Genomic DNA, 56479 nt, shown 5'->3' with positions numbered 1-56479 from the left:
CTGATGATGCCGGTCGTCACTGGGACGTGCATGAAATGATGGACCTGGTGACTTCGGAAGCCATTGATTGGCGGGAAGCTGCCGAGTCTGAAGATGAGTTTGCCGATGAAATCGGTCCTGACGAGGATGACTGGGGTCATGGAGATGATGACTGGGGTCATGGAGATGATGACTGGGACGATGAGTTCTATGATCCCGAACAGGACTTCGATCGTGGCTGCTATGAGTTCATGGAATGCCATCTCAACGCCGTGCTCGATCTTGGCGATGGGCAGATGATGATGGTGGCCGAGCGAGGCTACGGGTTTCGCAGCACCGACGGGGGCGAGAGCTGGGAGAGCTTCCGTTTTCCGTATCCGGGTTCAATGTTCGGGTTGATCCCTGCCAATGGCGGCGTGCTGGCGTTTGGGCTGCGTGGCAACGTGCAGTTCAGCGACAATTTTGGTGACAGCTGGGAGATCCTCGACACCGGTGTGTCGTCGAGTCTCATGGGTGCGACTATCGATCCCGAGGGCCGTCCGGTCATGGTGGGGGGCGGTGCCGCGGTATTGACCTTTAACCCGCAGGATGAAACCTTCCGCGTCAGGGAGGATCGCCTGGGCAGTGACTATGCCGCGGTGCTCTACACCACGGAAGGAACCCGGGTACTGGCCGGAGAGGATGGACTGAGTCATGAGTGAAGCCAACAGCCTGACACGTCGCGTCGCAGACGCTGTTTTCCGGGTTCGCCCGCTGGTTCTGCTGGTCTTCCTGCTGGGCACGGTGGCCATGGCCTTCTACGCCACCCAACTGCGTGTGGATGCCGGGTTCATGAAGCAGTTGCCGCTCGAGCACGACTTCATGCAGACTTTCCTCGATTACGAGCGGGAGTTTGGCGGCGCCAATCGCATCATGGTGGCGGTGATGGCGCGCGACGGCGAGATGTTCACGCCGGAATTCTTCGAAGATTTCGAAGAAGTCACCAATCGAGTGTTCTTCGTTCCCGGTGTCGACCGGGCCAGCGTACGTTCGATATTCACCCCCAACGTGCGTTTCGTCGAGATCGTCGAGGACGGATTCGCCGGGGGCAACGTCATCCCCGCCGATTTTTCGCCGTCGCCGGAAATGTTCGAGCGCGTACGCTCCAATATCGTCAGCTCCGGCGAAGTCGGGAGGCTGGTGTCCGAGGACTTCTCCGGCGCCATGGTGTGGGCCAACCTGCTCGAGCGGGACCCTTCGACGGGTGAAACGCTGGACTACCAGGATGTCGCCAGTCGCCTGGAAGCCATCCGGGCGGAGTTCGAGAACGAGGATCACAGCGTCCACATCATCGGCTTTGCAAAAATCGTCGGAGACATCGCCGATGGCGCGCGCGGTGTCGTGGCTTACTTCGGCGTGGCCTTCCTGATCACCGCCTTGCTGCTGTACTGGTACTCCGGTTCGATCTGGCTGACCGTGCTGCCGCTGGCCTGTTCCACGGTGGCCGTGATCTGGCAGCTTGGTGCGCTCAGCCTGCTGGGCTTTGGCATCGACCCGATGAACATCCTCACACCATTCCTGGTGTTTGCCATCGGGGTCAGTCACGGGGTGCAGATGATCAGTGGCTGGAGCGCCGAAAAGATGTTCGGCGGGCATTCGGCCGCGGGACTGGTGCAATCCGGTATTCCACTCGACGATGTTCGTCCGGCATCCAGCCTCGAGGCATCCAAGGCCACGTTTGCCCGCCTGCTGGCCCCCGGCTCGATCGCCCTGATCAGTGACACCATCGGCTTCCTGACCATTTTGCTGATCAATATCCGCATCATCCAGGAGCTGGCCATTACCGCCAGTATCGGGGTGGCGATCATCATCTTCACCAATCTTCTGCTGTTGCCCATCCTGCTGTCCTACGTGCGGCTGCGCAGGGAAGATCGTCGCCGCCGCAATGAATACGAGGCCGCGCAGAAGCCCAGCATCATATGGAACACCATTGCCTCGTTTACCCGTCCGCGGGTGGCATTGGTGGCCATCATTGCCGGTGTCGGTCTGTTCTCCTTTGGCTGGATCAAATCCCAGGACATGCAGATCGGTGATTCCCAGCCCGGCGTGCCGGAACTGCGTGAAGACGCGCGCTACAACCAGGATGCGCGCCTGATCGCCGACAAGTTCTCGCTGGGCACCGACCTGATTTCGGTGATTGCCGAGACCGTGCCGGAAGCCTGCACCGAGTCCTATGCCGTCATGGAGGCGATCGACCGCTTCTCATGGCAGATGTACAACGTCGAAGGGGTTCAGCAGGTCATTTCCCTGCCCATGGTGGCCAAGGTGGTCAACGCTGGCTGGAACGAAGGTAATTTGCGTTGGAAAGTGCTGCCGCGCAACAACTTCATCATGCGCCAGAACCTGCAGGACATCGATACCGACTCCGGTCTGCTCAATCGCGATTGCAGCGCCATCCCGATCATGATGTACACCTCCGACCACCGCGCGGAAACCATCATCCGCGTGGTCAATCGGGTACGTGAGCTGCGCGAGGAGATCTATGTCGAGGATCTGCTGGACTTCACCGGCCCCGGCGATGTGGTCGAAGGCCTGCTCGAACAGGATGACGAACCCTGCGAGGAGTGTCTGAAGTTCCGTCTTGCCACCGGCAATGTCGGGGTCATGGCGGCTACCAACGAAGTAGTGGAGAACGCCCAGACGCCGATGCTGCTCTACGTCTATTCGGCCATCATCATTCTCTGTCTGCTGACTTTCCGCTCGGTGATGGGCACCTTGTGCATCGTGCTGCCGCTGGTGCTGGTCAGTTACCTGGCCTACTCGCTGATGGCTTTCATGGGGATCGGATTGAAGGTCAATACGCTGCCGGTAGTCGCCCTGGGTGTAGGCATTGGTGTTGACTACGGCATTTACATATTCAGTCGAATGCGAAGTTTCCTGCGCGAAGGGCTGACGCTGGACGAGGCCTACATGCGCACGCTCCGGCTGACCGGCAAGGCTGTGTTCTTTACCGCCATGACGCTGGCTGTGGGCGTGGGTACCTGGCTGTTCTCCGACCTGCAGTTCCAGGCCGACATGGGAGTTCTGCTGGCCTTCATGTTCATCTTCAACATGATCGGTGCCATGCTGCTGCTGCCGGCCCTGTCCCGCGTGCTGCTGGCCTGGAAGGAGCCGGTCAAGGTTCGATAACCTCAACGAAACCTGCCGGGCGGGCATTGCTGTGCCCGCCCGGCATTCACGCGGTTCTGGTCGCTTGCCTCAGTCGCTTCAACTCAGCAAGAAAGCGCTCGGGATCTTCAGGCGAAATTACGAGCTGCCGTGACTTCCCGTAGTGCAGGACAATCCGATCCATTGATAATGCCGGGCCGGACATCAGGCATCGCTTCCTGACGGCCTGGTCGATGTCGTTATAAGCCACATGCCACCGAAAGGGACCGCTTCGAATCGTCAGTTTTTCGGGGCCCAGCAGGTAGGTGGTTTGCAAAAGGATCCAGCCCGGCAGCATGACGCCACCGGTCAGCACAGCCAGTCCGATCAGAAAATTCGTGACGGATCCCCCGGCCATGATCATAAAGCCTGCGCCCAGGCAAGCAAAGGCAGAAGCGATCAGGACGATCGCGACCCAGGTGTCGATTCGAGACTTGATCAGCATGGTCTGCTATCCCTAATGAACTGAAGTGAAAAATTATGAGTATACCGACCGACAATCCCGAAGCAGACTCGCCGCATTCGGTTGTGGTGCTGTCTTCCGGCGGCAAAGACAGTCTGTTCATGTTTCATCGGCTGAATTCCGACCCCCGTTGGCGGATCGAAGCGATGCTAACTACCGTCAACGAGCGCAACGGGCGCGTGGCCATGCATGGCACGCCAGGATCACTGCTTCGTGCCCAGGCCGATGCGCTGGGCATCCCCCTGGTCACGGTGGGTTTGCCCGAGGACTGCAACAATGCCGAGTACGAGCGACGGCTTTCTCGCGGTCTGGCCCCGTTTCGTGAGCGTGGCATCGCCCATGTTGCCTGCGGCGATCTCTTCCTGGCCGACATACGCCAGTGGCGTGAGGCGTTGTTCGAACGGTTGGGCTGGACACCGCTGTTTCCCATTTGGCAGGAACCGACCGACCGGCTGGCTCGGAAGTTGGTCGAGGATGGATGGCAACTGACCATCAGTTGTATCGACACCCACCACTTACCTGATCACTTCCTGGGCTGTCGCTTCGATCAGTCCTTTCTCGACGCGCTCCCTCCCGGCATTGATCCCTGCGGCGAGAACGGCGAGTTCCATACCTTCGTGCATGGCGGGCCGCCTTTCCGGCATTCGCTGCATTTCAGTACCGGGCGTGTCGTCGTGACGCACAACCGCTTCGCCATGCTGGAGTTGTTGCCGGTCGATCAATAGTGCTGCACGGACATGACGGCTCTTTTATTTCAGAATGCATCACAGAGACACAGAGCCTCCCTGGTCTCGGCGGTGCCGGATGCAATTGACTTGCAATCCTTATACTGTGGCCTTGGGACAAAAATACTGGAGCTGAACATGACCTTTTCGATTCCCAGGAACCTTGTTGTGGCCGCGCTTTTCACTCTTCCGATGAGCGCCCTTCTGGCGGCGTCGGACCCAGATGAGACTGTCACCTTCAACGGGCTGAAGTGGGCTCTGCAAACCAATGGTAATGACATCACCTGGCCCGATGCGATCGACTACTGCGAGCAACTTGATCTCGCCGGTCATGGCGACTGGCGATTGCCGAGCATGGAGGAACTACAGTCATTGCATGATCCGGATGCGGCAGACGGCCGCGGCATTCGCGACCCGATTCATATCGATACCTGTTGCCTGTGGAGTAACGAATCACTCGAAGACCGGCCGGCTGAGGACGGTGATGAAACCGCCGGTCCGCCCGACCGATATCACTGGGGGTTCATGTTCGACGGTGGGCTGGAGTACTACGCAGTTCACATCTTCGACGACGGCCAGGCGCTGTGTGTGCGCGACCCGGATTGATCACACTATCTACCAGTACCCGATCATCCGCCCGCAGGTGATGACCGTCAGCCAGATCAGCAGCGAGATGCCTCCGGCGAGGGCCAGGATCGTGCGATCGGCGGGTGCTTCCACAGCGCCTGCCGTGGCCCGTTTCCAGGCCGGCAATCGCGTGATGACAGCCACGTTGATCAGCCCGACCACCACCATCGGCAGCTTGATGTAGAGAAACGGATTGCCGTGGTACTCGGTGGTGTTGAAGCTCAGCATCATGATGCCGCTGATTATGGCCAGCACGAAGCCGGTCGCCGCCAGCGGTACCGTGGGGCGGGCGATGGTCGCCACCGGGATCGAACGCCACAGGCCCAGCAGTCTCAGGTCCAGCAGTGCCACGGCGCCAAACAGCAGGCCGATGCCCAGAATGTGGGCCAGGTTGACGATGCCGTAGGTCCAGATCCCCAGCCCGCGCAGCAAGTCGGCCAGCGCCGAGGCTTCCAGCCAGGCCATCCACTCGTACATTCCGTTTGCCTCTCCCGAAAAGTCAGTCGCTGGGCGGGTAGACGTCGAAGACCTGGTCTTCCCAGATCACCCGGCGCACCTTGGCTTCGAACACTTCGGGGTCTTCATGGCGCTCGCCGTGTACGGTCACCTCGGCGCCTTCCGGAATGGTGTCTTCGCGCAAGCCGGCGCGATGGGTGCGCGGACCAGGTGCCAGGGTAATGTTCCATACCTGGCCGTCGGCATCGCGAATCTGCAGGGTGCCGTGCGGTCCGGAAAGACTGACGCCGGAGACCAGCTCGCCGGTGATCTCGACCTCGCCAGCGGTATTGCCCGACCAGCCGTGGTGGGCCAGTGCCACGAATGAGGCGCACAATGCCATCAAGGTCAGAAGTGCCTTTAACGTCTGTCTGATTCTCATCCTGGGTGCTCCATGCATGAAGGGGGGATTGTCAAAGCATACCATCGGAGCCACGAAGAGCGTTTGCACCGGCGATAGCCGGATTCGGGTCGCTCAGTTCCACGAAGAGTGATGCGAGATTTGCAACCAGATCAGTTATCCTTGGCCATTCGCCAGGTCTGAGTGGATACGAGTGACGCTGGAAATCGCCATCGTACTGATCGTCATCGGGATCGTTTTCGTGAGCTTCATTCGCGAGCGCTTTCCACCCGATGTGACTGCCATGATCGGTGTCGTCGCCCTGTTGATCGCCGGGGTACTCACCCCGCAGCAGTTGCTCGGCTCGTTCAGCAATCATGCACCGATTACCGTCGGTGCAATGTTCATCATTTCCGCGGCACTGGAAAAGACCGGCGTGATCGATTCCATGGGCCGGGTGGTCGCACGCCTGAGTGGCACGAGTTGGCTACGCACCATGCTGATCACCATGGTCAGCGTCATGGCCATGAGCGCATTCATGAACAACACGCCGGTGGTGGTGATCATGATCCCCATCCTGCTGGCCGTGGCGCGACAAAGCAGAATTCCGAGCTCCAAGCTGCTGATTCCTCTCTCCTACGCTTCCATATTCGGTGGCACCTGTACCCTGATCGGCACTTCGACCAACCTGCTGGTTGACGGGGTGGCCCAGGACATGGGCATGGAAGCTTTCACCATGTTCGAGATTACGGCCGCCGGATTGATCATGGCCGGTGTGGGTATGCTGTTCCTCCTCACCGTTGGGCGCTGGCTCCTGCCGACTTTGAGTGACGAGGCCGGCGAGCTCAAGCAGACCATACGCGACAAGCGCTTTATCACCGAACTGATCGTTTCCCCCGATTCCGACTACGACGGTCGGCGTCTTGGCGAGACGCGCATGGTCAAGGATCGCATGAACCGGGCCATCAGCGTAATTCGTCAGGGATATACCCTGCGCGATGAGCCCGATGAACTGGTGCTCCGGCCGGGCGACCGCATCTTGATCGAAACCACGCTGACCGAAATGTTGTCGATGACGAACAATACGGATTTGATGCTGCGCGACCAAATCGATAATGACGATCTTGTGTTGCCGGCGGCTTCGGATGAAGCCCGGGAAGTGGCAGAAGTCGTGATCAGCCCGGATTCGCCGCTGGTCAACCAACTGATTGGTGACCTGGAACTGCGCCATCGGCATGGTATCGAGATTGTCGGTATCCATCGCCCCAGGGGCAACAAGTCCCGTGATTTCGACAAGCTGAGGGTTCAGAACGGCGATACCCTGCTGCTGGCAGGGCCGGCCCGGGGACTTCAGCAGGCCTACCATACGAAAGAGTTCACCAATCTCTCCCTGCCTGAGGCGCGCCCCTATCGAAGGGACAAGGCCTGGATTGCCATTGCCGCCATGGGGTTGGTGATGGTGCTGGCTGGCATCGAGGTGATGCCCATCGTGGTGCTGGCCATCATTGCGGCCGTGGTCGTGGTGGCGGCGGGCTGTGTGACCTCCGACGAGGCCTACCAGTCGGTACAGTGGTCGCTGTTGATCCTGATTTTTGCCATGCTGGCCATCGGTTCGGCCATGCAGACCTCGGGCACGGCACAACTGCTGGCCGAGCAGCTGGCCTATTACGTCGCGCCATTCGGGCCCTTCGCCATGCTGTCGCTGATCTACCTGATGACCTCCGTCATGACCGAGACGATGAGCAACAATGCCTCGGTCATTCTGCTCACTCCCATCGCGGCCGGCCTGGCCATCACGCTCGGCTACGATCCGCGCCCGTTCGTTGTCGCCGTCATGTTTGCCGGCAGCGCCAGTTTCGCTACCCCGATCGGGTACCAGACCAACACCCTGGTCTACCAGGCCGGTGGCTATCGTTTCATGGATTTCGTCAGGATCGGACTACCCATGAACGTTCTCATGTGGGCAACTGCAACCATCGTCATCCCGATTTTCTGGCCCCTGCAGCCTTGAGGCGGGAAAGGGGAAAAGGTGAGAGATGGAGAAGACCGGGGAGCAGGGTTCAGGAAGGGCTACGTAGCCTCCCGCCCTTGCTTGTCAGCACTGCGACTTCGAGCAACCAGCCAACGAACCAACGAACCAACGAGCCAACGAGCCAACGAGCTAACGAGCTAACGAGCTAACGGGCTAACGGGCTAACGGGCTAACGAGCAAACATGCTCAACCCCCTGAATGATTCGCGGTGTCGGGCGTACCAGCAGGCTGGGTTCGACCCGATGCAATTCGGTCAGCCCTTCATCGACCAGTCGCGTGTTGCGCCAGCGCGCCAGGGGGTCGCTGTCGTCGTTCTCATGACCTGCGATGATGAAATCGGGTTCGGCGGCCAGCACGGCCTCGATATCGATCACGGCCGCTTCCGTATCGAGATCGGAGAAAACATTCTCCAGCCCGCAGAGCTCGAAGACTTCGTTGATGACATGTCGCTGGCCCAGCGTGTAAAGCGGGCGGGCCGAGACCTGGTAAAACACGGTTCTACGGTCGCCGGAATCTGCCTGGCGCGAGCTGATGTTCTCCAGCTCGGAACGGAATGCCTGTGCGGCTGCCGCTCCGGCCTCGGCAGACCCCAGCCTCTCACCCAGCGTTTCCAGGGCCGTTGCGATGTCATCGAGCGAACGGATCTCGATCCAGATGATGTCGATGCCCAGTGATTCGATCCGCCCCACCGCGGCCGCCGGAGAGCCCCCCCGCCAAGCCAGCGCGTAGTCCGGATCCAGCCCGAGAATCGTCTCCAGGTCGTAGCGGAATGCATCCCCGACCAGCGCCAGCTCGGCTGCTTCCGAAGGATAGTCACTCCAGTCGACCGTACCCACCAGGGTGTCACCGACACCGGCGGCATACGCCAGTTCGGTCAGATGCGGCGCCAGCGAAATCACCCGCGGCTTGTCCTGCGCCACACCTTCGGCGAAGCCCAGAACCAGCAACACGGCTACCAGCCACCCGAAGCCGACCTGAACCCTGAACCCTGAACCCTGAACCCTAGATCTGGTACGCATAAGCCAGGGTCGCGGTCAGAACCACCCACAGCAACAGCATCAGAGGCAGGCCGACGCGCACGAAGTCCTTGTACTTGTACCCACCAGCATTCATCACCAGCAGGTTGGTCTTGTAGACCGTGGGCTTGGCGAAACTCAGATTGGCACCGAAAAGGACAGCCAGAATCAGCGGCTCGGCCGGCAGCATGAACTGCTGGGCCAGGCTTGCTGCGATCGGTGTAATGATGATGGCGGCTGCGTAGTTGGCGACCAGGTTGGCCATCAGGGCCATGAACAGCATCAGCCCGCCGACTAGAAGGAAGGGCGATATTCCGGCACTGAATGCGTGAACGAGTTGCGCGATCCAGTCCGAGCCGCCAGTCAGCATCAAGGCCGAACTCAGGCCAAGGCTGGCGACCACGACCAGCACGAGCTGAAGAGAAATTGCACCCATGCCTTCGTGCCAGGTCAGGCAGCGCGTCACCAGCAAGGCGATGACGCCGAACAATGCACTCAGCGCAATGGGGAGGATTCCGAGTGCCGCAATCACGATCACGGCAATCATGATGACCAATGCGGTTGGCGCCTTGGTGGTCTTGGGCAGTTTGATGCTGCCGTCTAGCACCAACAGGTCGGGACCGTCCTTGGCTGCTTCCAGTTGCCGGGCTGAGGACTGGACGAGCAGAACATCACCTGAACGCATTACGATGTTGTCCAGTGCGGTGGTGCGTGTCTGGTCTTCGCGATTGAAGCGGTGCAGGGCCAGAAGTCGCAAGCCGTAACGGGAAAGCAGCTTGGCTTGACCGATACGCAGGCCGACCAGTTTCGAAGAGGGGGTTACGGCTACTTCCGCGATTTTCTGGTCATCGGCTCCGAGTGGATGCTGATCATCGATCTCGACATCTCCCGAATACAGGCGTCCGCCCAGAACGTGTGCAAACTCCCGCAGGTTGTCCTGGGTGTTGGTCGTGGTCAGCCGGTCGCCGGCCTTTAGTGAGACATCGGGCAGAGGAGTGATGAAGACCCCTGGACCCCGCTGGATCTTCTCGACCTTGAGATTTCCGTCGCAGCGCTCGATGGCAGAGGATAGGGTCTGACCGATCACGTCGCTGGACTTGCCCAGGCGGATCTGGGCGGTGTAGAGGCGCTTGACTCCCGATTGCAATGGCGCCTGGCGTTCCGGCAGGAGTCGTGGGGCGATCAACCAGAGATAGAGAATGGCAATGCTGCCTGCAATGGCCACCGGCAGGAAGAAATCCAACATGCCAAACGGTGCCACACCGATATCGGCCGCTACACCGACCACCAGCAGGTTGGTGGCGGTGCCGATCGTGGTGCTCATGCCGCCGACAATGGTGATCATGCCCACGGGCAGCAGGATACGCGACGACGGGAGGTTGGAGCGCATTGCCAGGCTCAACAGGATTGGCAGCAAGATCATCACGATGGTGATGTTGTTGACGAAGGCGCTGATGGCCGCGCAGATCAGCAGCGTGGGCAGCATGGCGAAGGTTGGGGCTTGTCGCCAGATGCTGCCGATCAGGCGTCCGACCGGCTCCAGTGCGCCGGTGCGCACCAGCCCCTGACCGAGAATGATCAAAGCGCAGACTGCAATCAGGGCCTCGTGGCCGAATCCCAGAAAGAAGTTGGTGGCTCGTATTGCCTCGCCGTCGGCTTGTTGAAAGGGAAACAGCTCGAAAGCGACCGCGAGCAGCACCAGCACGAACAGTGAAACCGTTTCTCGCGGAAGCCGACCACGTGAAAAGGCGAACAGGGTCGCCACGATCAGTAGCAGGACGACCAGCGCGTGGTAGTTGGGCAGGGCATAGGTCATGACGGTGTGATTTTACGCACAAACGTGTGTGCGGTGATTATCCCTGATTATTGTCTGCGATCATCGGCCAGCCGGGCCTGAAGCAGGTCGAAGTCGTCGATCGGCGCCAGGCATTGCCTTCCCAGGCAGATTCGGGCAGTGGCCTGCTCCGCATGCACCATTGGTTCGAGCTGTGCGGGCAGGTCCTCGACGGACAGATCCGGAGGCAGGCGGTAACAGTGCAGTCCGGCGTGACCGGCCAGCTTTCGGTGCCAGCCGTCGGCTGTCTTGCCGGCGCCACCAATCAGCACTTGTGCTGTCGGGGATGCCAGTTCCCCGGCACTGCGAAACAGCGTGGCATGGGCCAGGGGCTGCTGTCGCATCTGCGCACTGGCCGCGGCCAGGGTGGTTTCGGCAACGCGCAAAAGTGCGATATCACCGGTGAGCGCGCCAAGCCGGAGCAAGCCGAGCACGGCCTGCCCGGCGCCGGCCGGCGTGGCATCGTCGGCATGCGCGAGCGGACGCGTGAGCAGGGCTTCGTGTTCGAGCGGGGTCAGGTACATGGCGCTCGAATCATCGTCGACGAACTGGTCCACGATGCGTCGGGCAATGCGCCGGGCGAGGTTGAACCAGCGCGGTTCGAAACGCCAGGCGAGCAGTTCCAGGCAGGCCAGCAGGACGTTGGCGTGGTCTTCCAGGGTGGCCGGGTGCGCACTGCGTCCGCCGCGCCAGATTGCGCGCGGCGGGTCCTGGCCGAACAGCTTCACGGCCACCGAATCGAGTGATTCGGCCGCCCGTTCACACCAATCGGACCGCCCCAGCAGCCGTCCGGATCGGGCCAGGTTCTCGATCGCCAGGCCGTTCCAGCCGGCGATCAGTTTGTCGTCGCGCCCGGGGCGGGTGCGCTCGTTGCGAGTGGCCAGGAGCTTGCCCCTTGCCTGATCCAGTGACGCACGGATATCGGATTCGTCGAGACCGGGGCGCACCATCTCGCCGATCGAACGGGCGATGACCAGGTGCCAGAGTTTGCCGTCGAAGTTTGGCGGGCCGTCCAGGCCGTAACGCTCGAACCACAACTCGCGTTCCTGACCGTGAAGTACCGTATCGACCTCGTCGGGCCGCCACAGGTAGAAGGCACCCTCTCCGTCGGGTGTGTCGGCATCCAGGCTGGCGGCAAATCCGCCGCCTTCCAGCCCCATTTCGCTGTCCAGCCAGGACGCTGTGCGCTCGCACACCCGCTCGAAGTCTTTGCGCTTCCAGCGTACCGCCGCATCGGCGTAGAGACCCAGCAACTGGGCATTGTCCGACAGCATTTTCTCGAAGTGCGGGATCTCCCAGGCCTGGTCGACGCAGTAGCGGAAAAAGCCGCCGGCGAGTTGATCGTTGAGGCCGTGCCGGGCCATGGTGGTGAGCGTGTCGGCCAGCATCTGGGCGGCCTGGTCGTCTTCGGCAAATGTGGCCAGCGCCGATAGTTGCGGTGCCTGCGGGAACTTCGGTGAGGTGCCGAATCCGCCGTGGTCTGCGTCGAAGCGGGCCGACAGCTCGGCGATCAGGGTGTCCGGGTCGGGCAGCTCCTCCTGGTCACCGGTCTGGTCACCGCCTTGCGGCCTCGATATCGCCTGAAGCGCTTCCTGGACCTGCAGGTGCTGGGCGCGCAACTCAGCGCGACGCGTGGCCCAGACCTGGTGGATGCGTTGCAGCAACTGGTCGAAGCCCATCATGCCGTGGCGCGGTTCGGGGGGGAAATAGGTGCCGGCGAAAAACGGCGCCTGGCTGTCCGGGTCAAGGAACACCGTCAGCGGCCAGCCACCGCCACGCCCGGTCAGTAACTGGTGGGCCATCTGGTAGATGCGATCGAGATCGGGACGCTCCTCGCGGTCGACCTTGATGTTGACGAAATGCGCGTTCATCAATGCGGCGATGTCGTCATTTTCGAAGCACTCGTGAGCCATGACATGGCACCAGTGACAGGCGCTGTAGCCGATCGACAGCAGGATGGGCTTGTCGAGCGTCCGCGCCATGGCCAGCGCCTCACGATCCCAGGGCTGCCAGTGCACCGGGTTGTCGGCATGCTGCAGCAAATAGGGACTGAGCGCGTCGCCGAGGCGGTTTTGCGGTTTCTGTTCCTTCATGGGGCCATGTTAAGGGTTTCCGGGTCGGCGGTGCGTCGGTGCGTCGGTGCGTCAGCGCCGCTCACCGACCTGCGGACGCACCGACCGACGTACAGACGTACAGACGCACAGACGCGCAGACGCACAGACGCACAGACGCACAGACGCACAGACGTAAAGACCCCCGGCGGTCGATCTGCGATAATCCCCACCCATGAACCAGTCCGACTTCTTCTACCACCAGCTCGATCCGGTGGCCGTGCAGGTTGGCGGCTTTGGGATTTACTGGTACAGCCTGATGTACCTGGTCGCGTTCGGTGCATTCTGGCTGCTTGGGCGGGTGCGGGCACGGCGTGACGATGCGCCGCTCAATCCGGAGCAGGTGGGTGATTTCCTGTTCTGGGGGGTGATCGGGGTGATTGTTGGCGGGCGGCTGGGCTATGTGCTGTTCTATGCCTTCGATTCGTTTCTTGGCAATCCGCTCATGCTGTTCCATATCCGCGACGGCGGCATGAGCTTCCATGGCGGTCTGGTCGGCGTGCTTGTCGCCATCTGGGGCTATGGCCGTCACCTGGGCTGCGGCTTTCTGCGTCTGGCCGATTTCACCGCGCCGCTGGTGCCGATCGGGCTGGCGGCCGGAAGGCTGGGTAACTTCATCGGCGGGGAGTTGTGGGGGCGTCAGACCGATGTGCCCTGGGCAGTGATCTTTCCCGAATCAGTGCAGTCCGGCGGGCGGTTCTCCGAGACGCTCTATCAGCAGTACCTGGCCGGCAACCTCGACGAGTTCGCCCGGCATCCCTCGCAGCTCTACCAGGCGCTGGGCGAGGGGCTGGCGCTGTTTGTCGTGCTGTGGCTGTACTCGGCCCGGCCGCGCCCGGTCGGCGCCGTTGGTGGCCTGTTCCTGGCCGGTTACGGTTTCTTCCGTTTTCTCGCCGAATTCTTCCGCGAGCCCGACGCCCATCTCGGCTTCATTGCGCTGGACTGGATGACCATGGGACAGCTGCTTTCGGTGCCCATGTTTATCATTGGCGTGGCGCTGATGATCTTCGCTTACCGGAACAAGACATGAAAACCTACCTCGACCTGCTTCGGCATATTCGCGAAAACGGCACCCGCAAGTCCGATCGCACCGGCACCGGGACGTTGAGCGTGTTCGGCTACCAGATGCGCTTCGACCTGTCCGAGTCCTTCCCGCTGGTGACGACCAAGAAAGTCCATCTGAAATCCATCATCCACGAACTGCTGTGGTTCATTCGCGGCGACGCCACCATCGAGTACCTCAAGCGCAATGGCGTGACCATCTGGGACGAGTGGGCCGACGAAAATGGCAGCCTGGGTCCGATCTACGGCGCGCAGTGGCGCTCCTGGCCGACACCGGAGGGGCGCTCGATCGACCAGCTCACCCAGGTCGTCGAGCAGATCCGCTCACGCTCCGACTCACGCCGTCACGTGGTATCCGCCTGGAACCCGGCCGACCTGCCGGATGAATCCATGTCTCCGCAGGACAATGCCCGTGCCGGGCGCATGGCGCTGGCGCCGTGCCACTGCCTGTTCCAGTTCCACGTCGCCGACGGGCGCCTGAGTTGCCAGCTCTATCAGCGCTCGGCCGACTGTTTCCTCGGTGTGCCATTCAACATGGCATCCTATGCCTTGCTGACCTTGATGGTCGCCCAGATCACCGATCTGAAACCCGGCGAATTCATCCACACCTTCGGCGACGCCCACCTCTATCTCAATCATCTCGATCAGGTCGACGAGCAACTCTCCCGCGATCCCCTGCCGCCGCCGACGATGCGCCTGAATTCCGAGCGCCGTCGACTCGAAGATTTTGTCTACGAGGACTTCGAGCTGGTCGGTTACCAGTCCCATCCGCCGATCAAGGCGCCGATTGCCGTCTGACCTTATAGCTGGCCGGGGTGTTAATGAGCCATTTGCAGGCCGCGGTGAATGTCGTCATCCAGCTCTTTGGCCTTTTGCTTGTAAAGCTTTCTGTACTGCCTGGTGGCCGAGTTCAACAGGATGATCCAACCCATGTGCGTATTGAGAAGCTGGTCTAACGCCAGATCCAGTTCCTGGAGAATGGGAACCAAGGGTTCTGGGGGCCTGGAAGTTGGTGCTTTGGCGCGATGATCATCGGCCTGGGCAGCCTTGGCGCGAACCCTGAAACGACGCTCTGCAAACCGCTTTCCAGCCTGGTCGGCGACAATCCAGCCGCGCGTCTTGCTAAGCATGTAGCTGCATTGCAGTAGCGAGTTCACCTGTTCGTAGGTGTGGTTGAACCAAGGGTCGTCGGGATCAATGTCCCCGGCAATATCAAGACGGACGAGCTTGTCCCGGACGGCAAAAAGTCGATAGGACGCCGATGTATCGCCATAAAGCACGCTCAGGCATAGCGCCAGCACCAGGGCGCCGGCCAGCATGATCGCGGTTGCGGCCAACACCAGAATGATGGTTGTCATGGCTCTTCGTCCTCCATTTCGTCAGGCTTGGCTGAAAGCCTGACGCGGTGCATCAGGAAGTCCTGCAGCCTGCGCTTCTCCTCGACCAGGCGTTCGATTTCCTGATCTTTCGACTCCATTGCCTTGGACCACACAACCCAGATCATTCTCCAAAAAAGGAAAATGAAGAACAGGAGCACGAGCCCCAGTAGACCGTGCTCGTTCAGGAAAGTGCCTATGAAACTCCAGACTCCGTTGTCAACATTTGCGCCTTCGGGCAGACTCATGCTCCGAAATTTCCCTACTTTTGCTCCGTAGCATGTTTTACCGATACATTTGGTGTCAAGCCCGTTCTAATGGCTCATTTGACATAAACAAGGTAATCATATTGCAATTACCTCATTAATCGCCTAAGGTTGCCCTATTGTTGTCAGGCGTGAGTCATGCGTTCCCTCAGTTCCGGCTACTTGCAAGAGCTCAGCTTCACCGCCGATCACCTGGCGGCGCTGCGGGCGTTGGGTGAGTTTCGGGGCAAGCAGAGTCTGTATTTTCACCAGGCGCCGGAGACGCTGAAGACGCTTCGGCAGGTGGCGGTGGTGGAGTCGACCGAGTCGTCGAGTCGGATCGAGGGGGTGACGGTGGCGCCGGGGCGGCTGGAGCCGCTGGTGCTCAAGCGCACCGATCCGCGCAATCGTTCTGAGCAGGAAGTGGCCGGCTATCGGGATGCGCTTGGCCTGATCCACGAATCGGCGCGCGAGATGGAGTTTTCCGCAAACATCGTGCTCCAACTTCACGGCATGCTCTATCGCTACATGCCGCAGCGCGGCGGACGCTGGAAGAGTAGCCCGAACGAAATCACCGAGACCCAGGCCGATGGCAGCACCCGGGTGCGTTTCGTGCCGACCTCGCCGCATCTCACGCCGATCCAGATGGACCAGCTTGCCGAAGGCTATGCCCGCGCGGTGGATGCCCATCACCAGGACTCGTTGGTGCTGGTGCCACTGGCCATCCTGGATTTTCTTTGCATTCACCCGTTCACCGACGGAAACGGCCGGGTGGCGCGGTTGCTGAGCCTGATGCTGCTCTACCAGGCCGACTATGAAGTCGGCCGCTACATTAGCCTGGAGCGCATCATTGAGCAGAGCAAGGAAAGCTACTACGAGACGCTGGAAAAGAGCTCAGCCGGCTGGCACGAGGGCCGGCATGACGCGATGCCCTGGCTGGAGTACTTCTGGGGGACGCTGATTCGCGCTTATCGTGAGTTCGAGGAGCGCGTGCACCGCGTGCGCACCGTACCCGGTGCCAAGACCGAGCAGGTACGGCTGGCCGTATCCCGTCGCGCGCAGCCCTTTGCCATCTCCGAGATTGAGGCTGAATGCGCCGATGTCAGCCGCGACATGGTCCGCCATGTGCTGCGCCAGATGCGCGAAGAAGGCCTGATCGAAGTCATCGGCCGCGGCCGCGGCGCCAAATGGCGCCAAATTGATTCATCGTAGGCCGGCCTTGCATGGCCGGCGGGCCAAACCCTGACAATTGACAAAGCAGCAGCCATGCCAAAGAAAGAAAACGATCACGACATCGCCACCAGCCCGAACCCGGCCGATCTCAAGCGCCAGGCGTTGAAGGATCTCCTGCCCGAAGCCTTCACCGAAGGCCGCATCGATGTCGCCGCCCTCAAGCGCGCGCTGGGCGAGGAATCTGTCGTCGAAGGCGGCGAGCGTTACCGACTGGACTGGGTGGGCAAGTCCGAGGCCTATAAGGTGCTGCAGGCCCCGACCACGGCCACTTTGCGGCCGCGCCGGGGCCAGTCGGTCAATTTCGACACCGCCAGCCATGTATTCATCGAAGGCGAGAACCTGGAAACGCTGAAAGTGCTGCAAAAGGCCTATTTCGGCAAGGTCAAGCTGATCTACATCGACCCACCCTACAACACTGGCAACGACCACTTCGTCTACCCGGACCGATTCCAGGAAAGCAAGGAAGACTACCTCAAGCGCATCAATGAGCTCGACGACGACGGCAGCCTGATGCGCGAAGGCTTTTTCCGCAAGAACAGCCGCGAATCCGGCCACTACCATTCCAATTGGCTGAGCATGATGCTACCCCGCTTGTATATCGCGCGGAACCTGTTGCACGAACAGGGGGTGATCTTTGTTTCCTGCGATGATCATGAAGTGCACAATTTGCGCTGCCTGATGGACGAGATTTTCGGGGCCGAGAATTTTGTGGCCACGGTGATCTGGCAGAAAGTCTATTCCCCAAAAAATACGGCGCGTCATTTTTCCGAGGATCATGACTTTATCCTGGTCTACGCCCGAAACGCTGACCTGTGGACTCCAGAGCTGTTGCCCCGGTCTGACGAAATGCAGGCTAGATACGGGAATGAGGATAATGACTCTAGAGGGCCGTGGAAGGCTAGTGATCTTTCCGCACGAAATTTCTATAGCCAAGGCACCTATTCAATAAAGTGCCCTTCTGGACGTGTCATTGACGGTCCACCGCCTGGAATGTATTGGCGTGTGTCGAAGAAGAAGTTTGAGGAGCTGGATGCAGATGGGCGTATATGGTGGGGTGTGGATGGAAATAATACGCCTGCAATCAAGCGATTTCTTTCCGAGGTAAAGCAAGGAAAGGTGCCGCAAACACTGTGGGCCTATAAGGAGGTCGGGCATACTCAAAAAGCAAAGAAAGAACTGATCAGCCTGGTTGAATTCCCAAATTCCGACTTGGTGTTTGATACCCCCAAGCCGACACAGCTCATCAGGCGGATGCTGCAACTGGCAACGACTGCTGATGAGCCAGAAATCGTAATGGACTTTTTCGCGGGATCGGGTACCACCCTGGAAGCCGTTCTCCGCCAGAACGCCGAAGACGACGGCCATCGCCAGTGCATTCTGGTCCAGCTCCCCGAGCCACTGGACAAGGACAACAGCGAGTTTTCGGACATCGCCCAGGTTGCCCGCACCCGCATCCGCGCCGTGCTCGACGACCTCAGGCAATCCGAAGACCTGGTCAACAAGCTGCCGGAAGGCGAGGGCTTTCAGGCCTATTCACTCGCCCCGTCCAACTTTCGCCAATGGCGCGGCGAGGATATCGAAACCGGCGAGGAACTGGCCGAGCAGGTCAAGTTGTTCACCCAATCCGAAAAGGACGGCGCCGAGGCCGAGGCCGTGCTCCACGAGTTGCTGCTCAAGCTTGGCTACGAACTGACCACGCCCATTGAATTCCTGGAGATCGCCGGTCACCCGGTCCAGGCCATCGACCAGGGCAAGGTGCTGTTCGTGCTGGAAGGTTTCACTGAAGCCATGATCGACCCGCTGATCGAGCGCAAGCCAGAACAGATCGTCACCCTGGATTCGGTCTTCCAGGATTCCGACCAGCTCAAGAGCAACCTCTCCCTGCAATGCCGCGATGCCGGCATTCGCTTCACCTGTTTGTGAGCCGGCATGTCGACCAACAGAAATTCAGGACGGTCCTTGGTCTTTTCTATTCTCTGTGATCTCTGTGCCCTCTGTGGTGAAAAGCTTTTCAATCATGAAACTAAGATTTGACGCCAACCAGGACTACCAGCTCGAAGCCATCTCGGCGGTCACCGATCTGTTCAAAGGCCAACCGGGACCGGAGGCCGGGATTGCGCAATTCAGGCAGGATGCCGCCACCAGCCTGCAACTGACCGAGGTTGGTATTGCCAATCGCTGTGTGCTCACCCCCGAGCAGTGGCTGGACAATCTGCGGGTGGTGCAAGGGGCCAATGGGTTGGAGGCTTGCGAGCGGCTGGAGCCGCTGGTTGACAGCGATGGCGAGCAGGTCGGTAACTTTCCCAATTTCACCGTGGAGATGGAAACCGGCACCGGCAAGACGTATGTTTACCTGCGAACCATTCACGAACTGCACAAGCGCCATGGGTTTTCCAAGTTCGTGATCGTGGTGCCGTCGGTGGCGATTCGCGAAGGGGTGCTCAAGTCGCTGCAGGTCACGGCAAATCATTTTCGTCGCCTGTACGATGCCCGGCGCACCGAATTTGCCGTCTACGAGTCGGCCCGCTTGCATCAGTTGCGCAATTTCGCCCTGTCGGATGCCTTGCAGGTGCTGGTGATCAATATCGATGCCTTTGCCAAGGATGCCGATCCGAATGCGACGCGTGCGAAGGGCAACGTGATCAACCAGTTGCGCGAGACCGGCATTCGGCCGATCGAGTTTATCCAGCAGACCCATCCCATCGTCATCCTCGATGAGCCGCAGAACCTGGAAACCGACAAGCGCAAGCGCGCCATCGCTCGCCTCAATCCGATGTGTGCTTTGCGCTATTCGGCTACCCATCGCGAGACCTACAACCGGGTCTACAGCCTGGACCCGGTGCGCGCTTATGAACTGGGGCTGGTCAAGCAGATCAGCGTGGATTCGGTGGTCGATGGCAGTACCGAGAACCAGGCCTACGTGGAACTGGAAAGTTTTTCTTCGACCAGTCGTAGCATCTCGGCCAAGGCCACCATCTGGGTCAACCAGGCCAGGGGGCCGAAGAAGCGGCGCGTCACGCTGAAAAACGGCAGCGATCTATACAAGCTCTCGAAGCAGCGCGAGATCTATCGCAATGGTTTCGTGGTCAACGAGATCGATGCCGAGTCGGGGTTCGTGCGTTTTGCCAACGATGTGACGGTGCGCGTGGGCGTGCCGCACGGCGCGGCCGGCGAGCAGGTCATGCGCATGCAGATCGAGGCCACCATCCGCCGGCATTTCGAGAAGGCGAGAAAACTCGAGCCGCTGGGCATCAAGGTCCTGAGCGTGTTCTTTATCGACCGGGTGTCCAGTTATCGCGTCTATCACGAAGACGGCTCGACCACGCTGGGGCCGTTTGGCCAGTGGTTCGAGGAAATCTATGCCCGCTATGCTGAACTGCCCGAGTTTGCCGGGATTTACGAGCTTGAGCCCGAGCAGGTCCACAATGGCTATTTCGCCCGCGACAAGCAGGCCGTTTCTCCTTATTCGGAAACCAGCTTCAAGACCAAGTCCGGGGCCGAGGGCGGGGCGTTCGAGTTGATCATGCGCGACAAGGAGCGGCTGCTGGATGTGGACGAGCCACTGCGCTTCATTTTCAGCCACTCGGCGCTGCGCGAGGGCTGGGACAACCCCAACGTGTTCCAGATCTGCACCCTGGCCGAGACCCGCTCGGAGATGCGCAAGCGCCAGGAAATCGGCCGGGGTCTTCGGTTATGTGTGAACCAGGAGGGCCGGCGGGTGATGGACCGGCATATCAACCGCCTGACGGTGATCGCCAACGAAACCTACGTCGACTTCGCCAACCAGCTCCAGACCGAGATGGCCGCCGACGGCGTGGAGTTCCGCGCCGACCTGGTCAAGAACGAGCGTGAGAAAGTCACCGTGCGGCTGCGCAAGGGCTACCAGGCCGATCCCAACTTTCTGGCGCTGTGGGAACGGATTCGTCAGCGCACCCGGTATCGCGTGAATTACTCGACCGATGACCTGATCGAGCAGGCGGCGGAACGCATCCGCACCGACCTGCCCGGGATTGAGCGCCCGCAGGTGGTGCTGACCCGGACTGAGCTGGACATTACCCGGGCCGGTATCGATTCGCGCGTGACCGGCATTCGTCCCGAGTACGTGACCGCGACGTTTCAGATGCCGGACCTGATTGCCGAGGTGCAGGGCCGCACTGGATTGTCACGGGCCACGGTAGGCCAGATTCTGCTCGATTGCGGGCGGCTGGAAGAGGCCCTGAATCATCCCCAGGCTTTTATCGATCAGACCGCCGCCCTGATCCGTACCGTGTTGCGCGAGTTGCTGGTTGCCGGCGTTGAATACCAGAAGGTGGGTGACCGTGTCTATGAGATGCGGCGCTTCGAAGACTCGGACCTGATGGAGGTCTTCGCCAGCAATGTGTACCCGGTCAACGAGCCGGACAAGACCCTGTTTTCCCATATCGTGCTGGACGGGCAGTCTGCACCCGAGCGTCGTTTTGCCGAGGATTGCGAGAACAACGACGACGTGCTGTTCTATTTCAAGCTGCCGCGCTGGTTCACCATCGATACTCCGGTAGGCCAGTACAACCCCGACTGGGCGCTGGTGCTGCGCGGCGAAGACACCCTCTACTTCGTCGCCGAGACCAAGGGCACCAGCGAGCGCGAGGATCCGGGCGCCGAGCTGTTGCGGCCCATCGAGCGCATGAAGGTCAAGTGCGGCAAGCGTCATTTCAAGCAGTTCGAGGAGGTGCGGTTTCGGCGGGTGAAAGAGCTTCGCGAACTGCTCGGGTAACCGAAGGTTCCCGGTGAGATGAGTTCACCCGGGGTCCGGATCCGGACAAGTCTGAATGCCCGTGCACCAGGACACCGCCCCGCACCCCGTGGCGGGTCAGGATTTGTCTCCCAGCCAGCCGCGGTAGCGGAACCAAAGCAGCAGGCCGACGGCGATGGCCAGCATGACGCCGAGCACCCCGAAATAGCCCCAGGGATGCATCAGCTCGGGCATATGCTCGAAATTCATGCCATAGACGCCGGCGATGAAGGTCAGTGGGATGAAGATGCTGGCCATGATGGTGAGCGTCTTCATGATCTCGTTGGTGCGGTTGGCGCTGATCGACAGGTGGATCTCGACCAGGCTGGCGGCCAGTTCGCGGGTGGTCTCGACCATGTCCATGAGTTGCACGGTGCAGTCATAGACGTCCCTGAGATAGATGTGGGTTTCGCGCCGGAAGATTTCCTCGTCCCTGAGCAGGCGGGCCATCAGGTCGCGCTGGCGCCAGAAGATGCGGCCCAGCGTGATCAGGGCGCGGCGCTGGCGATGGATGTCACCGAGCAGTTCATTGCCGCGCCCGGACATGACCTCGTCCTCGGCCTCGTCGATCTGGTCGGCCAGGGCCTCGACCACGGGGAAGCTGGCATCGACGGCCAGGTTGAGCAGGGCGCAGGCCAGGTAATCCAAGGGTTCCTTTCTGAGCCGGCTGGTGGGACGGTTCAGGCGCTCGAGCACCGGCGAGAAGATGTCTTCGGGGCGCTCGCGAAAGCTCAGCAGCAGGTCGCCGTCGATGAGCAGGCCGAGCTGTCCCAGCCCCGGCAGATGCTGCTCGCTTTCCAGTTGCAGCATTTGCAGGACGATCAGCGCCTGCTCGTCAAGCGTGTTGACCTTGGTCTGGCGGTCGATGTTGACCAGGTCGGCCAGCACCATGGGGTGCAGATCGAACAGTTCGCCCAGGGCGCGCAGGCGCTCGTCATCGGCAAACCCGGCCACATCCAGCCAGATGCGACCGCCTTTCAGGCGTGCTTCGGCAATGGCCTGGGTGTCCGGGTCGTCCAGAAATTCCACTCCCTGCTCGTCGATCCGCCACACCCGCACGCGGGTGGCGGCGGCATCGGGTGCGATGAACAGGGTGCCGGGCGGCGCCCCGGACTTGCGCTGGCTGCTGCGCTGCGGCTGTCCGAATAGGTGATGCACGGGTGTGTCCACCACGCTGCGCAGGAAGCGGCGCGCGGTTTCCTGGAGCTGCTGCAGGTGTTCGCCTACCGTCATGTGCTTTCTCCGAATGCCCTTGCCGGTTCCAACATACTGCAGGCGGAAGACAGATCAAAGCAGTATCGGATGGGGCGGGCGGTTATCATTTGCGACAAATGACTGCAGTTGCCCCTTTTTCATGACCCAGGACATCGTACTGGTTGCCGCCATGGCCCGCCGCCGAGCCATCGGGCGGGATGGGGGCATGCCCTGGCACCTGCCTGCCGATCTGAGGCATTTCAAGGCGGTCACGCTGGGCCATCCGGTGATCATGGGGCGGCGGACCTTCGAGTCCATCGGCCGGCCGCTGCCCGGGCGTCTCAATGTGGTGATCAGTCGGCGACGCCCGGAACTGCCCGAAGGCGTGGAACTGGCCGCTGGACTGGACCAGGCGCTCTCGGTCTGCCGGGAACATGAGCGTGTCATGGTCATCGGCGGCGGCGAGATCTACGCCCAGGCCCTGGCGGTGGCCACGCACATGGAGCTAACCTTTATCGATGCGGATGTCGAGGCCGACACCCACTTCCCGGCCTGGCCGACCGAGCAATGGCAGCTTGAGTCCATGGCGGTCCGCGCCGCCGACGATGCCAATCCTTTTCCGCTCAGCTTCTGCTCCTTCTGCCGCCGCCCGCAGCCATGATCGAGCACTGGCCGGCCAAACGTCGCGTGACCGTGGTCGGTGCGGTCTGGAACCTGTTGCTGGGTATCGGCAAAGTCATTGCCGGCATTCTGGGTCAATCGCAGGCGTTGGTGGTCGACGGCGTGCATTCGTTTTCCGATCTGGTCAGCGACGCCGTGGTGCTGGGCGCGGCACGCTGGGGTTCGCTGGAAGCTGATCACAATCATCAGTACGGCCATGCCCGCATCGAAACCATGGCATCTGCCCTTGTCGGCTTTCTGCTGCTGGGAGTTGCCGCCGGGTTTCTGATCGACGCGGTCGGCCGGCTGCTCGAACCCGACCGGTTGCAGCAGCCGGGTCTTCTGGCGCTGGCGGCGGCCGTGGCGTCGGTGGTGGTCAAGGAAGTGCTCTTTCACTATACCCGCCGGGTGGCGCGCAAGACCGACTCGAAACTGATCGAGGCCAACGCCTGGCATCATCGCTCCGATGCGTATTCCTCGATCGTCGTGATCGTCGGCGTGGCCGGCGTCATGATCGGCGTGGCCTGGCTGGATTCCGCCGCCGCTATCGTCGTGGCGGCAATGGTCGGCTGGATGGGCTGGCAGTTCGTGGCCTCGGCCGTGGTCGAACTGGTCGATACCGCCATTCCCGAGCGTGAGCGGCGCGAGCTGGTCTCCATCATCATGGGCGTGGATGGTGTGCGTGACTTTCGCAACCTTCGCACGCGGCGAATGGGGGGTGCGGTGGTCATGGACGTCACCGTGCTGCTTGATCCGGATCTGGCGCTTGAGCAAGCCGATCTGATTGCGGCCAGGGTTCGGCGTCGGCTGCTTGAGCAGTCGGCTTCCGTTGCCGATGTCGTGGTGAGCATCGCCCCGCACATTGATCGCCAGCACAGCCCATGACACGCGAGATCTTCATCGGCGATATCCAGGGGCATTACGACGGTCTGGCCAGTCTTCTGGAAAAGCTGCGATTCGATCCGTCCCGCGATCAGCTGCGCCTGGCCGGCGATCTGGTCAATCGTGGGGGGCAGTCGCTGGAGACATTGCGCCTGATTCGTTCACTGGGCGATCGCGCCATGACGGTGCTGGGCAATCACGATCTGCATCTGCTGGCCTATGCCTGGGGTGTGCGCCGGCGACAGCGAGGGCATGCCGAGTTTGATGCCATTCTCGATGCCGGTGATGGCAGGGAGCTGCTTGACTGGCTTTGTCGGCAGCCGCTCATGTGGGCCAGTGATCGGCGGCGCCTGGCGCTGGTACATGCCGGTGTCGATCCTCGCTGGAGTCCGGATACGGCCAAGGCCCGTGCTGCGGAACTCGAATCGGCCCTGGCCGCTGATCCGCGGGCCTTCTTTGAGCACATGTATGGCGATCACCCGAAACAGTGGCAACCGGATCAACCGGAAAAGGAACGTTTGCGTGCCATCACCAATGTGTTGACACGAATGCGTTTCTGCAGCAAGGACGGTATTCTCGATCTCGACTACAAGGGCGATCCTGATCACGCGCCTGACGGCGTGAGCCCCTGGTTCCGGTACCTGCATGCAGCCTGGGCGGACTGGACCATCGTATTCGGTCACTGGTCGATGCTGGGATGTTACCGCGAGGGCCAGGTCATCTGTCTGGACAGTGGCTGTGTCTGGGGTGGCGAGTTGACCGCGCTGGTACTCGAAGAAGGGCGGAAGCAACTGGTTGCGGTTGAGTGTGAAAGGCGCCGCAGGCCCGGCTGAAGCGATCAACATAATAGTCACTGTGGCATGCTCTGGGGATTGAAGCAGACTTCCCCGACAACAGGAGAACGACATGAATGAGTTTCGCAAAGTGGTGGTGGCTGTGGATGGCTCGGATGCAGCACTGCGCGCCGCGCGCGTGGCGGCACGTCTTGCCGACAGCATGAATGCTTCACTGACCATGCTGCACGTTTTCCCGATGGCGACAGATGATGCCAGCGGCGCCCTGGGCTTCGGGCCGGAGGCACTGGAGCAGGCGCGCCAACAGTCAGCCCGCAAGGTCTTTGATGAAACGCTTTCACAGCTCAGCGACCGGCCGGAAAAGCCGGAAGAGCTGGCCTTGATCGGCGACCCGGCCGAAGAAATCATCGAATGGCTGGGTAACTCCCGCGACATCCTTCTGGTGATGGGCAGGCGGGGACAGTCGAAGATCGGTTCGCTATTGCTCGGCAGCGTTTCCGACAAGGTGATTCGTCATACTCATACGCCGGTGACGGTGGTGAGTTGATGATGAAAGGGAAAAGGTGAGAGGTGAAAGGTGAACGGGGGATGAGCGTTTGCCATGGTTTTCCCGTATCAACGACTCACGTTTTAGACAACTCCCCTGATTGACGTCAGAACAGGCTGGATTTCGGGGCGTTTGCCGGTCCAGATCTCGAAGGCGAGAGCTGCCTGGCCCACCAGCATGCCCAGTCCGTCGTGGACCGGCAGTTCGTTGTTCTGGCACCACTGGTTGAAGCCGGTGTGAGCCCGGCCGTAGTTGAGGTCGTAGGCCCGGGCATTGTCGTTAAGCCAGTCGCGCCTGAGCGTCAGCCCATCCTGGTTATGGCCGGCGCTGGTGGACTGGATCAGCAGGTCGAATCCTGTTAAATCCGGCCCTTCTTCCAGTCCGCCCGCGGAGAGGTTGCCGCGGTGGGCAAAGCGGTCGACCAGTGTGCTGGCTCGCTCCGGTGTGCGATTGAGGATGCACAGTAAGTTCGGTCCCGCGGCCAGCAGAGGTTCGAGCAGGCCGGCAGCGGCGCCACCGGCGCCGATCAGCAGCACATTGCGGCCGTTGACCTGCAATCCGAGCCGATCGAGGTCGAGCATCATGCCCGCACCATCGGTGTTGTAGCCATGCCAGCCCGACTTGATGGCCTTGAGCGTGTTGACCGCCCCGGCATAGCGGGCCCCGATGTCAACGTACTCGCACAGCTCAAGTCCGGTTTCTTTCAGCGGCAGGGTCAGGTTGGCCCCCATGCCGCCGCTGTCCCGGAACTCGATCAGCCGCTCGGGCAGTTGTTCCGGTGACGATTCGATGGCCTGGTAGTCCACCGGAATGCCGAGTTGATTGCCGAACATTTCATGAATGCGCGGTGACAGGCTGTGGCTGATCGGTTGGCCGAATACTGCAAGTTTGATGGGGTGAGCTGATTGCATGTGATCGGTTTGGGGAGACGGAAGACGGGAGGCGGGAGGCGGGGAGTGGTTTGACGGCATTGAGTGATGGCTTTTTCCTCGCGCTCCTTGGTCTTGTCTTTACACTCTCCTTTCCAGGATCTCGGCTGCCTCGATGGCGGCATAGCTCAGAATACCCTCGGCGCCGGCCCGGCGAATGGCGGTCAGTGTTTCCAGCAGTACCTTGTCGTTGTCCAGCCAGCCGTTGGCCGCGGCGGCCTTGAGCATGGCGTACTCGCCGGAGACGTGATAGGCCAGCGTTGGTGTGCCGAATTCATCCTTGATGCGCCGGATGATGTCCAGGTAGGGCAGGGCCGGCTTGACCATCACCAGGTCGGCGCCCTCGTCGAGATCCAGGGCGACTTCGCGCAGGGCCTCGTCGGAATTGGCCGGGTCCATCTGGTAGTTGTCCTTGGTCGCCCCCTTAAGGTTGCCGGCCGAGCCCACCGCGTCGCGAAACGGCCCGTAGTAGCTCGAGGCGTACTTGGCCGCATAGCTGAGAATCATGGTGTTGGCGAAGCCGTCGGCTTCGAGTTGCTCGCGGATCGCGCCGATCCGTCCATCCATCATGTCGGAAGGCGCGACCACGTCGGCACCCACCGCGGCATGACTCAGCGCCTGCCTGACCAGCGCGTCGACGGTTTCATCGTTGAGCACATAGCCGGTCTCATCGATGATGCCGTCCTGACCGTGGCTGGTGTACGGGTCCAGCGCCACGTCGGTAATCACGCCCAACTCGGGAAAGCGCTGCTTGAGTGCGTGCACGGTCTGCTGCACCAGGCCATCTTCGCGCCAGGCTTCCTCGGCCGTCTCACTCTTGCGCTCGGCAGGCACCACCGGAAACAGCGCCATGGCCGGAATGCCCAGCGCCAGGCAGCGCTCGGCCTGGGCGAACAGTCCATCGTGCCCTAGACGCTCGACGCCGGGCATGGAAGGCACGGCTTCGCGACCACTGGCATCTTCGAGCACGAAAACCGGCAGAATCAGATCGCTGGCGGACAGTCGGGTTTCGCGCACGAGTGCGCGCGAGAAAGCGTGGGCTCGGGTGCGGCGCATGCGGGTGAGTGGGAACATGGTCAGACGCTGGATCGGGGTATGGGGGGATTATAAGGGGTGAAGATTGGGTGTTAGGTGTTGGGTGTTAAGTGTGAAGTGTGAAGTGTGAAGTGGGGAGAGGGTTTTGGGGGTAGACTTTGGGGATGGTGGCGAGGATTCGGATTCCGGAGATGGGTGGTGGTGCCGGGGTAGTGGCGCCGGTGGCTGGGGTGTCGGCGCTGGGGGATTTTCTGGTCTCGCATCGGCGGGTGTTGGTGTTGACGGGGGCGGGTTGTTCCACCGGGTCGGGGATTCCCGCTTATCGCGATGGCGCGGGGCGCTGGTTGCAGCGGCGGCCGATTCTTTATCCCGAGTTCATGGCCAGCGCGGCGACTCGACGGCGTTACTGGGCGCGCAGTTACTTCGGGTGGCCGGCGATGTCGAAGGCCCGTCCCAATGCCGGGCATCTGGCCCTGAGTCGCCTGGCTCGGGCCGGCCGGGTCGGCAGAGTGATTACCCAGAATGTCGATGGCCTGCACCATCAGGCCGGCCAGCGCTCCGTGATCGATCTGCATGGCCGGCTCGACCGGGTGCGTTGCCTGGATTGTGGGGAGATCGAGGCCCGGGATGCACTGCAGCTTCGTTTGTCCAGACTGAACGAGGACTGGCACGGTCGTGTGCTGGGGTTCAATGCCGACGGTGATGCCGAACTTGATGCGCGGGACTGGCCGGGTTTTGAAGTTGCGCCGTGCGAGTCCTGCGGAGGGCGCCTGAAGCCCGAGGTCGTGTTCTTCGGCGAGTCGATTCCGACCGCGACTCGTGAACGTGTGGCACGGGAACTGGCCAGGGCCGATGCGCTTTTGACCGTGGGCAGCTCGCTGGTGGTCGGTTCAGCCTTTCGTCTGGTGCGCGAGGCGGCGGACCGTGGTCTGCCGGTGGTCGCACTCAATCGCGGCCGCATGCGGGCCGAGCGCTGGTTGCGCTTCAAGGTGGATGCCGATTGCATGAGCGCCCTGCAAACCCTGGCGGATGCCATGACATGAGTGGTCCGCTGTCTGGCGTGCGGGTGCTTGAACTTTCCCGGATTCTCGCGGGACCCTGGGCCGGCCAGATCCTGGCCGATTTCGGCGCCGAAGTGATCAAGATCGAGCGTCCGGGTGCCGGCGATGATACGCGCGGCTGGGGTCCGCCATGGCTGCGCGACGATGCCGGTCATGAAACCGGCGAGTCGGCCTATTTTCTTTCGACCAATCGCGGCAAGCGCTCGGTGGCGATCAATCTGGCCGAACCACGTGGCCAGGAATTGGTGCGTGAGCTGGCCTGCAAGAGTGATGTATTGATCGAGAATTTCCGTGTCGGTGGCCTGGCCCGTTACGGGCTGGACTGGGCCAGCCTGCGCGAACTTCATCCCGGCCTGGTCTTTTGTTCGATTACCGGATTCGGACAGGATGGGCCACGCGCCCACCAGTCCGGCTACGATGCGGCGATTCAGGCCATGGGCGGTTTGATGAGTATCACCGGCGAGCCCGACGGCGGGCCGCAGAAGGTGGGCGTGGCGGTGGCCGACCTGATGGCCGGCATGTACGCAGTCAGCGCCATTCAGGCCGCCTTGCTGCATAGTTGGTCCACCGGCCAGGGCCAGCACATCGACCTGTCGCTGCTCGACACCCAGGTCGCTTGGCTGGCCAACCAGGCGGCCAATTATCTGATTGGCGGCCAGGTGCCCGGGCGCCAGGGTACTGCCCATCCCAATATCGTGCCCTACCAGGCTTTCGCCTGTGCTGATGGTCACCTGATGCTGGCAGTGGGCAACGATGCCCAGTTCGAGCGCTTTGCCCGTCTGGCCGGGCACCCGGACTGGATCGATGATGAACGCTTCCGTCGCAACCACGACCGGGTGGCGCATCGCACCGAACTGATCGCTGCGATCGAGCCGGTCATAGCCGGGCGTGCCGTTTCCGACTGGCTTGAAACGCTGGCTGACGAGGGTATTCCGGCCGCTCCGATCAACAGTCTCGACGCGGTTTTTGACGATCCGCAGGTACGCCAGCGAGAGATGGTCCGGCCCATGGATCACCCTTTGCGTGAGGGGCTGCCGCTGGTGGCCAACCCGGTGCGGTTTTCCGCTACCCCGGTTGATTACCGGCAGGCCCCGCCGCTGCTTGGGGCCGACACGCGGAACGTGCTGCGTGAATGTCTGGCGCTGGAGGAGGAGTACATAGAGACGCTCTTGCAGGCTGGGGTGGTGGCGGCCAGGCCGGACTGATCAGGCGGCCAGTACCGCCGGCGTCTCGCCGCGCTGGAGTCCTTCGAACCACGTCTGCACGATATCGAGCTGTTCGCATGCGCTTTCGGCCCGGTTGACGTGGCGACGAAACGCGCGCTCGTCGGCTCGACCGGCGGCATACCAGCCCAGGTGCTTGCGCGCGATGCGCACTCCGCGCGTCTCGCCGTAGAAGGCGTGCAGGGCCCGCAGGTGACCCACGAGAATATCTTGCACCTCGTCGAGGCCGGGCTCGACCAGTCGCTCGCCGGTGGCCAGGAAGTGCGCGATTTCGCGGAAAATCCAGGGGCGACCCTGGGCCGCGCGTCCGATCAACAGTCCATCGGCACCGGTGTGTTGGAGCACCCTGCTGGCCTTTTCCGGACTGTCGACATCGCCGTTGGCCCAGACCGGAATGGAAAGCGACTGGCAGATTGCGGCAATGGTGTCGTACTCGGCCTCGCCCTGGTATTTCTGGTCGCGCGTGCGGCCGTGCACGGCCAGGGCCTGGATGCCGCAGTCTTCGGCGATAAGGGCGATGGTCGGTCCGTTGCGGTGTTCGGCATCCCAGCCGGTGCGGATCTTGAGGGTGACCGGCACGTCGACGGCCGCAACCACGGCCTCGAGGATCCGGACGACCAGTGCCTCGTCGCGCATCAGTGCCGACCCGGCCCAGGCCTTGCAGACCTTCTTGGCCGGACAGCCCATGTTGATGTCGATGATTTCGGCGCCATGTTCGACATTGTGGCGCGCCGCCGCGGCCATCACCTCCGGCACGGTGCCGGCAATCTGCACGCTCACCGGTCCGGGTTCACCGGCATGGTCCATGCGCTCGCGCGACTTGCGCGTATGCCACAGCGATGGATCGGATGTAGTCATTTCCGAGGTGGCCAGGCCCGCGCCCAGTCGCCGGCACAACAGGCGGAACGGCTTGTCGGTGACGCCGGCCATGGGCGCCAGTCCAAGCGCGGGACGGATCTGGTGGGGGCCGATATGCATGGGGCGGTCTGCGAGCCTGACCGCTCGAATATAACACTTTGAGGATGCCGGGATGGAGAATCCGGAGAAGGTGCTATCATTCATGTGAAAGGCATTGGGCCTTGTTGCCGCGAAGCCGGTTCCGAGCCGAACGGAGTGTCACGTGTCCCCAGTTAGCGAACGTCGCCGATTTCACCGCTTCCCGTTTCAGGCGCAAGCCCTGTTGCGAGTCGGTGACAGTTCCCGCGTGCCAGCCGTGCTGCTCGATATTTCGCTCAATGGTGCCTTGCTGGAGGTGCCCGGCCTGACTCAGGTTTCCCTGGAAGAGAACGCGGGTGAGCTTGGCCTGAGCGTACGTGGCGAGATCAACGGCGCCGAAGTCAGCATGACCATGGAAGTCTCGGTGGTGCGGATTGAAGCCGAGCGACTGGCCTGCCGTTTCCGGGGTGTCGATCCCGAAAGTTTCAGCAGCCTGAAGCTGCTGATCGAAGATAATCTGGGCGATGTCAGCCTGCTCGACCGCGAGCTAACACAGCTAGATTACTGGCCGGGGCTTTCGCTGCGCCCGGCCGACTGATCGTCGGCACTCCCCAGAAACCAGTCCGCCATCACCGTCTCGAGCTCGTCGATTCCCTGCCCGCTGGTGGCGGAAAAAAGCTGAACCCCGACATTGGCATCAACCAGCTTGCGCACACCCAGCAACGCCTCGCTCTGCTTGCCCCGGCCGAGCTTGTCGGCCTTGGTCAGTACCAGGTGCAGCGGCAGCCCGCGACTGCCGGCCCAGTTGGCCAGTTCGATGTCGCTGTCCTTGAGCGGATGGCGCACGTCCATCACGATCACCAGTCCGGCCAGCGCCTGACGCTTTTCCAGATAGCCCTGGATGAGCCCCTTCCAGTGGCGTTTGAGGTCACCGCCGACGCGTGCAAAGCCGTAACCTGGCAGGTCGACAAGGTGACGATGGTCATCGAGTCGAAAAAACACCAACTGGCGCGTGCGGCCGGGCGTGCGGCTGGTGCGCGCCAGTGCCTTGCGGTGGCACAGGCGATTGATCAGGCTGGACTTGCCGGCGTTCGAGCGCCCGGCAATGGCGACTTCCCGCCCCTGATCCGGGGGCAGTTGCGACCGGTTGTGGACGCTGATCAGGTACTCTGCCTGCCTGAGCAGACGACGAATTGCACTCACGGACTGGCACACGGATGGCTGAGCGGCGATAATATCAGGTTCAGTCTTTCAAACATTCTCAATCAATTCAGGAGTACCACGGAAATGGCTCGATTCTTGGTGATGCTGATGGCATGGGTGCCGATGGCGGCCATGGCGGTGGGTGTCGGCGATCCGGAGGCCGGTGAAGAACTGGCCGCATCCTGCGCCTCCTGTCATGGCGTGGACGGCAACAGCACGGTCAGCATCTGGCCGAAGCTCGCCGGTCAGCATCAGGATTACGCAACCCGGCAAAGCATTCTGATTCGTGAACAGAAGCGCAACGTGCCGGAGATGTATCCCATGGTGGCCGACCTGTCCGATCAGGAGCTGGCCGATATTTCGGCGTTCTACGAGCAGCAGCGCATCGAGCCCGGCGTGGCCGACGAAGACCTGGTCGAGCTTGGAAAGAAGGTCTACCAGGCCGGCAACCACGACACCGGCGTTCCGGCCTGTGCGGCCTGCCACGGTCCCTCCGGTGATGGTATTCCGGGGGCTCACTTTCCGATGGTGCGCGCCCAGCATACCGACTACACGGTCGCGCGCCTGGAGGCTTACCGTGCCGGTGAACACCATGGCGAGGACGACCCCTACAGCCAGATCATGGTGGCGGCAGCACGTAACCTGACCGATGAGGAAATTCAGGCGGTCAGCTCCTACATCGAGGGCCTGCATCGGGCGCGATAGGGTTTCACTGTTGAAGTGTCGGGGTGGAACTAGGCCGACCCGCACGGGTCAATGACATTCACGATATGACAAGACTAACGGAGTCGTTCATGCTGAAGTTCTCTGCACTGTCGCTGGGGTTCATTGTCCTGGCCGGTACGGCCATGGCCGAATCGTTTCGGGAAGGCGAACACTATCATCGTGTTGTCACCCCGGTTTCCGTGTCGGGCGAACAGGTCGAGGTGGTCGAGGCGTTCGCCTATCCCTGTCCTGCCTGTCGCAATTTCCTGCCGCATATAAAGGCGTGGGAAGAAGAACTGGACGACAATGTCAATTTCCGCCGGCTGCCGGTTGCCCTGCAGCGGGGCTGGGATCTGTTCGCACGGGCCTATTACACGGCCCAGGTCATGGACATCGATTCCGCTGCGCACGAGGCTCTGTTCAATGCCCTGCACGATGAAGGGCGCCAGTTCCAGAGCTTCGATGATATCGCCGACTTCTATGCCGAGTTCGGTGTCGAGGCCGAGGAGTTTCTCAATACCTCCGAATCCTTTGCGGTGGACTCCCGCATGCGCCAGAATCGCAACCTGATCCGCCAGTTCGGTATCCGCAGTACGCCCACGATGATTGTGCATGGCAAGTGGCGGGTGCAGCCGAACCGCTTCGACAGCTACCAGGACATGCTCGAAGCGGTCCAGTACCTGGTCGAACGCGAAGCGGCCGAACTCGAAACCGCCGCGAGCGGGGATGAAGACGAGCAGGGCGCAGCGGCCGAAAGCTGATCCGAGGTGGTTGCGCCCTCACGGCAGCTCAGGCTGCTGAGCTACAACATCCAGGCCGGCACCACGACGGGCCGCTATAGCGAGTACGTCACCCGTAGCTGGCGTCAGGTGCTGCCGAACAACCAGCGCATCGCCAACCTGGATGCCATTTCCGAACTGGTTGCCGACTACGACATCGTTGCTCTGCAGGAAGTCGACTGCGGCAGCCTGCGCTCCGGGTTTCTCAATCAGGCCAAGTACCTCGCCACCCATGCGCGGTTTCCGTTCTGGAACCATCAGGGCAACCGCAAGGTTGGCATGATTGCCCACGCCGGCAACGGCCTGCTTAGTCGTGTCGAGCCCAGCGCCATCGAGGAACACAAACTGCCCGGCGCGATTCCCGGCAGGGGCGCGATGGTGGTGCGCTTTGGCGAGGGCGATGCCGCATTGTGGCTGGTTGTTCTGCACCTTGCCCTGGGCAGGCGGGCACGCGCCCAGCAGCTTGACTACATCGCCGGGCTGGTCAGGGAGTATCCGCATGTCGTGGCCATGGGCGATCTCAACACCGGGCCGGACTCGCGAGAGCTTCGAAGCTTTTGCGACAAGGCCGGCCTGATCATTCCCGACAGCCATCTCACCTTTCCGTCCTGGCGACCGCAGCGCGCCATCGACCATATCCTGGTCTCGCCCAATATGGACATTGCCGAACTGGAAGTCCTGCCCGTGAGCTATTCGGACCACCGGCCCCTGTCGATGGTGGTTAACCTGCACCAGGATGTCGATCTACCCGATGCCGGTGGCCATGCGAATGGCGACGATGATCAGTATGCCCCCAAACAGGCGTCTTAGCCGCCTGGCCGGCAGGTGATGGGCCAGAGCCACGCCCAGCGGGGCGCCTGCCATTCCACCCAGTCCGATGCCGACCATGCCCGCCAGCCAGACTTGTCCGACAGACCAGGCAAGCCCCTCCGGCGCGGGGCCCGAGAGTACAAAGACCAGGGCACCGGCCGCGGCAATGGGCCAGCCGCAGGCCGAGGCAACGGCCACGGCCTTGACCATGGCAAAGCCGTTGCGAGCCAGGTAGGGCACGCTGAAAGTGCCCCCGCCGATGCCGATCATCGCCGAAATGCCACCGATCAGCGGGCCGGCCAGCCACCAGAGCCTGGGACGGGCAGGCCGGTCGATGTATCGCGGGCTGGCTGCCAGCAGCATGCGCAGGCCAATGGCCGCGGCAACCACGGCAAAGAAGATCGCCAGCCCCCGGCCCGGCACCCAGACGGCCAGTGCGGCGCCCGCGCCCGCGCCCAGGGCCATGGCCGGTCCCAGGCGGGCAATGGCAGACCAGTCCAGTGCGCCGCGTCGGTGCTGGAACCAGACGGCACTTCCGGCAGTCAGCAACATGGTAGCCAGTGAAGTGGCAACGGCCACGGTCACGGCGGCATCACCGCTGACTCCCAGTCCTAGCAAGAGCCAGGTGAGCGCCGGTACGATGACCAGTCCGCCGCCAATTCCGAGCAGTCCGGCGAGAATGCCGGCAACAACTCCGACAAGTAGCAGGATGAGAAGCAGGGTGAACACGAGTCGACAGGCGGCAGCAGGCGATGCGGTAACTGCGAGGCAGTTTGGGGTGTTGCGATGATGAAAGCAAGCTACTGGCGGATGGTTGTGGCGTCGCTGGTCGGCCTGGCCTTGTTGCCGTTGGCGGCTATCGCCCAGGGTGGGTCCGATGGCGCCCAGTCGTCGCGCGATAGTCAGCGCGAAGTGTTTCGCCAGGGGTGGGCCGCAGCGCGTCGAGGTAACCAGGCCGGTGTGGTGGCGGCCATCTCCGAGCTTGATGACTACCCCCTGACACCGTATCTGGAGTTCGAGTTGCTGCGCCAGCGCATCGACAAGGTCCCCGAGGTCGTCATGGAGCAGTTTCTCGCCCGCCACCGGGACTGGTCGTTTGCCGGCAGGCTGGAGACCGCGTGGCTGCGCAGCCTGGGGCGTCGGGAACAATGGGACGCGCTGCTGCTGCACGGGTCGGGAAGCCAGGATACCGAGGTGCGCTGTCATGTCGCCCATGCCCGGGTAGTGCAAGGACAACACGAAGGGCTGGAGGCCGAAGTCGAGCTACTTTGGAAAGTGGGTCGCTCGCAGCCGGATGCCTGCAATCCGGTCTTTTCCTGGTGGCGCGATCAGGGCAATCCCTCGCCGCAAGTGGCCTGGGAACGGTTTCGGCTGGCAGTCGATGCCGGTGAACAGAACCTGGCCCGCTACCTGAGGCGCTATCTGCCGGCCAGCGAGCGCGAATGGGCCGAGCGCTGGCTGCTGATGCGGTCCCGGCCGCAGAATGGATTGCGCCGGGCCCGGCATTGGCCGGACCAGGCCCACAGTCGTCTGCTGGTCAGCGCCGGTGTGCGTCAACTGGCCCGCAGCGACCAGGCCCGTGCCCGGGATCAGTGGACCCGCCTGGCGCCGCGTTTTGATTTCAGTTCCGAGCAGCGGGCAGGGGTTGAGCGCGAACTGGCACTGTTCGCCGCCGTGGCCCTGGAAGAAGACGCCCTGGAAGCCATCGATGCGCTGCCCGCCGAGGTCCGCGACCAGCAGATCCTGGCCTGGCGTGCCCGTGTGGCAATGGCGCATGATCGCTGGAACGAGGTCCTGGCCAGCATTCAGGGCATGTCGGTCGATGAGCAGGCCCAGTCTCGCTGGCGCTACTGGCGGGGGCGGGCGCTGGCGGCCCTGAATCGTCCCGATGCGCTGGTCGCCTTTGGCACCCTGGCCGGTGACTCCAACTACTACGGTTTTCTGGCCGCACTGCAACTGCAGCAGCCGCTCAACCTGTGCAGCGAGGAGTTGTCCCCGGATGCCGATGTGCAGCGTCGATTGCTGCGCGATGCCGAGTTCAAACGTGCCGTCGAGCTTTTCCATGTGGGGCTTGCCGGGCATGGCCGCACGACCTGGACCCGGGTCAGCCGGCGTCTGAGTCAGGCCGAGCTTGAGCAGGCCGCCCTGATGGCGGCAGCCGATGGCTGGCATGATCGTGCCATTGCCGCGCTCAACAGTGCTGGCAACCGCAGGGCCTATCCATGGCGTTTTCCGATGGCCGAAAAGGGAGATGTGCTGGCGTTGAGCCGGCAGTACCGGGTCGAGCCGGCGCTGGTCTACGGCTTGATGCGTGCCGAGTCCGCCATGCAGGCCGATGCACTGTCACCGGCTGGCGCCCGCGGCCTGCTGCAACTCATGCCTGCGACGGCAGCGGAGGTCGCCGGTCGCAATGGTCTGCGTTACAACGGGCAGGCTGACCTGATGGAGCCGGCCATCAATCTGCCTCTGGGGATCGCGCACCTGGCCGAGCTCCAGGAACGTTATGACGGCGACTGGGTTCGTGTAGCCGCTGCCTACAACGCGGGGATCAATGCCGTGGCGAGGTGGCAGGATTCGAGGCCGGCGACCGATGCCGACGTGTGGATGGAGACGCTGCCGTTTTTCGAGACCCGCGACTACGTGCCGCGGGTGCTGGCCTTTGCCACGATTTACGAGTGGCAGCTTGGCGAAGGACCGTCGCTGCTGGCCAGATACGCCCTGGGCAGTGACGCCCCGGGGCCCGGTTTCGCCTGCCACGTGGACTGACGGCTGGGAACGAGCAGCCTTGAGCGGTCATGGACGTGTCATTGGTTAGAATGACATCCTCGTCCATGCACTCACTTGGGTAGACAGACATGAAGATCCTGGTTCTCGGCGGGTCAGGCTTTGTCGGCAGCCACCTGGCCAGGCGGCTGGATCGGGAAGGCCATGAACTGACCATTGCCACCCGACATGCCCCTCGCTGTCGGCACCTGACCGTGCTGCCAGGAGTGCGGGTGCGCCAGTTCGATCCCCATGATGTCAACGCCCTGGCAAGGGAGCTGAAGGGTCACGATGTCGCCATCAACCTGGTCGGTATTCTCAACGAGCGCCTGCTGGGCGGTGGTCAAGGGTTCAGAAAAGCCCATGTGACGCTGGTCGAAACCCTGATCGATGCCTGCGTGCGATCGGATACTCCGCGCCTCATTCACATGAGTGCGCTGAATGCCGGACAGGGCGAGAGTCACTACCTGCGTACCCGGGGAGAGGCCGAGAACATGATTGAGGATGCCGGTCGCCAGGGCCGTTTGCAGACCACCATTCTGCGGCCTTCAACAATCTTCGGTCCCGATGACAGTTTTCTCAATCGCTTCGCCGGCTTGCTTCGGATTTCACCGCTACTGCCGCTGGCCCGGCCCGACGCGCGCTTTGCGCCGGTTTACGTCGGCGATGTCGTCGAGGCTTTTGTCCAGGTGCTTTCACGCAACGACAGCGCGGGTCAGACCTACGATTTGTGCGGTACCGAGCAGTGGCGCCTGATCGACCTGGTGCGTTGGCTGCGCGACCAGCTCGAGCTCAGGCGAGCCGTGGTCGGTCTGCCGGATGCACTGGGTCGGCTGCAGGGCATGGTGTTCGACTTCATTCCCGGCAAGCCTTTTTCATCGGACAATTACCGTTCCCTGCTACTCGACAGCGTCTGCACCAAGGACGGGTTCGCCGCATTGGGCATTCGCCCCTGGGGGATGTCGGAACTCGCGCCCAGCTGGCTGGGCCGCCAAGGGCGACAGCAGCGCTACCAGCAGTACCGACGCAAGGCGCGTCGTGACCGCGAGTAGTCGCGATCCGGCCGACGGGCTGGAGGTCTATCGTGTCGGCGGCGTCGTTCGCGACGAACTGATGGGGCGCGGCAGCGAGGATGCCGACCACGTCGTGGTCGGGGCCGGCCCCAAGGACATGCGCCGGCGTGGATTCCGGCCGGTTGGCCGGGATTTCCCCGTTTTCCTTCACCCTGTCAGCGGCGAAGAGTACGCCCTGGCGCGAACTGAGCGCAAGCAGGGCCGCGGATACCACGGTTTCGTGTTCCACACCGGCCCCGACGTCACCCTGGAAGACGATCTGGCCCGGCGTGACCTGACCATTAACGCCATGGCCCGTTCGGCCGATGGCCGCCTGATCGATCCTTTTGACGGTCGTCGGGACCTGATCGACCGGGTGCTTCGGCATGTTTCGCCGGCCTTTCGGGAAGACCCGGTGCGCATTCTCAGGCTGGCGCGTTTCGCCGCCCGGTTTCCGGACTTCCGCATCGCCCGGCAAACCCTGAAGCTGTGCCGAGGCATGGTCCGGGAAGGCGAGGTGGATCATCTGGTTCCGGAGCGGGTCTGGCAAGAGATGTCGCGGGCCCTGATGGAGCACAGCCCGGCGCGCTTTATCGAGGTGTTGCGGGAAACCGGTGCGCTGGCCGTGCTGTTGCCCGAAGTCGACCGGCTGTTTGGCGTACCGCAGGCCCCGGAGTATCACCCCGAGATCGATACCGGGATTCATACCCTCATGGTTCTCGAGCAGTCGGCCCTCCTCGACGCGCCGCTGGCTGCCCGTTTCGCCAGCCTGGTCCATGATCTGGGCAAGGGTCTGACCCCGCGCGATCAGTGGCCGCGCCATCGGGGGCACGAGAAAGCCGGACTGGCGCCCATTCGCGCCGTTAGCGACCGGTTGCGCGTGCCGGCGGAATGCCGTGAGCTGGCCTTGCTGGTCGGTGAGCTTCACCTGCATGCCCATCGTGCCCTGGAGCTGCGCCCGGGCACGGTGGTGACATTGTTCGAAAGCCTGGATGTCTACCGGCGGCCGCAGCGGTTGACGCCTTTTCTTCAAGCTTGCGAGGCCGACTGGCGCGGTCGCAAGGGGCTGGAACACCGAACCTATCCCCAGGCCGACTTTCTCCGGGACGCTCTGGAGGCATCGGCCTCGGTCAATGCGCGCGCGTTTGTCGAGCAGGGGCTGAAAGGTCCGGCCATCGCCCGGGCCCTGCGGGAGGCACGCATTGCCTCGGTCGCGGCGCTCCGGTCGCGATGAACTGAAATTCATCGGCACCATTTACATTCACTGCTGTCAACTGGTGGTCGCGCGGTCGCCCAGGTCGCTCCGCGTGAGGGATTACGAGCTGGAGAAACAACTTGCCTCTTACACGTTTAGGACTGAGCAACCCGGTTGCCGTTGCCGTGGGCTGCATTTTGCTGGTCATTTTTGGCCTGCTGAGTCTGTCGCGCCTGCCGATTCAGATGACGCCCAATATCGACCGGCCAACCATCTCGGTATCGACCGGCTGGCGGGCCGCGGCCCCGGCCGAGATCGAATCGGAGATCATCGAGCCGCAGGAAAACCAGTTGCGCGATGTGCCGGGATTGCAGCGCATGATCTCGACGGCCAGCCAGGGCCGTGGCTCGATCAATCTCGAGTTCGATGTCGGTGCCGATCTCAACCGCGCCCTGATCGAGGTCATCAATCGTCTCAACCAGGTGCCGCGCTATCCGGCCGATGCCAGCGAACCGACCGTGCGCGTGGGGTCTGATCAGTTCGGCGACACCATTGCCTGGTTCTCCATCCGCCCGATGGAGGGCAATGATCGACCCATCATCGAGTATCACGACCTGGTCGAGGAGGTCGTCAAGGAACGACTGGAACGCCTGCCTGGTGTGTCTTCGGCCAACCCGAGGGGCGGTCGACCCTTCGAGGTCCGCATCACCTTCGATCCCTACCAGGCTGCCACGATCGGGGTCGACCTGACGCGCATCGGCCTGGCCCTGGGCGAGAACAACGATGTATCCGGCGGTTTTCGCGAGGTCGGCCGGCGCCAGTACACGCTGCGCTTTGCCGGGCAATACGAGATTGCCGATATCGAGAACCTGGTTCTGGAGTGGCGGGAAGGTCGCCCTGTCTACCTGGGAGACGTGGCCACCGTCGAGCGCACCATGCGCGATGCCACTGGTGTCATGACCCAGAACGGCGGCCCGTCGATTTCCATGAACATCATTTCCGAGCCCGGCGTCAACGTGCTCGAAGTGATGGCCGATATCCAGGAGACCATGGCCGAGCTCCAGGAGTCTCATCTTGAACCCAACGGCCTGTATTACGTGCAGGTCTCCGACGACACGATTTATATCCGTCAGTCCGTGGCCATGGTGGCGACCAATCTGCTGCTGGGCATGAGCCTGGCCATCCTGGTGCTTTGGTGGTTCTTCCGGCGCCTGAGAGCCACCCTGATGGTGGCGCTGGCCATTCCCCTGTGCCTGTGTTTCGCCTTCCTGGTGCTCGACAGTGTCGACCGCACGCTCAATGTCATTTCCCTGGCCGGACTGGCCTTCGCGACCGGGATGGTGCTGGATGCGGCCATCGTGGTACTGGAGAACATCGTGCGTCAGCGCGAAATGGGACGCGCGCCGCTTGAGGCATCCGACCGCGGCGCCGGCCAGGTGTGGGGCGCCCTGCTGGCCTCGACTGCCACCACCGTGGCCATCTTCGTGCCGGTGATTTTCCTGCAGGACGAAGCCGGTCAGCTCTTCGCCGATCTGGCCGTCGTGATTTCCGCGGCCATCGTGTGCTCGCTTCTGGTCGCCATCGTCGTCTTGCCCGCGGCCAGCTACCGTCTACTCGGCGATGCCGAGCTGCGTGATCGACATGGTCACTGGTGGCAGGCGGTAACCCGGCGCATCATGCTACTGACCGATACGCCGCGCCGGCGCTGGGGATGGATCGGGGGACTGACCCTGGTACCACTGCTGATTGGCGCCCTGCTGATTCCGCCGGCCGACTACCTGCCCGAAGGGCAGCGCAACTTCGTGTTCGGTTTCCTGCAAACGCCTTCGGGAATGGGTCCGGAAACGGCCGAGCGTGAATTGATCGATCCCATCAACGAACGTCTTCGACCGTACATTGAAGGCGAGAAGGAGCCGAAGATCGCCAACAGTTTTGTGGGTTTTTTCGGTACTGGCGCTTTCATGGGGTTCCGGGCAGAGAATCCGCGCGAAGTCGATCGCATGATGGACATCGTCAACAACGAAGTGCTGGCCGGTTTCCCCGATACCTTCGGTCGCGCCAATCGCTCGCCGATCTTCGGCGGGCGTGGCAGCCGCAGCATCGACGTCAACCTGCAGGCGGCCGATTTCGAGGATCTCCTCGAGGCCGGTCAGGTCGGTTTTGATCTGGTTCAGCGTGAGTTGCCCGGCGCTACCGTCAGACCGCAGCCCGGCCTGGAACTGGCCGAACCGGAATTGCGGTTGCGGCCCGATGACCGGCGTATTGCCGAGCTCGGCTGGACGCGCGGCGATGTGGCGACGCTGATCCGCGCGTTGGGCGATGGTGCTTTTCTGGGCGATTACTTTGATGGCGATCGTCGACTGGACGTGATCCTGCGCGGCGAATCCTGGTTGACGCCCGAGGAGTTCATGGCCATGCCGGTCGCAACTCCTTCGGGGCGCATGGCCACGCTGGGTGAGCTCACCGAGCTGGAACGGACCGCCGGACCCAACCAGATTCGGCGTGTCGACCGCCGGCGTACCATGACCCTGCAGGTCACGCCGCCATCGGGCGTGCCCATGGAAACGGCCATCGAGATCCTGCAGCAACAGGTCGAGCCGGCCATACGCCAGGCGCTGCCGCCGGATGGTGTCGTCACCTATCGCGGTACCGCCGAAGCGCTGGGTGAGACACTCAGAAACCTGGGCGGCAGTTTCCTGCTGGCCATCGTGATTCTGTACCTGCTGATCTCGGCATTGTTCCGCTCGTTCCGCGATTCCATCCTGGTGCTGATGACCATCCCCATGGCGACAGTCGGCGGCATCGTCGCCTTAAGGCTGACCGGTTGGATCACCGGCCAGGCCATGGACATGCTGACGATGATCGGCTTTGTCATTCTGCTTGGCCTGGTGGTCAACAACGCCATCCTGCTGGTGTATCGCGCCCGGGACGGGGAACGCGAGGGCATGAGTCGGCGCGAGGCGGTGGAGACCGCCGTTCGCCTGCGCCTGCGACCGATCCTGATGAGCACGACCACCAGCCTGTTCGGCATGATGCCGCTGCTGTTGCTGCCGGGTGCCGGCACCGAACTCTACCGTGGGCTGGCCGCGGTCATCGTCGGCGGCATGGCCGTCAGTACCCTGTTCACATTGATCCTGCTGCCCAGCCTGCTGCGGGTCAACGAGGAAAAACAACCGGCTGCCTCCAGCGAGGTGGTGCCGGCATGAGGAAGGATTGCATGAACCATACGACGCGCCTGATTCTGGCCGTGACCATTCTTTTGCCGGGCATCAGCCTGGCCCAAGTCGGCGGTACGCCGCCCGTGGACCTGAGCGAAGCCAGGATGACTACCATGGCGCCCACCATGCAGGTGGCCGGTACGGTGGTTTCGCGCTCGGACGCCTTCTTGTCCGCGGAGGTCGATGGGCGCCTGATCGAGGTGGCCGATATCGGCTCACGGGTCGATGCTGGCGACGTGGTCGCCCGGATCGAGGATACCTCGCTCAAGCTCCGTGCCCGCGAACTGGAGTCGGAGATCACCCGCGCCGAGGCCCGGCTGAACTTCCTTGAGGCGGAGTTGCGTCGTTTTGAACGTCTGGCCGAGACCAATCTGGCCGCCCTGAGCCAGATCGAGCAGACCCGCTCGGAGCGCGATGTGGCCGGTAGCGATCTGGCCGTGGTACGTGCCCGGCTTGACCAGGTCGAGGACCAGATCGAGCGCACCCGGATCACGGCGCCGTTTCCGGGCGTGGTCGCCGAACGCGCCGCCCAGGCCGGTGAACGTGTGGCCGCCGGTACCCGGGTGGTGCGGATGGTCAATCCCGACAGTCTCGAAGTCGTGGCGCGGGCACCGCTGAGCTATTACCGTTTCGTCCAGCCCGGCGATGAACTGGCCATTACCGTGGCCGGAGAGATCCTGCATGCCCCGTTGCGAACCACCGTGAGCGTGGGCGGCGAGGCGCGCCATGTCTTCGAATTGAGGCTGGACCTCGATGCCGCCCTGCCCGTCGGCCAGACCGTGCGCGTGACCGTACCCACGGCCGATGTACGCGAAGTGCTGGCCGTGCCGCGTGACGCGCTGGTGTTGCGTGGCGACGGAATCGCCGTGTTCATCGTCGACGAGGACAACAAGGCGCGACGCATACGTGTCACCACCGGCATAGGCGAAGGCGAGTGGATCGAGGTGCGCGGATCCATCCGGGAAGGCGATCGCGTGGTCATTCGCGGCAACGAGCGCCTGCGCGCCGGTCAGGAGGTCTCGGTCAGGGAGAGCTGATCCCGGCCGGCGATGCCGGCCAGTCGAGCCTCAGGGTATCGGCCCACCTGAAGGTTCGGCGGCGACAGCGAACACCCTTTGTCGCCCATCGTCGACCAGGCGCACGCGGCAGCGGTACAGGCGGCTCAGGTTCTCGGTGGTCAGTAATTCCCGGGTTGGGCCGGCGTCCCATTCGCCGTCGCCGTAAAGTAGCAGCACATGCGAGCAGTAGCAGGTGGCGAGATTGACCTCGTGCAAGGCCATGAGGGCGGTCTTGCGATGCTCCCGAACCAGTCTGTGGAGCACGTTGAGAATAGTGACCTGGTTGGCCGGATCCAGATGGTTGGTGGGCTCGTCGAGCAGCATCACTTCGGGGTCCTGGACCAGCAGCGTGGCCAGCGCCAGTCGGCGAGACTCGCCGCCGGAAAGATCCATGCAACTGCGCGAGGCCAGGTCCCGCATGCCCAGCTCCTCCAGTGCCAGTCGGGCGAGATCATGATCCTGCTGGCGCTCCCTGCCGATGGGGCCAAGGTGGGGATGGCGGCCGACCAGGGCGGTTTCCAGACAACTGGCATCAAAGGCATAGTGCGTGTGCTGGGGCAGCATGCCCAGGTGTCGGGCAATGATTCGCCGCTTCAGGTCGGTCATGGGCCGATCATTGAGTCGAATGCCGCCGGTCAGCGGCGGGTGCAGTCCGGCCAGTGTTTTCAGCAGAGTGGTCTTGCCGACACCGTTGGGGCCCAGCAGCCCCCAGAATTCGCCCTCGCGGATAGCCAGGTTCAGGGCCGTGGCCACCTGCACCTGGCCGATGCGCACGTCCAGATCATGCGCGCTGAGTCGCGACAGGCTGACGTGATTCATCGGATTCGACTGGCTCGATAGAGCAGCAGCAGAAACAGCGGCACGCCGATCAACGCGGTCAGCACGCCCACGGGCAACTGACGCGGTGCGATCAAAGTGCGTGCCGCGGTATCGGCAAGCACCAGAAAGCTGCCGCCGAACAGAGCGGCGGCCGGCAGCAGCCTGCGATGATCGGCGCCGATGACCAGCCGCATCAGGTGCGGCACGATCAGCCCGACAAAGCCGACCGCGCCGGCGATCGACACCGCCAGGGCGGTGAGCAGCGAGGCAATCACGTAGATTTCCCAGAAGCGCACGCGCGTGGCCTCGCCGAGCAGGGCAGCCTGCATCTCTCCACCGGCCATGACATTAAGGCTGCGCGCCCTGAACCACAGCAGACCCAGTCCGGCGGCAAGCGCCGGCAGCCACCAGGCCGACAGGCCGGCATAGCTCAGGTCGCCCATCAGCCAGTACAGCATGCTGCGCAGGCTGGCGTCCGGGCCCATGGCCAGGATCAGCGATATGATCGCCCCCCAGCCGGCCGCCACCACCACCCCGGTGAGCAGCACCCGGGTGGTGCTCCACGGACCGCGTCCGCGGGCCAGGACAAAGACCAGCACCATGGTCAGCAGTGCTCCGCCAAAAGCCAGCAGGGGTACCGGCAGGAAGGTCAGACCCGCAGCCATGCCCAGCAGTGCAAAAGCGGCCGCACCACCGGACAGGCCGAGAATGTATGGATCGGCGAGCGGATTGCGCAGCAGGACCTGCATCAGGCAGCCGGCCATGGCCAGCAGGGCACCGGTGATGAAAGCGGCAATGGCACGCGGAAACCGCAGCTCGGCAATGACTCGCGACATTGCCGGGTCATCCGTCCATGGCCAGACCCATCCGCCACTGCCCCAGCTGGAGGCCAGCAACAGGCTCACTGGCACCAGCGCGGGCAGCAGGATCCAGAGAACAATCAGGCGTGCGGCTGGTGTGCCGGGCATGAATTGATTACCATTCGAGGCAGTTGAATTGATTGCGGCCCGGTATGATAGCCGGGTACGCCAGACAAGGCCATGATAGACCCGGACGGTTTCCGCCCCAATGTGGGCATCGTGCTGGCCAGGGATGACGGGCGCGTTTTTTGGGCGCGCCGTGCCGGCAAGGATGGCTGGCAATTTCCCCAGGGCGGCATGCACACCGATGAAACGCCTGTTGAGGCGATGTATCGCGAACTGGCCGAGGAAACCGGCCTGAAGCGCGAGCATGTCAGCGTGCTGGGCTCCACGCCCGGCTGGTTGCGGTATCGCTTGCCCCGACGGTACCGCCGTCGTCACCAGAAGCCGATCTGCGTCGGGCAGAAGCAGGTGTGGTTCCTGCTGCACTTCCTGGCCGACGACGATGCCTTTCAGCTCGATTCGGCCGAGAAGCCGGAATTCGACCAGTATCGCTGGGTCGACTTCTGGTACCCGGTGCGCCATGTCATTCCCTTCAAGCGAAGGGTCTACGTGCGTGCGCTGAGGCATCTTGAACCGATGCTTCCTGGACAGGAACAACAAGACCAATCATCAGAAACGGAGTGATTCAATGAGCAATCTCAGACTGACGGCCCTGCTCGCGCTGGTCGTGGCGCTGCCGGCGCCGGCCGACTGGTTCAGCGAACAGGAAATTGAAACGGCGCGCGAACTGCGCGAGCGGGCGCTGGCCGGCGACGGCGGCTTCGAGATCGTGGCCGACCTGACCACCCGCATCGGGCCGCGCATGGCCGGCACCGAGGCCGATGCAAAAGCCGTGGCCTGGGCCGAGGAGTTGCTCAACGATATCGGCTTTGACCGGGTCTGGCTCGAGCCGGTGACCTTCGACACCTGGCACCGTGAATTCGAGCGGGTGACGGTACGCGCACCGGGTGTGACAGAGCAGGAACTGGTTTCGCTGGCACTGGGATTTACGCCGGCCACGCCGGAAGGTGGCATCGAGGCCGAGGTCGTGATGTTCGAGGACCTGGCCGCGCTCCAGGCCGCTGACGCCGAAGCGGTCGAAGGCCGCATTGTCTTCATCGCCAACCGCATGGAGCGTAGCCGGGACGGCTCGACCTACGGGCCGGCCGTGCAGGCGCGATCACAGGGCCCGCAGGTTGCTGCCGAGAAAGGGGCAGAAGCCATCGTGATTCGCTCGATCGGCACTTCGAACAACCGTTTCGCTCACACCGGAATGACGCGCTTTGACGATGCATCACAGGCCATTCCCGCCGTGGCCATTTCCAATCCGGATGCCGATCAGCTAGAGCGCATGGTGGCGCTGGGCGAGCCGGTGACGGTGCATGTCGAGGTCAGCGCCGTCTACAGCGAGCCTTACACCAGTCACAACGTGATCGCCGAGATCACCGGCTCTGAGTCACCGGAAAGAATCGTTGCCCTGGGCGCCCATCTGGACTCATGGGATGTGGGTACCGGTGCGCTTGATGATGGTGCCGGCATTGCCATCATCACCGATGCCGCGCGCCTGATCCTCGACCTGGACGAGCGCCCGAAGCGCTCGATTCACGTGATCTACTTCGCGGCCGAGGAAATCGGTCTGCTGGGCGGGCGTGCCTGGGCCGAGAAACACCATAAGAACTTCGAGAATTACCAGCTCGGTGCCGAATCGGACTTCGGCGCCGGCCCGATCTACGAGATTGCCGCCCGGGTCAGTGATGAGGCCTGGCCGGTGATCGAGGCCATTCAGGCCGAGCTTGAACCGCTGGGCATCGAGCTGGGCGGACGCGAGGCCTCGGGCGGACCTGATTTCATTCCGTCGCTGCCCCATGGTCTGGCCGTGGTCGACCTGCGTCAGGATGGCACCGACTATTTCGACTATCATCACACCGACAACGACACCCTCGACAAGATCGACCCGGACAACCTGGCCCAGAACTCGGCCGCCTACGCCGTACTGGCCTGGCTCGCCGCCCAGTCGCCGAAGGATTTCGGTTCCGGCCCGGAACTGCTTGAGCAGTAATTCCGTCCATGCCGCGATTGCTGCTCAATCTCAGAAACGTGCCCGAGGACGAAAGCGAGGAGGTGCTCGATCTGATGGCGCGTCATCACATCGAGTGTTACCAGACGCCGCCTGGCCCGCTGGGCATCACCGCCGGCGGCATCTGGGTGAAGGAACGGGATGACTACCCGCGGGCGCGCGAGTTGATGGACGAGTACCAGGCCGAGCGCGCCCGGCGTGCTCGGGCCGAGCACGACCAGGCCGTTCGCGAGGGCCGGGCCGAGACGCTGGGCACGGCGATGCGCCGACGGCCGGTGCAGGTTCTGCTCTACATCGGCCTGGCGATTTTCATCCTGGTGATCTTCTTCGGACCGGTGGTGGCGCTGTTTCGTGCCGGTAGTGGGTAGGGCCGTAGGGCCGGTAATGGATCGTCGTGAGTCGTTGGGGCTTCGGGGCGGCCTCAAATGGGAGGATTCGCTGAAGGCCTTGCCACCGCGTTGAACTGAAGCGGATCCTCCCACTTGAGGCCAGCCTCGAAGCCACACCGGGTCATCCCGCAAAGGCCCGTCGTGCCCGCGCAGAGTTATTCAGAGGCTCCCTAGGCGTTGTTGATGGTTTTTCAACCTGCCGGCCGAATGGCCGGTTGGCCGACGGCTGTTGATTCCAGTCCATCGAGCACTTCCAGCACCTGCTGGCCGTAGCGTGCGAGTTTGTGTTCGCCCACGCCGCTGACCGTGGCCAGTTCCTCCAGCGTAGACGGGCGGGCTTCGAGGATGGCGGCCAGGGTGGCGTCGTGAAAGATCACGTAGGGCGGCACCTCTTCGGCGCGTGCGGTTTCCAGCCGCCAGGATTTCAGCGCCAGCCATTCGCTGGACTCGGTATCGACATCCACCGTGGTTCTGGTCTTGCTGGATGTCTTGGCCGCCGGTGCGGCATCACGGCGCATCCGGATCGACACCTCGCCGCGCAACAGTTCGCGGCACTGTTCGCTCAGGCGCAGGCCGCCGTGGCCTTCGGGGTCGGGCAGCAGATGGCCGGCGGCGAGCAGTTGCCGGAGTACCGAGTGCCAGCTCTTGCGATCGATGTCGGAGCCGATGCCGAAGGTGCTGACCCGGTCGTGACCGAACTGGCGCACCCGCTCGGTTTCCTTGCCCAACAGCACGTCGACAAGGTGGGTGGCCCCGAAGCGCTGACCCGTGCGGTAGACGCACGACAGGGCCATGCGCGCGGCCTCGGTGGCATCCCAGGTCTCTGGCGGATTCAGGCAGTTGTCGCAGTTGCCGCAGTCGCCGGCATGGTCCTCGCCGAGGTAGCCCAGCAGCGGCGGGCGTCGGCAGCCGGCGTGTTCGCAGTAGGCCAGCAGCGATTCGAGGCGTTCGCGCTCGAGCTTCTGCTGTGCTTCCGGTGCCGAGGACTGGCTTAGCAACTGGCGGATCTGCACCACGTCGGACAGGCCGTAGACCATCCAGGCATCGGCCGGCAGGCCGTCGCGCCCGGCTCTCCCGGTTTCCTGGTAGTAGGACTCGATGCTCTTGGGCAGGTCGAGGTGGGCGACGAAGCGGACATCGGGCTTGTCGATTCCCATGCCGAAGGCGATGGTGGCGCAGATGATCAGGCCATCCTCGTTGATGAAGCGGTCCTGGTGGGCCTGGCGGGTGGCCGCATCCAGCCCGGCATGGTAGGGCAGGGCATCGAATCCCTGTTCGGCCAGAAAGCGGGCGGTGTCCTCGGCGCGTTTTCTCGAAAAGCAATAGACAATGCCCGAGTGACCGGCGTGGCGCGAGCGGATGAAGGCGAGCAGCTGGCGTTTGGCATTCTGCTTGATGCCGACGCTGTAGCGGATATTGGGCCGGTCGAAACTGTCGATGAAGGTCTCGCCGCCGTCGGGCAGCAGGCGCCGGGCGATCTCGCCACGGGTGCGCTCGTCGGCGGTGGCGGTCAGCGCGATGCGCGGGATGGCCGGGAAGCGCTGGGCAAGCACATCAAGCTGCAGGTACTCGGGGCGAAAGTCGTGGCCCCATTGCGACACGCAATGCGCTTCGTCGATGGCAAACAGCGACAGCTCGATGCGCTCGAGCAGCGAGAGCATGGGCGGCCTGAGCAACCGTTCGGGGGCGACGTAGACCAGGTCCAGTCCGCCGGCGAGCAGTCTTTGTTCGTTGCGTCGCCGGGTGTCGGCATCGAGGCTGGAGTTGAGCACCGCAGCGGCCACGCCGTTGTGGGCCAGGGCCTCGACCTGGTCGCGCATCAGCGCGATCAGCGGCGAGACCACCACCGCCGTGCCGGGTCGTATCAGAGCCGGGATCTGGTAACACAGCGACTTGCCGCCGCCGGTCGGCATCAGGACCAGGGCATTGGAACCAGCGACCACGGTCTCGATGATATCGCGCTGTCGGCCACGAAAATGCTCGTATCCGAACACGCTCTTGAGCAGTTGTTCGGCTTCTGTTGCAGGCTCGGTCGCGCGGACGGTGGTCATGTGCTTGGAGATCGACAGGTCGCTGGCGAAACCATAGCAGAAGACCGGGTTGGGGCGAGATCGGAAGGAGGTGTGATCCGCTGTAGGAGATTGTCTCCTTACAGGTCTCCGGCAAGCAGTTCGGTGAGTTGTTCGGCCCATAGCTGGTGACCGCGAACGCCGGGGTGAAAGCCGTCGTGGCAGAAGAGCTCCTGCGACCGGCCGTCGAAGTTCATGGGGGCATGGATGACGTCGCTTCTTGATGCAGCCAGTTCGGCCGAGGCGGCATCGAGCATCCGTGCGCGCAGGCCCAGCATGCCGGCCAGGGGTTGAGGCAGGGCGGGAAAGTGTTGCATGGGCGGGACGCCGGAGAGCACGATTCGCCCGGGTTGGCAGCGCTCGGTCAGGCCATCGAACAGTGTGGCCAGTCCGGCCTGCCAACCGCGCGCGCCGGTCAGCTGCAGGCAATCATTGACACCCAGGCCAATCAGCACCAGGTCGACTGACCTTTCCGGTATCTGCGGCAGCAACTGATCACAGGTGTCGGCCACCGTGACGCCGCCGCGGGCAACGATCGACCAGTTTGTCGCCCGGCCGCTCTGCCTGGCCAGCCGTTCGGCCAGCCCTGCAATCACGGTCTGATCGGCGCTGTCCAGCCCCACGCCGGCCAGCGGCGATTCACCCACGGCCAGCAGCCTCAGTGGTGGCTGTTCGCCATCGATTTGTCCGTATCTCAGTCCCGGGGCTTCGGGCAGTCGCGGGGTGTTTCGCTTGACACGCCTGCCCTGCAGCAGATAGGCCGGCGCGCCGACCAGCGCCAGCGCGGCCAGGACTCGCCAGCCGGTGAGGGTGTCAATCAAGGCCAAGTTGCTGTGCGGCGTGGTCAGCGCGCTCGACCCGTTGTTCCAGATCCGAGGCAGCGACAGCCCGCCCGCCGGCAAACTCCGGCCAGCCCTGGCCGTGGCGATGACACAGTCCCGCCAGGACTTTCACGTGCATGTCGGAATCATTCAGGCAGGGAATGTAGTCCAGGGCCTCGCCGCCGGCTTCGATGAACTCCTCGCGGTTTTCGAAGGCGATCTCGTCGATGGTCTCCAGGCAGTCAACCGAGAACCCCGGGCACACCACCTGCACGTTGCGGGTACCGTTCTTTGCCATCTGCTCGAGCGTGACGTCGGTATAGGGCTTGAGCCATTCGGCCCGGCCCAGGCGCGACTGGAAGGTGCAGATCCAGTCGTCATCAGCCAGGCCCAGCCGCGCGGCCACCTGGCGCGCGCTGGCCCGGCATTGGCAGTAATAGGGGTCGCCGTCCAGAAGGTACTGCTTGGGGATGCCGTGAAAGGAGAACACCAGTTTTTCCGGCTGACCCTTGTCCTTTTGAAAACGCCGCACGGAATCGGCGATAGCCTTCTGCCAATCCTCGTCGTGGTGGTAGTCATTGATGAAGCGCACTTCCGGCAGCCAGCGCAGGCGCTGCAGCGAGTTCGTGACGCGATCGAATACCGATGCCGTGGTGGTGGCCGAGTATTGCGGGTACATGGGTACGACCAGCAGGCGCTGAATGTTTTCCCGGCGCAGCCGATCGACCGCCTGGTCGATGGACGGCCGGCCGTAGTTCATGGCCAGCAGCACGCTGATCTGTGGCGAGGTTTGTCTCAGGTCCGCCTGCAGCTTGTCGGCCAGGGCGCGGCATAGGGTCAGCAGTGGTGAGCCCTGTTCTGTCCAGACGCGCTGGTAGGCCTTGGCCGAGCGCGGCGAACGAAACGGAAGAATGATGCCGTAGAGTATCAGCCACCAGATGGCGCGCGGTGTTTCGATCACCCGCCGATCCGACAGGAACTCTCGGAGGTAGCGACGCAGGGAGGGTGTGTCGGGCGCATCCGGGGTGCCCAGATTGACCAGCAATACGCCGGTTTTCGGGGTCTTGCAGTGGGCAACGGTGTCACGAACCGCTGCACGATTCTCGGCCGGGGTGTTGATGAAGCCTGCCATTTGCACGGGTCCTGCAATAGGGTGATGAATGCATTGTAGGAGGTTTTGTTTCTCTCTGTCGTGAGCGTCAAGGAACTCTGCGCCGTCGTGCCCGCGCAGAGTTGTTCAGAGCTTCCCAAGGTCGCTTTTGCTTGCCGATCAGTCTGTTGACGATGAGTCTTGTGTGGGAACTTTGTGACAGTTCTGCTATGATTGATCTTGTCGGAGTCTGTACATCGAAGGAAAAGAATGCGAGCTTCCGCGCTGCCGTGGCGGTCTGTGCTGCTGACCCTGATTTTCATGGTCAGCGCTTCGGCGTGGGCGGAGCCTTTTGGTTACAGCATCAATTCGCGCGGCGATTTTTCCGACAACAGCCGAGTTTTTGCCTTGTGGCGCGTCAACCTGGTCAATGGAGACGCCGAATATATTGGCTGGACCGGGCGGGGCGACTTCATTGACATCGAAGGTATGGCATTCAGTCCGGACGGCCGGTTGTTCGGTGCCGATGACAATACCAATACGTTGGTGCGTATTGGAACGTCGTCGGGAAATGCCATTGCCGTGGGTGGTCGCGAGAACAATACTGGAATCCCGCTGGGCACCAGCATGGATTTCGGTATGACCTTCACCTGCGACGGGCGCCTGCTGGTGTCGTCGGCCGGTACGGGTGAGCTTTTCCATGCCGACGAGGAGAGTGGTCTGCTGGAGCGCATTGGTGATCTGGGACTGCCCTTGGTTGATCTGGCGGTCGTCGGCGATCAGGTCTACGGCCTGGGTCTGGGGACAGATCGAGATGGAACAACGGCGGTGCCGAATCTGTACAGGGTTGATGCGGAAACTGCGTCAGCCGAGCTAATAGGGGCGCTTGGCTCGGCAGCCAGTCCCTACAACCAGGCCGGCCTGGCAGCCGATGAAGACGGGCAGCTCTGGGCAATTACCGATCGCAACCGGGTCTTCGGCGATGACGATACCGAGGCCCGCCCCAGCGAAATCCTGCGCATCGACCCGGAAACCGGTCGGGCCACCCGGGCGGCTGAAACCATTGTCGGCATCGAATCACTGGCCATTGGTCCGCCCAGCCAGTGTGATGGAGACGGGGGGCGCGACGTGGGCATGGAATCAGACGAGGTCCATGCCATTCCGCTCATGAGCGATGCGGGTCGCTGGCTGCTCCTGCTGCTGCTGGTCTTGCCGGCGGCATGGCACTTGCGTCGCACGCAATCCTGATACACTGACAGTTCCTGAATTCACCCCCGCACGGCGAGGCGCATTCTCATGGGTATCGGCAATATCGGCTGGTTCCAGATCCTGGTGATCCTCCTGATCGTACTGCTGATTTTCGGAACCAAGCGCATCCGCAATCTCGGCAGCGATCTGGGAGGCGCCATCCGCGAGTTTCGCAAAGGCGTCAGCGAGGATGACAGCTCGAACGGGGAGGACGATGAGTCCGACGAGTCCCCCGAGCCGGAATCGTCGACACGCTCGGAAAGGTCCGATTCCAACGGTACCTGAGCGATGAGCGGCATCGGCTTCAGTGAGCTGTTGCTGCTGGCCCTGATCGCCCTGCTGGTGGTCGGGCCGCGTCGACTGCCGGAAATCGCGCGCACGGCCGGCCAGCTTTCCCGCACTGCCCGCAACGCCTGGCAAAGCCTGAAATCGGAGTTCCAGGCCGAGATGGACCGTGAACACAACCGGCGCATCATGGCCGGCGACACGGAATCGTCTTCCGAAGAGAACCGCACGGAGCAGGATGATGAACGATCCCGAGGCGCCTGAACAGGAAGCCACGCTGATCGAGCATCTCCTGGAGCTGCGTTCGCGCCTGCTCCGGGCGATCCTGGCCATCGGCGTGATCCTGATCGTACTGGCGCCGTTTGCCCGCGTGCTTTACTCATGGCTGGCCGAACCTCTGGTGCGTCACCTGCCCGAAGGCAGCAGCATGATCGCCATTGACGTGGCCTCGCCCTTTCTCACCCCGTTCAAGCTGGTGCTCATTCTGGCGCTGCTGCTGGCCATGCCGGTGGTGATTTACCAAGCCTGGGCGTTTGTTGCTCCCGGCTTGTACCGACACGAAAAGCGGCTTGCTCGGCCGCTTCTTTTCATGGCCGTCGGCCTGTTCTATGCCGGCTGCGCGTTTGCCTACTTCGTTGTCTTTCCGGTGGTGTTTGCCTTTTTCACCACCATGGCGCCGGAGGGTGTGGCGGTGATGACCGACATCAACCGCTACCTGGATTTCGTGCTGACGCTGTTCATTGCTTTCGGGCTGGCGTTCCAGGTGCCGGTGGCCACGCTGATCCTGGTTGCGCTGGGCGTGACCACGCCCGAGGCGCTGGGACGCATGCGCGGCTACGTCATCGTCGGTGCCTTTGTCGTGGCCATGCTGATCACGCCGCCCGACATGATCTCCCAGACCCTGCTCGCCCTGCCGGTGCTGGCCCTGTTCGAACTGGGGATCATCATGTCACGCGTGCTGGTCACGCACGCGCCAAAGCCTGACGACGAGGCCGGCGACGGCCCGCGGAAATTCGGTCGGTCCGGCCGGTCCTGAGTCAAGGTGTCCGTTCAGGCCAGCAGTTGCCGGTCCTCTCCGTCGCCCTGATCATCGCCGTCGGTCGGCAGTTCGAAAACGTCCCGAAAGGCCACGTACTGGGTGGCGGCCATGACCATCTGCACGAACATGGTGACCAGCAAAAACAGCACCTGCGCCAGCATGGCTCCCACCTCGCCCAGGGCGATACTGACCACCGAACTCAGCACCAGCAGGATCAGACCGACGGCCAGGGCAAACAGAAAGACGGCCATCCCCAGTCCGATAAAGGCGAGGAGATTGTGAAGTATGGCTTGCAGGCTTTGCAGCAGGGAGCGCATGACCGGCTGACGGGCAAACATCACCAGCGGGATGGCGAAATACAGGGTCGCCATGACCAGCAACATGACCAGTGCGGCCAGCAGGACGCCGCCACCCACGGAGGTTTCGGCCAGGGTGGCAGCCAGCGCTTCGGGCGAGGCCATGGCGGCTTCCAGCTGCTCGGCGTCAAGTTGTGCGCCCAGCCAGCCGGCCAGAATGCTCACGGCGACCACGCTGCCGACGATGCCCCAGAGTCCGAGCAGCAACAGCATGCCGCGTCGCTGCGGGTCCTGCCAGCCGGCAAACAGGGTAGTGGGTGCCGGCCGCTGGCCGGCCGCGACCTGCGCGCAGGCATACAGAACGCCGGCGGTGAGCAGCGGGGTCAGTACGGCCAGCAGGCCCTGGCCGATGATCGGGATGACGGCCACCAGCGAAACCAGCAGCCACAGTCCGGCCACGCCGGCCAGTGGCCCCGGGCTGGAAAACAGCAGTTCTGCGCCGGCTGGCAGCCAGCGCAGCCCGCGTCCAAAGCGGATCTTGCGTACCCGGATGTTCATGTTCAGCTCCGTTTTTGTACTGCCGCGCTGGCCAGCGCCGATTGCGCCGACCAGCGGTGGGTTTGTTCCAGCGCCTTTGCGGCCTGCTCGGGCTCGGCCACCGTCTGCCACATGTCCAGGTGGGTCTGGTTCATGAAATGCTCGGAGACGCTGTGATGCAGGAAATCCAGCAGGCGGTCGTAATAGCCGGCGGTATTGATCAGCACGATGGGGCCCAGAAATTGCCCCAGGCGTTTCAGTGTCATGGCCTCGAACAGTTCCTCGAAGGTGCCGCAGCCGCCGGGCAGGGCAATGACGGCATCGGAGTCCTCAAGCATGCGGGCCTTGCGTGTGCGCATGTCCGGCACCACTTCCAGAGAAGTCAGGTGCTGGTGTCCCTGTTCGACGCGGGTGAGAAACTCGGGAATGATGCCGTGAACCTCGCTGCCGGCGGCCAGTGCCGCATCGGCCATCGCTCCCATCAGGCCATGGCCACCGCCGCCGTACACAAGTCGGTATCCTGTACGTCCCAGGGCCGTGCCCAGGCGCGCGGCGGCGTCGATGTAGGCCGAATCCAGCGCCTGGCTGGAGGCGGCGTAAACGGTGACGGTCCTGATTGGCATTTGAGCGAGCGAGTGCGAAACGAAATGACGACACATTGTAAACAGACTGCGCTGGCCGTGCTGCTGGCATCACTGCTGGTGGCCGGATGCGGACAGGCCCCGGATGAGCCGGTGGAAATGGCCCATGGGCAGGAACCTTATCTGCGCTACTGCGCCTCCTGTCACGGCAATGCCGGTGAAGGGCGCCCGCCTGCCTTTCCTCCGCTTGACGAGTCGGAGTGGCTGGAGTTGCCGCCGGAAGGGTTGGCGCTGATCGTGCTCTACGGGCTGCGCGGGGAGATCGAGGTCGCCGGGCGTACCTACCGGGGCTTCATGCCGCCCATGCGCAACATCAGTGATGAGGACCTGGCCGCCATCGTTGCCTTTATGGACGAACAGTGGGGGGATCGCGAGCCCACGTTGCAGGCCTCGGATGTGGACGGCTTGCGCGATGCCCTGTCCGACAGTTCGCCGCTGGTCGGCTGGGACGGGGTGATCGATGCCCTGGAGGAGCTGGAATGAGAGTGCCGCAATCCGGCCCCGTGGGTGGGTCGACGCTGCCGGCCTCCATGGTCATTCTCGGGGTGACGGTGTTCGCCTATTTCCTGCAGATGAATGCGTTTGCCGAGACCATGCGGTTGTTTGCGCTCTGGCCGCTGGGTACACCCGACCAGATTCGCTTCAGCGATGTCGGCGTGCTGGATACTGGATTTGCCCCCTGGCAACTGGTGACCTATGGATTCATGCATGGGGGCCTGGCGCACCT

54 protein-coding genes and 1 pseudogene (2 of these 55 only partly in view) are annotated in these 56479 nt (G+C 62.7%); 34 read left to right on the top strand and 21 right to left on the bottom strand.

Translation table 11 applies throughout. The annotated features are described in order from the left end of the window. Together IC757_RS15300 and IC757_RS15295 are read left to right on the top strand one after the other, a co-directional pair. On the top strand, nt 1-680 hold the 3' portion of the coding sequence (locus IC757_RS15300; RefSeq protein WP_190975147.1) for a WD40/YVTN/BNR-like repeat-containing protein. It extends 448 nt beyond the left edge of the window; 680 of the gene's 1128 nt are visible here — the last part of the coding sequence; its start codon lies beyond the left edge, outside the window; its stop codon occupies nt 678-680. Then, nucleotides 673-3147 (top strand): efflux RND transporter permease subunit, encoded by a 2475-nt coding sequence (locus IC757_RS15295; RefSeq protein WP_190975146.1) that lies wholly within the window; start codon nt 673-675, stop codon nt 3145-3147. Before IC757_RS15300 ends, IC757_RS15295 begins: the two co-directional genes overlap by 8 nt. Nucleotides 3148-3193: 46 nt before the next feature. Here the strand turns inward: IC757_RS15295 and IC757_RS15290 are convergent, their stop codons facing one another. Continuing rightward, nucleotides 3194-3610, bottom strand: coding sequence for a PH domain-containing protein (locus IC757_RS15290; protein ID WP_190975145.1), 417 nt, complete (start codon nt 3608-3610; stop codon nt 3194-3196). Nucleotides 3611-3645: 35 nt separating this feature from the next. Here IC757_RS15290 and IC757_RS15285 point away from each other — a divergent pair, with 35 nt between their 5' ends. Together IC757_RS15285 and IC757_RS15280 are read left to right on the top strand one after the other, a co-directional pair. Then, entirely contained in the window at nt 3646-4353 is a 708-nt protein-coding gene (locus tag IC757_RS15285; RefSeq protein WP_190975144.1) for an adenine nucleotide alpha hydrolase, read from the top strand. Nucleotides 4354-4491: 138 nt separating this feature from the next. Next, the gene (locus tag IC757_RS15280) at nt 4492-4959 is read left to right on the top strand and encodes a DUF1566 domain-containing protein (RefSeq protein WP_190975143.1); all 468 of its coding nucleotides are present in this window, start codon (nt 4492-4494) and stop codon (nt 4957-4959) included. 9 nt (nt 4960-4968) lie between these two features. Here IC757_RS15280 and IC757_RS15275 read toward each other — a convergent pair whose 3' ends face one another. Next, nucleotides 4969-5457: a DUF6644 family protein gene (locus IC757_RS15275; RefSeq protein WP_190975142.1), complete on the bottom strand. Its 489-nt coding sequence runs from the start codon at nt 5455-5457 to the stop codon at nt 4969-4971. A 22-nt stretch (nt 5458-5479) separates the two neighbouring features. Further along, entirely contained in the window at nt 5480-5857 is a 378-nt protein-coding gene (locus tag IC757_RS15270; RefSeq protein WP_190975141.1) for a hypothetical protein, read from the bottom strand. Nucleotides 5858-6029: 172 nt separating this feature from the next. Here IC757_RS15270 and IC757_RS15265 point away from each other — a divergent pair, with 172 nt between their 5' ends. Further along, the gene (locus IC757_RS15265; RefSeq protein WP_190975140.1) at nt 6030-7826 is read left to right on the top strand and encodes an SLC13 family permease; all 1797 of its coding nucleotides are present in this window, start codon (nt 6030-6032) and stop codon (nt 7824-7826) included. A 182-nt stretch (nt 7827-8008) separates the two neighbouring features. Here IC757_RS15265 and IC757_RS15260 read toward each other — a convergent pair whose 3' ends face one another. From IC757_RS15260 to IC757_RS15250, 3 genes are read right to left on the bottom strand one after another with little or no spacing between them, the layout of a single operon-like run. Next, nucleotides 8009-8866: a helical backbone metal receptor gene (locus IC757_RS15260; protein WP_190975139.1), complete on the bottom strand. Its 858-nt coding sequence runs from the start codon at nt 8864-8866 to the stop codon at nt 8009-8011. After that, nucleotides 8850-10679: an SLC13 family permease gene (locus tag IC757_RS15255; RefSeq protein ID WP_190975138.1), complete on the bottom strand. Its 1830-nt coding sequence runs from the start codon at nt 10677-10679 to the stop codon at nt 8850-8852. Before IC757_RS15255 ends, IC757_RS15260 begins: the two co-directional genes overlap by 17 nt. 47 nt (nt 10680-10726) lie before the next feature. Beyond that, on the bottom strand, nt 10727-12790 hold the full coding sequence (locus IC757_RS15250; RefSeq protein WP_190975137.1) for a thioredoxin domain-containing protein: 2064 nt from the start codon (nt 12788-12790) through the stop codon (nt 10727-10729). Nucleotides 12791-12983: 193 nt separating this feature from the next. Here IC757_RS15250 and lgt point away from each other — a divergent pair, with 193 nt between their 5' ends. Continuing rightward, entirely contained in the window at nt 12984-13838 is an 855-nt protein-coding gene (gene lgt, locus IC757_RS15245) for a prolipoprotein diacylglyceryl transferase (protein ID WP_190975136.1), read from the top strand. Then, a complete protein-coding gene (locus IC757_RS15240) occupies nt 13835-14668 on the top strand; it encodes a thymidylate synthase (RefSeq protein WP_190975135.1) in 834 nt (277 codons plus the stop codon). Before lgt ends, IC757_RS15240 begins: the two co-directional genes overlap by 4 nt. Before the next feature lie 20 nt (nt 14669-14688). Here IC757_RS15240 and IC757_RS15235 read toward each other — a convergent pair whose 3' ends face one another. Together IC757_RS15235 and IC757_RS15230 are read right to left on the bottom strand one after the other, a co-directional pair. After that, the gene (locus IC757_RS15235; protein ID WP_190975134.1) at nt 14689-15228 is read right to left on the bottom strand and encodes a hypothetical protein; all 540 of its coding nucleotides are present in this window, start codon (nt 15226-15228) and stop codon (nt 14689-14691) included. After that, on the bottom strand, nt 15225-15494 hold the full coding sequence (locus IC757_RS15230) for a hypothetical protein (protein WP_190975133.1): 270 nt from the start codon (nt 15492-15494) through the stop codon (nt 15225-15227). Before IC757_RS15230 ends, IC757_RS15235 begins: the two co-directional genes overlap by 4 nt. Before the next feature lie 156 nt (nt 15495-15650). Between IC757_RS15230 and IC757_RS15225 the strand changes: the two genes are divergently transcribed. The 3 genes from IC757_RS15225 (at nt 15651) to IC757_RS15215 (ending at nt 21477) form a co-directional block, all read left to right on the top strand. Further along, nucleotides 15651-16703, top strand: coding sequence for a Fic family protein (locus IC757_RS15225; protein WP_190975132.1), 1053 nt, complete (start codon nt 15651-15653; stop codon nt 16701-16703). A gap of 54 nt (nt 16704-16757) precedes the next feature. Continuing rightward, on the top strand, nt 16758-18647 hold the full coding sequence (locus tag IC757_RS15220) for a site-specific DNA-methyltransferase (protein WP_190975131.1): 1890 nt from the start codon (nt 16758-16760) through the stop codon (nt 18645-18647). A 94-nt stretch (nt 18648-18741) separates the two neighbouring features. Continuing rightward, entirely contained in the window at nt 18742-21477 is a 2736-nt protein-coding gene (locus tag IC757_RS15215; protein WP_190975130.1) for a DEAD/DEAH box helicase family protein, read from the top strand. Nucleotides 21478-21573: 96 nt separating this feature from the next. On the opposite strand, the gene corA is transcribed toward IC757_RS15215, so the two are convergent. After that, nucleotides 21574-22728, bottom strand: a complete 1155-nt coding sequence (gene corA, locus IC757_RS15210) for a magnesium/cobalt transporter CorA (RefSeq protein WP_190975129.1) — start codon at nt 22726-22728, stop codon at nt 21574-21576. Between the two features lie 121 nt (nt 22729-22849). Here corA and IC757_RS15205 point away from each other — a divergent pair, with 121 nt between their 5' ends. The 4 genes from IC757_RS15205 (at nt 22850) to IC757_RS15190 (ending at nt 25572) form a co-directional block, all read left to right on the top strand. Further along, nucleotides 22850-23350, top strand: coding sequence for a dihydrofolate reductase (locus tag IC757_RS15205; protein ID WP_190975128.1), 501 nt, complete (start codon nt 22850-22852; stop codon nt 23348-23350). After that, on the top strand, nt 23347-24234 hold the full coding sequence (locus IC757_RS15200; protein WP_190975127.1) for a cation diffusion facilitator family transporter: 888 nt from the start codon (nt 23347-23349) through the stop codon (nt 24232-24234). Before IC757_RS15205 ends, IC757_RS15200 begins: the two co-directional genes overlap by 4 nt. Beyond that, complete coding sequence (locus tag IC757_RS15195) at nt 24231-25064, top strand: symmetrical bis(5'-nucleosyl)-tetraphosphatase (RefSeq protein ID WP_190975126.1); 834 nt, start codon at nt 24231-24233, stop codon at nt 25062-25064. The genes IC757_RS15200 and IC757_RS15195 overlap by 4 nt, the downstream gene beginning before the upstream one ends. Before the next feature lie 73 nt (nt 25065-25137). Beyond that, nucleotides 25138-25572: a universal stress protein gene (locus IC757_RS15190; protein WP_190975125.1), complete on the top strand. Its 435-nt coding sequence runs from the start codon at nt 25138-25140 to the stop codon at nt 25570-25572. Nucleotides 25573-25655: 83 nt separating this feature from the next. On the opposite strand, the gene aroE is transcribed toward IC757_RS15190, so the two are convergent. Together aroE and hemB are read right to left on the bottom strand one after the other, a co-directional pair. Next, nucleotides 25656-26483, bottom strand: coding sequence for a shikimate dehydrogenase (aroE, locus tag IC757_RS15185; protein WP_190975124.1), 828 nt, complete (start codon nt 26481-26483; stop codon nt 25656-25658). A 99-nt stretch (nt 26484-26582) separates the two neighbouring features. Beyond that, a complete protein-coding gene (gene hemB, locus IC757_RS15180) occupies nt 26583-27575 on the bottom strand; it encodes a porphobilinogen synthase (RefSeq protein WP_190975123.1) in 993 nt (330 codons plus the stop codon). Nucleotides 27576-27700: 125 nt separating this feature from the next. Here hemB and IC757_RS15175 point away from each other — a divergent pair, with 125 nt between their 5' ends. Together IC757_RS15175 and IC757_RS15170 are read left to right on the top strand one after the other, a co-directional pair. Then, the gene (locus IC757_RS15175; protein WP_223846157.1) at nt 27701-28579 is read left to right on the top strand and encodes an NAD-dependent protein deacetylase; all 879 of its coding nucleotides are present in this window, start codon (nt 27701-27703) and stop codon (nt 28577-28579) included. Beyond that, on the top strand, nt 28576-29802 hold the full coding sequence (locus IC757_RS15170) for a CaiB/BaiF CoA transferase family protein (protein ID WP_190975122.1): 1227 nt from the start codon (nt 28576-28578) through the stop codon (nt 29800-29802). The genes IC757_RS15175 and IC757_RS15170 overlap by 4 nt, the downstream gene beginning before the upstream one ends. Here the strand turns inward: IC757_RS15170 and dusB are convergent, their stop codons facing one another. Continuing rightward, the gene (gene dusB, locus IC757_RS15165) at nt 29803-30798 is read right to left on the bottom strand and encodes a tRNA dihydrouridine synthase DusB (protein ID WP_190975121.1); all 996 of its coding nucleotides are present in this window, start codon (nt 30796-30798) and stop codon (nt 29803-29805) included. Nucleotides 30799-30940: 142 nt separating this feature from the next. Between dusB and IC757_RS15160 the strand changes: the two genes are divergently transcribed. Beyond that, the gene (locus tag IC757_RS15160) at nt 30941-31354 is read left to right on the top strand and encodes a PilZ domain-containing protein (protein ID WP_190975120.1); all 414 of its coding nucleotides are present in this window, start codon (nt 30941-30943) and stop codon (nt 31352-31354) included. On the opposite strand, the gene yihA is transcribed toward IC757_RS15160, so the two are convergent. Further along, entirely contained in the window at nt 31318-31959 is a 642-nt protein-coding gene (yihA, locus tag IC757_RS15155) for a ribosome biogenesis GTP-binding protein YihA/YsxC (protein WP_223846156.1), read from the bottom strand. The two genes, IC757_RS15160 and yihA, sit on opposite strands and share 37 nt — an antisense overlap. Nucleotides 31960-32043: 84 nt before the next feature. On the opposite strand from yihA, the gene IC757_RS15150 reads away from it, so the two are divergent. The 3 genes from IC757_RS15150 to IC757_RS15140 all read left to right on the top strand — a co-directional run bounded on the left by IC757_RS15150 (nt 32044) and on the right by IC757_RS15140 (nt 34253). Beyond that, nucleotides 32044-32664 carry a c-type cytochrome gene (locus IC757_RS15150; RefSeq protein WP_190975119.1) on the top strand — a complete coding sequence of 207 codons (621 nt, stop codon included), beginning with the start codon at nt 32044-32046 and terminating at the stop codon, nt 32662-32664. 89 nt (nt 32665-32753) lie between these two features. Continuing rightward, nucleotides 32754-33425, top strand: a complete 672-nt coding sequence (locus IC757_RS15145; RefSeq protein ID WP_190975118.1) for a thiol:disulfide interchange protein DsbA/DsbL — start codon at nt 32754-32756, stop codon at nt 33423-33425. Between the two features lie 6 nt (nt 33426-33431). Beyond that, on the top strand, nt 33432-34253 hold the full coding sequence (locus tag IC757_RS15140) for an endonuclease/exonuclease/phosphatase family protein (protein WP_190975117.1): 822 nt from the start codon (nt 33432-33434) through the stop codon (nt 34251-34253). Here the strand turns inward: IC757_RS15140 and IC757_RS15135 are convergent. Further along, on the bottom strand, nt 34188-34982 hold the full coding sequence (locus tag IC757_RS15135) for a sulfite exporter TauE/SafE family protein (protein WP_190975116.1): 795 nt from the start codon (nt 34980-34982) through the stop codon (nt 34188-34190). The genes IC757_RS15140 and IC757_RS15135 overlap by 66 nt on opposite strands. A 57-nt stretch (nt 34983-35039) precedes the next feature. On the opposite strand from IC757_RS15135, the gene IC757_RS15130 reads away from it, so the two are divergent. From IC757_RS15130 to IC757_RS15110, 5 genes are all read left to right on the top strand, one after another. Next, nucleotides 35040-37019 (top strand): lytic transglycosylase domain-containing protein, encoded by a 1980-nt coding sequence (locus tag IC757_RS15130; RefSeq protein WP_190975115.1) that lies wholly within the window; start codon nt 35040-35042, stop codon nt 37017-37019. Nucleotides 37020-37108: 89 nt separating this feature from the next. After that, nucleotides 37109-38068 (top strand): complex I NDUFA9 subunit family protein, encoded by a 960-nt coding sequence (locus IC757_RS15125; protein WP_190975114.1) that lies wholly within the window; start codon nt 37109-37111, stop codon nt 38066-38068. 19 nt (nt 38069-38087) lie between these two features. After that, nucleotides 38088-39302, top strand: a complete 1215-nt coding sequence (locus tag IC757_RS15120) for a multifunctional CCA addition/repair protein (protein WP_190977061.1) — start codon at nt 38088-38090, stop codon at nt 39300-39302. Between the two features lie 101 nt (nt 39303-39403). Continuing rightward, entirely contained in the window at nt 39404-42469 is a 3066-nt protein-coding gene (locus IC757_RS15115; protein ID WP_190975113.1) for an efflux RND transporter permease subunit, read from the top strand. 11 nt (nt 42470-42480) lie between these two features. Beyond that, entirely contained in the window at nt 42481-43518 is a 1038-nt protein-coding gene (locus IC757_RS15110) for an efflux RND transporter periplasmic adaptor subunit (protein WP_190975112.1), read from the top strand. A 30-nt stretch (nt 43519-43548) separates the two neighbouring features. Here the strand turns inward: IC757_RS15110 and IC757_RS15105 are convergent, their stop codons facing one another. Further along, nucleotides 43549-44358 carry an ABC transporter ATP-binding protein gene (locus IC757_RS15105; RefSeq protein WP_223846155.1) on the bottom strand — a complete coding sequence of 270 codons (810 nt, stop codon included), beginning with the start codon at nt 44356-44358 and terminating at the stop codon, nt 43549-43551. Further along, nucleotides 44355-45326 carry a FecCD family ABC transporter permease gene (locus tag IC757_RS15100; RefSeq protein WP_190975111.1) on the bottom strand — a complete coding sequence of 324 codons (972 nt, stop codon included), beginning with the start codon at nt 45324-45326 and terminating at the stop codon, nt 44355-44357. The genes IC757_RS15105 and IC757_RS15100 overlap by 4 nt, the downstream gene beginning before the upstream one ends. A gap of 72 nt (nt 45327-45398) precedes the next feature. Between IC757_RS15100 and IC757_RS15095 the strand changes: the two genes are divergently transcribed. From IC757_RS15095 to IC757_RS15085, 3 genes are read left to right on the top strand one after another with little or no spacing between them, the layout of a single operon-like run. Further along, a complete protein-coding gene (locus tag IC757_RS15095; RefSeq protein WP_190975110.1) occupies nt 45399-45905 on the top strand; it encodes an RNA pyrophosphohydrolase in 507 nt (168 codons plus the stop codon). A 4-nt stretch (nt 45906-45909) separates the two neighbouring features. Further along, nucleotides 45910-47319: a M20/M25/M40 family metallo-hydrolase gene (locus IC757_RS15090; protein ID WP_190975109.1), complete on the top strand. Its 1410-nt coding sequence runs from the start codon at nt 45910-45912 to the stop codon at nt 47317-47319. 8 nt (nt 47320-47327) lie between these two features. Next, nucleotides 47328-47705 carry a DUF6164 family protein gene (locus IC757_RS15085; RefSeq protein WP_190975108.1) on the top strand — a complete coding sequence of 126 codons (378 nt, stop codon included), beginning with the start codon at nt 47328-47330 and terminating at the stop codon, nt 47703-47705. Nucleotides 47706-47917: 212 nt separating this feature from the next. On the opposite strand, the gene recQ is transcribed toward IC757_RS15085, so the two are convergent. The 3 genes from recQ to hemH form a co-directional block, all read right to left on the bottom strand. Further along, on the bottom strand, nt 47918-49777 hold the full coding sequence (recQ, locus tag IC757_RS15080) for a DNA helicase RecQ (RefSeq protein WP_190975107.1): 1860 nt from the start codon (nt 49775-49777) through the stop codon (nt 47918-47920). Between the two features lie 98 nt (nt 49778-49875). Further along, nucleotides 49876-50616, bottom strand: a complete 741-nt coding sequence (locus tag IC757_RS15075; protein WP_190975106.1) for an SGNH/GDSL hydrolase family protein — start codon at nt 50614-50616, stop codon at nt 49876-49878. Continuing rightward, nucleotides 50609-51748 carry a ferrochelatase gene (gene hemH, locus IC757_RS15070; protein ID WP_190975105.1) on the bottom strand — a complete coding sequence of 380 codons (1140 nt, stop codon included), beginning with the start codon at nt 51746-51748 and terminating at the stop codon, nt 50609-50611. Before hemH ends, IC757_RS15075 begins: the two co-directional genes overlap by 8 nt. 228 nt (nt 51749-51976) lie before the next feature. Here hemH and IC757_RS15065 point away from each other — a divergent pair, with 228 nt between their 5' ends. From IC757_RS15065 to tatC, 4 genes and pseudogenes are all read left to right on the top strand, one after another. Next, complete coding sequence (locus IC757_RS15065; protein WP_190975104.1) at nt 51977-52954, top strand: hypothetical protein; 978 nt, start codon at nt 51977-51979, stop codon at nt 52952-52954. Nucleotides 52955-53002: 48 nt separating this feature from the next. Continuing rightward, nucleotides 53003-53239: a twin-arginine translocase TatA/TatE family subunit gene (gene tatA / locus IC757_RS15060; RefSeq protein ID WP_190975103.1), complete on the top strand. Its 237-nt coding sequence runs from the start codon at nt 53003-53005 to the stop codon at nt 53237-53239. Nucleotides 53240-53242: 3 nt separating this feature from the next. Next, nucleotides 53243-53503, top strand: a complete 261-nt coding sequence (gene tatB / locus IC757_RS15055; RefSeq protein WP_190975102.1) for a Sec-independent protein translocase protein TatB — start codon at nt 53243-53245, stop codon at nt 53501-53503. Continuing rightward, nucleotides 53478-54245 (top strand): annotated as a pseudogene (tatC, locus tag IC757_RS15050) (twin-arginine translocase subunit TatC); the annotation flags it as partial. The gene tatB and the pseudogene tatC, both read left to right, overlap by 26 nt. A 44-nt stretch (nt 54246-54289) precedes the next feature. On the opposite strand, the gene IC757_RS15045 reads toward tatC, so the two are convergent. Both IC757_RS15045 and IC757_RS15040 read right to left on the bottom strand, forming a co-directional pair. Further along, complete coding sequence (locus IC757_RS15045; RefSeq protein WP_190975100.1) at nt 54290-55132, bottom strand: BPSS1780 family membrane protein; 843 nt, start codon at nt 55130-55132, stop codon at nt 54290-54292. 2 nt (nt 55133-55134) lie between these two features. Then, entirely contained in the window at nt 55135-55734 is a 600-nt protein-coding gene (locus tag IC757_RS15040) for a TIGR00730 family Rossman fold protein (protein WP_190975099.1), read from the bottom strand. Nucleotides 55735-55758: 24 nt separating this feature from the next. On the opposite strand from IC757_RS15040, the gene IC757_RS15035 reads away from it, so the two are divergent. Then, nucleotides 55759-56235, top strand: a complete 477-nt coding sequence (locus IC757_RS15035) for a c-type cytochrome (protein ID WP_190975098.1) — start codon at nt 55759-55761, stop codon at nt 56233-56235. After that, nucleotides 56232-56479, top strand: the beginning of a protein-coding gene (locus IC757_RS15030) for a rhomboid family intramembrane serine protease (RefSeq protein ID WP_223846154.1). 406 nt of this gene lie beyond the right edge of the window; 248 of the gene's 654 nt are visible here — the first part of the coding sequence; its start codon is at nt 56232-56234; the stop codon falls past the right edge of the window. The genes IC757_RS15035 and IC757_RS15030 overlap by 4 nt, the downstream gene beginning before the upstream one ends.

The sequence above is a fragment of the Wenzhouxiangella sp. AB-CW3 genome (genome assembly GCF_014725735.1).
GTDB lineage: Bacteria > Pseudomonadota > Gammaproteobacteria > Xanthomonadales > Wenzhouxiangellaceae > Wenzhouxiangella.
The sequence above is the reverse complement of the archived record's forward strand: the minus strand, read 5'-3'. Positions and strand labels throughout refer to the sequence as shown.

Bases quoted from the DNA above. Each gene is read 5' to 3' on its own strand.
- IC757_RS15035 (WP_190975098.1), top strand. From the start codon at position 55,759: ATGACGACACATTGTAAACAGACTGCGCTGGCCGTGCTGCTGGCATCA.
- IC757_RS15040 (WP_190975099.1), bottom strand. From the start codon at position 55,734: ATGCCAATCAGGACCGTCACCGTTTACGCCGCCTCCAGCCAGGCGCTG.
- IC757_RS15215 (WP_190975130.1), top strand. From the start codon at position 18,742: ATGAAACTAAGATTTGACGCCAACCAGGACTACCAGCTCGAAGCCATC.
- IC757_RS15145 (WP_190975118.1), top strand. From the start codon at position 32,754: ATGCTGAAGTTCTCTGCACTGTCGCTGGGGTTCATTGTCCTGGCCGGT.
- IC757_RS15275 (WP_190975142.1), bottom strand. From the start codon at position 5,457: ATGTACGAGTGGATGGCCTGGCTGGAAGCCTCGGCGCTGGCCGACTTG.
- IC757_RS15225 (WP_190975132.1), top strand. From the start codon at position 15,651: ATGCGTTCCCTCAGTTCCGGCTACTTGCAAGAGCTCAGCTTCACCGCC.
- IC757_RS15220 (WP_190975131.1), top strand. From the start codon at position 16,758: ATGCCAAAGAAAGAAAACGATCACGACATCGCCACCAGCCCGAACCCG.
- IC757_RS15045 (WP_190975100.1), bottom strand. From the start codon at position 55,132: ATGAACATCCGGGTACGCAAGATCCGCTTTGGACGCGGGCTGCGCTGG.
- IC757_RS15205 (WP_190975128.1), top strand. From the start codon at position 22,850: ATGACCCAGGACATCGTACTGGTTGCCGCCATGGCCCGCCGCCGAGCC.
- lgt (WP_190975136.1), top strand. From the start codon at position 12,984: ATGAACCAGTCCGACTTCTTCTACCACCAGCTCGATCCGGTGGCCGTG.
- IC757_RS15230 (WP_190975133.1), bottom strand. From the start codon at position 15,494: ATGAGTCTGCCCGAAGGCGCAAATGTTGACAACGGAGTCTGGAGTTTC.
- IC757_RS15280 (WP_190975143.1), top strand. From the start codon at position 4,492: ATGACCTTTTCGATTCCCAGGAACCTTGTTGTGGCCGCGCTTTTCACT.
- IC757_RS15290 (WP_190975145.1), bottom strand. From the start codon at position 3,610: ATGCTGATCAAGTCTCGAATCGACACCTGGGTCGCGATCGTCCTGATC.
- IC757_RS15110 (WP_190975112.1), top strand. From the start codon at position 42,481: ATGAACCATACGACGCGCCTGATTCTGGCCGTGACCATTCTTTTGCCG.
- IC757_RS15065 (WP_190975104.1), top strand. From the start codon at position 51,977: ATGCGAGCTTCCGCGCTGCCGTGGCGGTCTGTGCTGCTGACCCTGATT.
- tatA (WP_190975103.1), top strand. From the start codon at position 53,003: ATGGGTATCGGCAATATCGGCTGGTTCCAGATCCTGGTGATCCTCCTG.
- IC757_RS15170 (WP_190975122.1), top strand. From the start codon at position 28,576: ATGAGTGGTCCGCTGTCTGGCGTGCGGGTGCTTGAACTTTCCCGGATT.
- IC757_RS15100 (WP_190975111.1), bottom strand. From the start codon at position 45,326: ATGCCCGGCACACCAGCCGCACGCCTGATTGTTCTCTGGATCCTGCTG.
- IC757_RS15085 (WP_190975108.1), top strand. From the start codon at position 47,328: ATGCCGCGATTGCTGCTCAATCTCAGAAACGTGCCCGAGGACGAAAGC.
- IC757_RS15295 (WP_190975146.1), top strand. From the start codon at position 673: ATGAGTGAAGCCAACAGCCTGACACGTCGCGTCGCAGACGCTGTTTTC.
- hemH (WP_190975105.1), bottom strand. From the start codon at position 51,748: ATGGCAGGCTTCATCAACACCCCGGCCGAGAATCGTGCAGCGGTTCGT.
- dusB (WP_190975121.1), bottom strand. From the start codon at position 30,798: ATGCATATCGGCCCCCACCAGATCCGTCCCGCGCTTGGACTGGCGCCC.
- IC757_RS15190 (WP_190975125.1), top strand. From the start codon at position 25,138: ATGAATGAGTTTCGCAAAGTGGTGGTGGCTGTGGATGGCTCGGATGCA.
- IC757_RS15175 (WP_223846157.1), top strand. From the start codon at position 27,701: ATGGTGGCGAGGATTCGGATTCCGGAGATGGGTGGTGGTGCCGGGGTA.
- corA (WP_190975129.1), bottom strand. From the start codon at position 22,728: ATGACGGTAGGCGAACACCTGCAGCAGCTCCAGGAAACCGCGCGCCGC.
- IC757_RS15150 (WP_190975119.1), top strand. From the start codon at position 32,044: ATGGCTCGATTCTTGGTGATGCTGATGGCATGGGTGCCGATGGCGGCC.
- IC757_RS15255 (WP_190975138.1), bottom strand. From the start codon at position 10,679: ATGACCTATGCCCTGCCCAACTACCACGCGCTGGTCGTCCTGCTACTG.
- IC757_RS15125 (WP_190975114.1), top strand. From the start codon at position 37,109: ATGAAGATCCTGGTTCTCGGCGGGTCAGGCTTTGTCGGCAGCCACCTG.
- tatB (WP_190975102.1), top strand. From the start codon at position 53,243: ATGAGCGGCATCGGCTTCAGTGAGCTGTTGCTGCTGGCCCTGATCGCC.
- IC757_RS15250 (WP_190975137.1), bottom strand. From the start codon at position 12,790: ATGAAGGAACAGAAACCGCAAAACCGCCTCGGCGACGCGCTCAGTCCC.
- IC757_RS15240 (WP_190975135.1), top strand. From the start codon at position 13,835: ATGAAAACCTACCTCGACCTGCTTCGGCATATTCGCGAAAACGGCACC.
- aroE (WP_190975124.1), bottom strand. From the start codon at position 26,483: ATGCAATCAGCTCACCCCATCAAACTTGCAGTATTCGGCCAACCGATC.
- IC757_RS15095 (WP_190975110.1), top strand. From the start codon at position 45,399: ATGATAGACCCGGACGGTTTCCGCCCCAATGTGGGCATCGTGCTGGCC.
- IC757_RS15090 (WP_190975109.1), top strand. From the start codon at position 45,910: ATGAGCAATCTCAGACTGACGGCCCTGCTCGCGCTGGTCGTGGCGCTG.
- IC757_RS15285 (WP_190975144.1), top strand. From the start codon at position 3,646: ATGAGTATACCGACCGACAATCCCGAAGCAGACTCGCCGCATTCGGTT.
- IC757_RS15260 (WP_190975139.1), bottom strand. From the start codon at position 8,866: ATGCGTACCAGATCTAGGGTTCAGGGTTCAGGGTTCAGGGTTCAGGTC.
- IC757_RS15200 (WP_190975127.1), top strand. From the start codon at position 23,347: ATGATCGAGCACTGGCCGGCCAAACGTCGCGTGACCGTGGTCGGTGCG.
- IC757_RS15105 (WP_223846155.1), bottom strand. From the start codon at position 44,358: ATGAATCACGTCAGCCTGTCGCGACTCAGCGCGCATGATCTGGACGTG.
- IC757_RS15270 (WP_190975141.1), bottom strand. From the start codon at position 5,857: ATGAGAATCAGACAGACGTTAAAGGCACTTCTGACCTTGATGGCATTG.
- IC757_RS15195 (WP_190975126.1), top strand. From the start codon at position 24,231: ATGACACGCGAGATCTTCATCGGCGATATCCAGGGGCATTACGACGGT.
- recQ (WP_190975107.1), bottom strand. From the start codon at position 49,777: ATGACCACCGTCCGCGCGACCGAGCCTGCAACAGAAGCCGAACAACTG.
- IC757_RS15235 (WP_190975134.1), bottom strand. From the start codon at position 15,228: ATGACAACCATCATTCTGGTGTTGGCCGCAACCGCGATCATGCTGGCC.
- hemB (WP_190975123.1), bottom strand. From the start codon at position 27,575: ATGTTCCCACTCACCCGCATGCGCCGCACCCGAGCCCACGCTTTCTCG.
- IC757_RS15130 (WP_190975115.1), top strand. From the start codon at position 35,040: ATGATGAAAGCAAGCTACTGGCGGATGGTTGTGGCGTCGCTGGTCGGC.